Source organism: Ulvibacterium sp. (genome assembly GCF_028285715.1).
Lineage (GTDB): Bacteria > Bacteroidota > Bacteroidia > Flavobacteriales > Flavobacteriaceae > Ulvibacterium.
In genome coordinates, this window is record NZ_JANQOO010000010.1 from 1 (window position 1) to 57,671 (window position 57,671).

Below are 57,671 nucleotides of genomic sequence, written 5' to 3' on the forward strand. Positions count from 1 at the left end.
CCGCTACCACGGCAAGTTCAGTTTTGAGTGTTTCTCACATTTCAAAGGGGTCCTGGACAAACCAACGGTAATCGAAACAAACCTCAAGTACTACGGATACAACGAAAAACAAATGAAAATAATCAAAGTATTGGGTTAATGATGGTTTGTTATTGGTTGAATGGGGCATCTTGGCCCAGGTAAGGGCGGTGGTCAAATTTTTGACTACAGCCCTTTAGTTGTAGAATCGATTCCAAAATGATTAAAAATCGTAATTACCTATTCACTATGATATCGAAATCAAATGGTTTCTTCTATAACAAAAGATAAGTCAAAAAAATTAAGGAAATGGAAAACAAGAAAATGGAAATTGTAAGAGCAACGGCAGATATCATATTATCAGAAACAACTGCAAGGGATATACCCATTTTGGATGAAGTGATAAAAAAATGCCAAATCTCCAAAAAAACAATATATCATCTGTTTGAAGACAAATCGGAACTAGTTATAACTGCTTTTATGCATTCAGGCAGCCAAATTATCAAGGAAATTGAAAATCTCAGTGTTGAAATTTCCGATGCCGAACAATTCTCCACAGTTATTGAAGAAGTACTATATTGGTTAAGAGCATTTTATGCTGTTGGCACCACGGAAATGACAAAACATAAAATCCTGGTGAGTTACAAATTGATCCAGATTGCAGAACACCTGAAAAACACCTTCTTCCCAAGGGCCGATGAAGAATATACCAAAGGTTTAAAAGCCTTTATTGCAATGGAATGTAACCATTATGGTTTGAACCCCTTTCTTCAAGAGCAAGAGTTGGTGCTATTAAGAAAATGTTATCCCAAACTAATTCATCAAAAGTATTGGCAGGGATAAAGATTTTTGAAGTTGTTTGATAGAAACTGTATTAAAAATCTAATTTTTCCTAATAAATCATTTTTTCAATTGAGAGGAAATTGGATAACTTAAGCTAATAATTATTATTTCACAATAAAAAATAGTAACCTTAAAAAAACATTTGGTCATGTACATCAAATTTTATGGAACTCGTGGTTCCACTCCGGTTTGCGATAGAGACTATCTTGAATTTGGTGGTAACACAACCTGCATGGCACTTTTTCGCGAGGAACATGAGGATATCATCATCTTTGATGCGGGTAGTGGAATACGCAAACTTGGTATGGAATTAATGAAAAAAGAGTTTCATCCCACACAAAAAATCATAATAGGTTTTTCCCATTTTCATTGGGACCATATTCAGGGTTTTCCCTTTTTTGATCCGGCATATGACCCATCCAAACAAATTGAGTTAATCGCTTTTGGGGAAAAATTAAGAGTTTCTGATCTAAAAAAAGTGCTTTCAAAACAAATGGAAGGCACTTTCTTTCCTATCCAATTAGATAATATGGGTGCCAAATTTGAATACAACTTAAAGAAAATAAGAGAAGCTGAGTTTCGCGGAGGCCGTGTGCTTATAAACAGTCATAACCACCCTGGCGGAGCTCACGGTTATAGACTGGAAGTTAGAGATAAGGTTATTGTCTATTGTACCGATATTGAACACGGAGATTCTATAGATAAGAATGTTGTTTCATTTTCCAAAGATGCTGACGTTCTGATACACGATGCTCAATACACCCCAGAAGAATTGCCAAAATTCAAAGGATGGGGCCATAGTAGTTGGGAACAGGCCATAGAGGTAGCGGAACGTGCTAATGTCAAACATCTATATCTAACCCACCATGACCCCAATCATGATGATGTCTTCTTGAGAAAGATGGAAAAGCAATGTCAGGAAAGATTCCAAAACTGCAATCTTGCCAAAGAAGGAGAAATCATGATGTTGTAACAGATATACTCTTTGGACAAAACCATGGATTTGTCCAAATCTTATTCAAAAGAATTATTCAACCCGTCAGAGTTGAAAATACCGCTGGAATCTCAGTTATAACACAGTTTACAAATGGAAAATCAATAGCGCGTCCGTCACTCACTGATATAGCCCGATAAAAATAAATAGGTTATAATTTATTCATGGAATCGTTATTTAATTCATTTATCTAAATAATAACCTTGCTAATTGATTACAAAGGTTTTGTGGCAGTTCTTACAAATAAGTGACAATTACAAACAAGCACCAAAAATCTAGTTTCAAAAACAGACTATTCACTAGGACCAGTGGCCAATTAAACTGGATCGAATCCATTTTTAAAGGCAGAGTCTTAATGAATAACCTATCCTATTCTCATTGAAAAATACCATCTTATTCCTCTTCCAGTTGAATCGACACTCTTCACCGATAGTTTTAATTATATCTCCAGTTACCCCACCTCCCTTTTTTTGATAGCAAAAAAACAATATCCGTTCTTGGTGACGGCATAAAGCCAGCCCCGTAGTTCACGGGGCTTTTTTATACGTCTTTCCCAAGCTCGAATATTGCAGGCCGAACAGCATCAAAAAAAGGGTAACGGCGGACGGCACTATGGGAAGTAAATCAAAAACAAAAAAGATGAAATCGCACGGAATCAACAAAAAGGAATCGGAACAAAGGTTAAAAATCAAAAAAAGGGAAAACGCTCCGGATATAATAAGTAAATCCATTTTAAAAGCTGTCCGAAGGGTTCGGGCAGGACTATTCATTCATTTTAAATTTTTCAATTATGAGCAATCTTAGGAACAAAGTTCAACTAATCGGAAACGTGGGGAACGACCCTGAAATGACCGTCTTGGAAACCGGCAAAAAGGTAATTCGTTTTTCATTAGCAACCAATCAGAATTACAAAGATGCCGAAGGGCGAAAAGTAAAGTCCACTGATTGGCACAATATAGTGGCCTGGGGTAAAACAGCCGAGATTATTAATCGCTATGCTGTCAAGGGCAAGCAAATTGCCATCGAGGGCCGGTTGGCCTCCAGGAGCTACGAGACCAAGGAAGGCGAAAAACGCTATATCACGGAAGTGATCGTTAACGAGGTTCTATTGTTGGGTGCCAAAAGCGAAGACCAGGCAGCCTAATAAACCAATCATCTAAAATTAAAGAGGGCATCTCTCGGAAAAGTTCTGCCCTCTTTTTCATTACCCATAACGTTTAAATTAAAAAGCAATGAAGGACAAAGTTAACGAAATAAGGATAAGCTACAAAGAACGGATCCCGGCCACCTTTTGGCAAAAGATAAATTCTTCAAAGGATGCCGCAGATCTTATTTACCAACATTGGGACAAACAAACGATCCAAGTACATGAATCCTTTAAGGTCATGTTATTGAACAACAACAATAAAGTGAAGGGTATCTATCAACTTTCTAAAGGCGGGATTACCTCCACGGTCATTGATATGCGTATCTTGTTTGCTGTAATCTTAAAATCATTGTCAGTAGCAATTATTTTGACACACAACCATCCGAGTGGGACGTTGAAGGCAAGCCAGGCGGATAGGGAGATTACCCAAAAGATTAAGAAAGCGGCCAATCTATTCGATGTTAGGTTATTGGACCATATCCTAATCGCTCCCAATGGTCGGTACTACAGTTTTGCCGATAATGAGATTCTTTAAATCCAGATCTGCTGATTATGGGATGTCCTAACAATAATTCCCGTGAGGGGAAAACACAAGGGCAACTTTTTAAGTTGCCCATTTTCTATTATGGAAAGTTCAAGGCTCTGTAAAATACCCTATGAAATCCCTAAAAGCAGAATTGAAAAAATCATAAATCCTTCTATTTAATGGACGGTTGCTACAAGAGCCTTTACCTTTTGGTAAAGGTATTTTTTTCGACCCCTACGGGGTCAAAAGGAATAGCAAGACGGTAACGCGCCAAAGCGACGTTACGGAGTTTGATTTGACATTCAAAGAATTGAATATCAATTGTTTAAAGTGTATATAACATCATTCAAGAACTGCCATGGGTCAAAAAGTTTATTGAAAAACGGCCCGAACATACCGTAAACATTGGAAAAGTTTATTGAAAAATGAAGGTAAAGAACAAGTACGACTACGATTATCTGTCCATCTGTTTAAAGACGGTTGTGGTCAAACGTTTCCGAAAACTTTCTAGAAAACTGTCCAGGCCCCAATCGGAAACTTTGGCAGCCATGTTGGACTTTTTCGAATGGCATGGCTTTTCCCCTTTCGATACCAAAGAGCGCAGTTTTTTACGGGAACTTTTAAAGAACCGTAAACGTACCGAAGCGGTCATTGCGATTATAAAGGACATCGAAAAGAACCATGACAAGCCGACTACGGCGATGCTGCAATCCCTCTTTCAAGGTGTGGTCGAAAAAGAAGAACCGATGCGGAAAGAAAAATTGTTCAATGACAGGCCAAAGATCGAAAAGGGTCGAACCAAAACCACGGTTTCCAAAATAGCACATGACCGGACCCGGCTAAAATTGGAAGAGGTACGAAAAGGGTTTGGCTATGTACTGGACCATGTCGAATTGGTCAGTAATCGTTTTGGAAACGATTATTTCAAATTGAAATTATCAGAACAGGAGTTCTTAAGAATCAAAAGGGAACTGGAAAACCATTGAATATGTATATCGCGATTACAAGACAGAAAACGGGAAATACCTACGCCAATAGCGTTGCGGATTACGTTGCCTATTTGGAGAAGGAAAACCGGGAAATGGCATCCGTGATGCAAGAACATTTCTTTGACCAGAACACCGATCGAGTCCTTGCGGAAACGGTAATCAAAGAAATCGACGGCAACACTGCCAAGCTTAAGAAAAAGGACCCGAAATTTTACTCGATTATCATAAACCCCAGCCAAAGGGAATTAAAGCATATCAAAAACGATCCTGAAAAATTACGGAAGTACACCCGTGAACTAATGAAGGAATATGCCAAGTGCTTTTATCGGAATGAAACCGTGACAGTAGACGATATTAAATACTACGCCAAGATAGAATATGATCGCACTTATCGAGGCTTTGATCAAAAGGTAAAAGAGAATCAAAAATACCTTGGGGAAATAGCAAAACTCCAAAATGATATCCGAAAAATGGAACGTGGTGAGCTTGAAGGAGATATTGGGCAAATGAAAAGGAAGGTTCAAAAACTGACCGCACAAATCCCGCATAGGATAGATGGTGAAATATTGACTTCTGGGATGAAAAAACCGGGATTACAGACCCATATACACATCATCGTTTCCCGAAAAGATGCTTCGAATACAAAAAGCCTATCTCCTGGATCGGCCTACAAAGCTTCCCAAGCGGAACTCAACGGAACAATGCAAAAGCGGGGTTTTGACCGTGACAAATTCTATGAAGCGGCCGAAAGAACCTTTGACAGCATAACGGGGTATGATCGAAACTATGCTGAAAGCTACAAAGGGAAAAAGCAATTCGTAAAAGACCCCAAACGTTTTTATGCCCGGCTTTTGGGACTGCCCATCTCAGAACGGGCAGTTGCTTTTAAACTGATACGGAAGACAGGATTGGACATACCGATCATCCCGACCACTAAGGCACAGATTGCGGTGGCCGCCTTTCGAAAACTAAAACGGGGCTTGGAAATTGCCATCCGTTCCAGTTCAATTGGATATTAACTAAGAAAACCCTATGGAAACACTTGCATGGAAAATCGTATTATTTTTAATAAGTAGTCTGGTGGTATATAGTATCGTTCGTTTCTTCCGCTTTGGATTCTTTTTGAATCTGCTTTGGTTGTTTTTGGCACTCGTTATCCAATGGTACATCGGGATGGAAATGCGTAATTTATTGCGTGTGCTGCTCATCGGGTTCCTTCCTCTTTTTCTTTTGAATATCGGTTGCTATGTATTTATTGGAATCGAGGAAGAGAACACGTCGATAGACCCCAAGTATCGCGTTAGGTTCAAAGTCCGAAAAGGGAATCTCGTACTGGAAAATATCCGAAGGGGGATTTCCATTATCGGCTCTGCGGGAAGTGGAAAAACGGAAAGCGTGGTCCATGGGCTTTTACAACACTTCAAAAGACATAATTTTTGTGGGGTAATACATGATTATAAGGATTTCGAAATAACGGAAATGGCATACCCCATATTCGGTGGTGGCAAAACACCTTTCTATGTGATTTCCTTTGACCCGATCTATTTTAAGGTAAACCCTATTGCACCTCGCTATTTGCCCGATGAGGAAAGTGTACACGAAGTATCACGAGTACTGGTGGAAAATCTACTGGAACTCAAAGAAAGTGGTAGCTCCGGAAATTCCCACTTCTTCAATACCGCTGCCGAAGGACTTATTGGGGGTATGATGTGGCGGCTTAAAACGGACTATAAGAACTATTGCACTTTACCACATCTTATCGCCCTGTATCAATATCTGACCACCAAAGAGCTTGTTGCGTTTTTGGGTGCGGACATCACTTCCAAGGCCATGGCGGATGCCTTTATCAATGGCGCCGGGTCCGATCGACAAACCGCAGCCGTCAAGAGTACCTTGTCCAATGCCTTTAAAAAGATCAGTACCCAACGGATCTTTATGGCACTGTCAGATGATAAAGTGCCGCTCAATATTAATTCAGGTAAAAATAACTCTGTAATATGTGTGGTAAACAATCCAAAATACGAAACCTCGTTATCCCCGATCATTGCCACGATTATCCATACCATAACAAAGCAAATGAGTGTTCGAAATGGCAGCTCTTCTTTCTTGCTAATGGAGGAGGCACCGACCATACGCCTGTTAAATATGCACAGGGTCCCGGCTACCTTACGGAGTTACGACATTGCAACGGTCTATGTAATGCAGGATAAAATACAAAATGATATGATGTATGGGGAGAAAGGAAGCCGGGCGATTCTTAGCAATCTGTCCTATCAATTCTTCGGAAAGACCAATGACCCTGATACGGCGAAATATTATGAACGTTTTTTTGAAATAGTCAAAAAGGAAACCAGGAGCGTAAGCAAGGGATTCAATCTCAACTTTGATACTCGCGTAACCAAAGGGGAAAAGGAGGTTTCTAAAAATAGAGCGGATACATTCTATGGGCTACGGCAAGGGGAATTTGTTGTTTTTGCCGATGGTAAGGATAGGAAAGTACAGTTTAAGACTCCTCGAATTGTGAGACAGTTGCCACCGCTCGAACCAAATTCACAGGAAGTGTTTCAGAAAAACTTTGAACGCATACATGGCGAGGTGAGAGAGATTTTTAATGAATAAATTGAGGGTGTAAATTCAAGTGCTCATTCAAATTAGAATTCAAACAAAGGTATTCTGAAAATTCATCTCTTGACTTCGACGGCCTGTTTCCTTAATAACTTTTGGAACAACGCTACGATTTTTTCTTGAAAGGCTTCTGGTATCCTACCGCCAATGATCCATTCGTTCTTGACCCATTTTCTGTCACTGACATTAAATTCCTTTTTAAGACAGGCCAAGGCCTCTTCCTTGGTTTGTTCGTTCATTTGTTTGAACAGGCGTCTAATATTATCGGTCATCGCTGGTTTTGGTAAGTCATAAAAATACTGGAAAACCAGTACTAAAAAAATCAAATCTAATGCAAATCTATTGATTTTCTGAGCTTTCTTTTTTACTCTAATGTCCTTTTTTGAGCAACCCACTAGTTTAACTTTAGAGGAAACAACATAATGTATGGGACTCAATGATGATATAGCTATTCAAGTTTCTTCGAGAACAATTCGTGAAGATGATACTTATTCTGTTTCGGGAGCCTTTCGCGGTGAAATATTGGTAAGTAATGATTTGGTAAATTGGAAGCTTCTAGGTACAGATCTTAGTTGTTTTAATAATGACCACTTTGGTGAAGGCCAATGCGGGACGTACCATTTAGATTTGAATGATCATAATCTAGAAGCGCTAGATATGTCAAAATTTATCCTTTTGACACTGTAAATTTGGCTGGCTTTACTTATCGCGTAGCACTAGATATAAACTTTATCACAAGACTTAATTAACCGGACTTAATTTAGTACAAAACCTGTCCTAATCATTGGGGGATGCTCAATAAGGAAACATAATTACAGAACTCAGTAAACATAAATTCTATGAAAGTCGACAACTTTAGATAGTCTTCCATTATCCAAGACCTGATAATATCTAAAGTATCCTCTAATAATTGTGCCCCCATTGGAGTCAGTCTCTTTAGACAATTCAAATTCGTATGGGTGTTTTCGCGAACGGCTAAAACTCATTGAGTTAGAGGATATACGCAAATTACTTAGTTCCTTGAAAGAATTTGGAAGAAGAATATAAATCGAGTAAGTACTTGCGGAATATCCATAGTTCCCAATAGGTCCATCATCTTTCTTTAAGATATGTAGTTTAAGTTTGTCAGAATTAGCGAGAAAATTTGGTTTTAGCCCTTTCTGCGTAACCGTGCCTCCGAATATTCCGGTCCATTCATCACGAATGTCATCCAATTCCCTGTCATTTGCCTTATTCCTGATGTTATTATTTTCTATTTCAGAATTTGATACAGTTTCAATAATGTCTCCGATAGTTCTAATTTTTGAGGTATCGACAGTTCTATATTTCCATGCATCTGAATTGGGAATACATTCCTTGTTATTCACATTTGTACTGCCAAGGACATTCTTCCATGTTCCTTTAATAAAATATTCTTCATAGATATAGTATCGACGGCGCTTTTCACCATCTAAAATATCATTAATCTCAACCTTAAATTTCTCATGCTCGATTTTAACCCATTCTACACCCTTTTCAACCTTGTAGTAAAGCATAAATCGCAACTCACAGGGGCCTCCGAACACCCAGCCATTACGTCTGGTATTAACCTCCCCTTGCTCCATGGTTTTATAGAGAACTTCTCCATTGCTGTTGGAGATTTTTACATTTTCCAATTTAATAACGGAACTTATTCCAATGCTTTTGGTCCTCGCCTGTAGGGATATGGAGAATAAGCCAAAAAAAATAACTAAAAATATACAAATTACTCTGGTCATATCCTTGAACATTGGTTTATAATATTTGTTTTTTAATTACATCTGAACATGGTATGATGAAACTTAAATATAGATCTTTTTAATAAGTAATGTATTATAATACTCTTCATAAATCTATACATTATAGTAAAATGCCATTCCACACACATTACACTCCTCGCCTATACCTTCGCTCGCACTCAGGATAGGCTCGCGTCGTATAATAAGTGTTCCATTGCCTTTTGAGAAGAAACTTTTTGAGAAGAAAAATTTGAAAGAAAATCGTAGAAGAAAACTTTGCTTTACCCAAGCAAAGTTACATAACGCAGAACATTATAGTACAAATGCTTATGTGTAGCAATTTGCGTATAGCTGTAACCGCTAATTTAAAACCAAGGCAGTGACAATTTAAAATCCATACGTATTTTGGTCAAATACAAATTTAAAATACTGTTTAATAGTTAGTTATAAATTATTCTTGTGAAATTAATCGTGAAATAATCGTGATTTTTGAGGTTCTAATTTTCGGTTAGTTCGTTAAGTTTTTCGCGAAAACTTCTTATCCAAAGCAAAGGAATAAACCTAACTTTTAAAGGAAATGTCCATTATAAATATGATTGTATTAGCAAATCTTTTTTTCTAGGTATTTCCGATAATAAACTTTTTAATTTTAAAATTTTCGATTCTAGCGTTTCAATTTTGCCTATTAATAGACTTTGCACTTCCTTTGAAGGTACAGAAACTGTTAAAGTTTTAATGCTATCCATTGATGCCCGATTGGAACGCGAAAATCTTACACGCTCCCCTTCTTTATTAATAACCCAAGCTAAATATTTAGGTAGAATGTTGTCAACCTTTACTCTCAAAACACCACAGTGGTCAGTTGGATAGAACTTTTTTCCGGAAGGAAAGTAATTGACCATCCAGTCACCATCGATTCCCCACACTATTGATGGAAGACTAAAATCCTTAAGCAAATCCTTTTCAATATATCCGAAGGATTGAAACACATTTGCACTATAAACTTCAATTCCTCGATTTTCCAAATTGACCTCCCTTTTCAATACACGCCTGCCTATTGATACATCGAAGATATCTGTATCACTTAGTTTATAAGTCTTATTGGCTTTTTGATAGGCCTCCTCATATAAAACAGTCGCTTGAGCCTTTAATTTTGAAATTTTACTATTTGCCTTTTCAAATTCCTCATCTAGTTTGCTACATAAAGCAACAATTTTTTTTTGAATTTCCGGTGGTGGGATAGGCACGAATATTTCATTGAAAGTGCTTTCTGTAATAGCATCAAATTTACTTCCATATGCTTTCGCCTTCAACTGCTCCAACAGCACGCCTAATATATAATAAAGGTACGAATTGGAGATTCCATCTTTCGCCCGTAGCCCATAGCATGATTGATTAAAAGTCATTCTTCTTGCTACTTGTGCGAACGCCCCTACTGTTCCTCTAGCGGAAAGTACTATATCATCAGGTTCTATATAATTTGCATTGCTATTATTCAAACCTTCTTCGGTAATATGCTTTTCGGACTCTGACACAAATCGATTACCATTGTTAAAATCGGCTACACTTAACCAGGGAATATTACCTCCCCAATATGTTGGAACAGTCGTAGAGGGAGTGCCTCCACTGGTTACATCAACAATCTTTGATAATTTACTTGTATCCCATTTAGTTTTTAATTTAATGGTATTGTTAGGGGATAGACTAATTGATTTATTGAAATTGACGAGCCCAAAATTCATCATATCTACTAACCTTGCAGTACTGGTGTACTCTTTTAATTCTTCCGGTATATTAAAGCTTTCGCCAACGAAGTTTTTACTTATAAGAGAATTAACTTTATTAGGATTGTAATTATCGTTTGGATCGTATAGAGGTGTATTGATGTTATTAAGGTTGAAGATATTGCTGAGAACCCTTTTGTCTTCCTCCTCCAAAAGGACATCGCCATTGTCCTGATCACCAATCTCGAAACTATCAAATTCTGCGCCACCCATGTATTTGATACCCTCGTTTCCTTTAGCGCTACTCCATTCATATCCCAAAAAGCTTTTCATTTTGGCACTTTTTTTAGGGCTTTTTGTAATTAACACCTTGCTACCATTGGAGCTAGCTAAAACAAAATAATAAAGCTTTTCTTTTTCGTTTTCAATAAGATATTCAACAAATTTTTTCCTTAAAATAGTACCTTTATCTTCGTTTGATAGCTCTTTGAAAGTTCTTTTCGTTTTTAGATTCCTTATGTCTGTCCATTTGTCAAATGCTTTTCTATACTCAATAAAAATTTCGTGTCCCAATAGCGCTTCATTTGGTGCTCCGAGCAACAATGACTGATAGTTTCCGAAGTCTAGTTCTAGATGATTACAGTATATTTTTAGAAAGTGCTCATCTTCGAAAACACCATCTTTAGATTTATCATGCTCAAACCATGCATCAACTCTGTTTTTATAATGGTCAGCTGGTGAAGGGTTCTCTTTTTTTCGTTTAATAAATAGTGTTACGGTATTAGTACCGGTCTTTCCAAACGTACCACTACCGAATTCCGAAATTGCGACTATCTTAAAAAATTTCAATAAAATTTCTCGGGTAGCCATATAAATATTTTTGGTTTTAGACGTGCTTTTGGCCTTACCTTTGTTTAAAATGGAAGATGGTACTACAATACCTGCTACTCCTCCCGGTTTCAATAATTGTTTTGCCCTCTCTATAAAAAAAGCCTCTATGCTATTGTTATTGGGATAACTTTTCTCACCAACAGTTTCAATTAAACGGTATTTTCCTCTTTCCGATTCTGTTAGCGTTTCCAGAAATCCCTTTACACTATAGGGTGGATTTGCAACTAAAACTGAAAAAGTCCCGTCCTTAATTGACTTAATATCCATAGCTTTGCCTGAAGAGAGAGCATCTGCGTATACAATATTGATACTATCCTGTCCATACATAAATGCCGATACCTTTGCTACTTTGGATAGACGATATTCTTTTTCAATACCGAAGATATTTTGGTGATAATCCGACATTTTTGCTTCTTTGCGCTCTTCGACTACTGATTTAATCTCTTTTGCATATTCATTCAAAAAATGTCCGGCACCACATGCAAAATCAATTACTTTAGGAATTTCATCACTATCTATAATTATATTATCCAACGGTAGTGATTTTAAAATAAATTTTACTATCGGTGTTGGGGTAAAAAACTGACCTTCGGATTGTTTTACGCCTTGATCTAAAAAGCCTTCGAACATATCTCCCAGAAACTGATGCTCCTCACCATCAGTCTTCAATTTAATATCCTGTAACATCTGTACGATTTTCAATAGTACTGAGGTATTCTGATAAAATAGTTTTTCATTGTGTACATCTATGAAGCCAAAATCGTTGTTGTTGAAAAATTTCAATTCCTTGAAATACTTTTTGATAGTTTCTCTTGTCGCATCTGGATCGTTCTTGAAGAAATCGAACGCTTTATCAATTTGATCGGAACTTATATAAACCACATCTTCTCCTAAAAACCTTTGCATTCCTTCCTGATATAATTTTTGAAGACGATCTATGAGATCGAAAAAATTATCATTGGCAATCCCTTTCCAATAAAATTTCAATTCATCTGGATTATTGGTCTCGTCAACAATTTTGCATAGAAATAAATTTACCAATTTATCAAATGCATTTTCCCGCCCAGAAACGTTGTGCTGTCTCAGAATAGTAGCGAACTCATGATATTTACCCTGAATATCTTGGTTGTTTATAATACTAAGGTCCTTAAGAGAATATTTAGTCTTGCCTATCTCATATGGGGAAATGTCCTCCTCAAACACCCCTTTAGTTGAATAATCGAGGTTATATGTATATTTCCAAGCATTATAAATATCTTCTACATCTAAGCTCTTTGCGATTTTAAAAGAGATAGGCTTTTTATCCTTAAGTTCTTCCAAAAGGCGCTCGTTATCCTTTAGGGTTATAAGGTAGTAACTTGGAATTATACAATTATCATTGAATTTGGCGGTATAAAGACAAATATATTGAGTACTTCCAGATTGCTTTACATAAGAAAATAATTGTCCTCCATTTATAAGTGTCTTCTTCCAAGAATCTTGAAATTCTTTTCCTTCAGTTTTACACTCAATTATCATCAATGATTTTTCCGAATTATCCTTGACCATTATATCCGCTCTACCACCACTCGCCCCATGCCCAACTTTCCACCTTGGTTCTAATTCAATATGCCTTGGACTATATCCCTTTTCTAATAACCTACAAACACACTCTAAAACAATAAAATTCTCTTTTTGTGAGAAATTGCACGTTTGTCTTTCGTTAACAATTAACCCTTCATTTTCAGGATATATGATTTTTTGTTTCTTAAGATCTACTTTGATTTTTGCGCCCGAAATAGGGAAAGTCCTAGAAAGTGATTTATCATTATTGGTAAAACCAAGTTTCTCCAATACCAATTCTAGGTTTGAGATGCTAATCATTTATGAAACGTTTTTACAGATAATTAAATTTGCAATATACCATATCGTATATTAAATACTGTAACAAGAAGGATGGATTTATATTTTCAATCAAGGATTGTTCATTTCCATAATTTTTCAAACCTCTTACTGGCCACCCTAGTATATTGGGCTGTATGTTTTGGGTCACGGTGCCCTAAATAATCCTGTATCAGCCGAAGATCATATCCGTTGTTGGCTAGATAGAACCCACAAGAATGCCTCAGAACATGAGGATGCATGTTCTCGACACCTACCTTCCCTCCTACTGCGTTCACCACATATGATACAGCTTGTCTGGTCAATGGTGTTCCCCTTTCATTGACAAATAACCAGGGTAGATTGTCCTTTCGGGAGTTGAGATATCGTTTGATAGCCCGAAGCTCATCACCGGAAATTGGATGTTCCGTGGATAACCCACCTTTCAATCGGTTTATCCATATCCGGGAATCCTTTAGGTTGACATCCGTTTTTTTGATGGCAATGGCCTCGCTGACCCGAAGGCCATGCCGATACATCATCAATAGCAGTAGGTAGTTTCTTTTTGGATATCTTGTCTTTTTGGATGCCTCTAAAAACTTCTTGACTTCGGAATCGCTCAGGTAGTCCCTAGCCTTTTCATGGTCATTTGTGGTTTCTCTTTCAGGACTCTTTACATTACGCCTTTCGGACATCGTTTTTAGATTACCATTAAACTCCCTGAAAGATAGTCTTAAAAACGTAAACTCTTTACAAAATCCGCCTTTAGTAAAGAGTGGCATAATGAATTATTGAATTGCTTATAGCCTTCTTCTTAGTATCAATTTACGATTCCCCTTTAATTCCTTAAGACGCAATTCCAATTTTTCGTTATCACCCAAAGTGAACTTTGGAATTACGTAAACAAATCTGGAAGTTTCCCCGTGACTAGTTTTCCTTGGCAGGCTATGAACATATCTTGAAATCAATGGCACAGATTGATAAGATGCTTTTCGCTTATCATTGCCGATGACCAGTGCAAGTTTTAGATAGTCGATATCAAAATCTATTCCTGATTCGTTTTTGATTTCAAACTGTATAAAGACTAGGTCTCCGTAGTAGACCATATTCTTAATTGACAAGGAAACTCCCTGCTTTCTTTTATTGATATTCTTTCTTTCCGGTTGTTCAAGAAGGGCAATGCAGGACTTTTCCAAAAATGCTTTTGGGTACTGTTTCTTTATGTTTGAGTCAGAATCCGGCTTTATAGTATCCCTTGCAATAAGGGTTTCTCTTTGAAGCTCATGCCCGATGCTTTCCGAAAAGGATATAAAACGGTTCATTTCGGATAGGTTATCCGAATATTTGATGATATAAGAATATACTTTTCCGTCAGTGGTAACCACCAAAAGATTGCTTTGCTTTCCCTTAGCGGCTTTTAATAATCCCAGGGTTTGAGGCCGTTCCCTATTATAAGTAAAGATAAAGTTTTCCGCACCTACTATTCCCTGACGAATATTCGTTGGAAAGAATAGGGCCAAGTTCATTTTTTCATTGGCGTATATAGTGTCCAATTGTTTTGGCTCTTGAGCGAATGAAATGCTGCCTAAGATTGCCAATAGCATAATTAACAATGTCCGTTTCATAGCTTTGGTTTTAAAATGAGTTTATAATTATTGTTGACCGTTACCTTTACGTTCCGGTTATTTCGTTGAAAAACCTTTTTTACTCCACTGACCTGTGGCACTCCGGGAATATTGAAGTCCTCGATTACATCGCCAAGAACCTCATTGAAAACATCACCGCGAAAACTGTTTCTGATATAAATTCCCTCCAATCCATCGGCATTGTCATAGGCAAGTAATTTCAAGGGAAAACCTTCGATATTGTTGACCTGTAGAATTACCCGATTCGGCCTGAACTTTACTATGCCATATAGCAAGGTGTTCTTTTTGATCTTCAGACCTTGAACCTTTGTATCATCGGTCACCCGCATTTGCAAACGATCATTGACCTTGATGGTTTGTTCCCCATCGATTTCCACTTCCAAGGATTCGCCAGTTCCATCGGCCAAAACTTGCGGACTGACGGCAAAGAACATTTGATGTTCCAGACCCATCGCCTTTAATGCAGAAACTGTGTCTTTTGTATCGAGAACCTCACTTTTGTTTCTGCGCCTTTTTCGTGATGGCTTTCTAAAATTTGATGAAGTAGAATCCTCGGAATAATGAATACGACCTATACTGTAAATGCTATCTACCATTCGCTGCTTCTTTTTGTCCAAAAGGTCTTCATCGTACATTCCGGATTCATCCAAGAAACGTTCATCATATATACTGGGTGCCATTCGTTCCTTTTCCTCTTTAATCGCATCTACTGCCACTTTTTTCGAGGAGTACAAAGCCTCCCCCTCTTCCAGTTCCGGTACCAAGGTCTGTTGCAATTCATTAGTTCCCTCATCATCTCCACCTAATACAAAAACCGAATAACCGATGATGAACAGGACAACGGCTCCAATGACAGACGCGAACACAATTTTCTTTTTATCCATTTTATAGTTCAATTTTTTAAGTTCATCTCATTCTATATCCTTTATCTTTTTTAAGGAACTCTCAAAGAAATCCGTAATCAACAATCCGTGGGTGTTCTTGGGATAGTTTCGATCAACGGTTATTAGTCCTCCTGTGGAAACCAGTTCATAGCGATCGACAACTGATCCCCTGTTGATTTCAAAAGTAGTTACGGTCTTGAACCGATACGGTTCTGTATTTAAATCCAGTTGCGATTCAACGCTCAGTACTTTTTGCACCAAGGAATATTGTAGAATTCGATTGTAGACCCCATCGGCTTTTTTCTGGCGATAGACATTGTCCACAGTGCTATTGCCCAACCAAAGAGCCTTTTCCAGATTACTTTCATAATTGCTATCATCGATGCCATAGAAGTACTTATGGAAAAGGTCGAGATGCGATAGGGCTTCTACCTGGAGGTTCTCTTTTTGGGACACCAACTTAAGTGGAATGACCGAACCATCGGTGTTTACGGCGAAGGCACTTCCCATGGCCTTGTTGTACATGTTAAAGACTATTATTCCTGAGAACACGCTCGATAATAACGCTATAACCGTAACAACTATGGTTATGTAACGGTTCAACTTGAGTACATCGTAAATATTTTTATAAGGTAGTTTCATATCCAATTTTTTAATAATAAAGCTTCTATGACGCCGTGAATAATCTTAATGTAAAGGTGGTCGCCCTTTTATACAGCTTGAACTTTAGGAAGACGATAAACCCTATGGTCGCGGCTTCGACTAAAATTTTAATGGTATTGTTGTCGGTTGGACCTCCCCAAAGGTTTGTCCAGAAATTGGCATTGACCTCGGAATAGAGTTGGTTCACAAAAATGTTGACCAGAAAAAAGGCCGGTACCAGCATATAGACCGCCGAATACAATTTGAAAAAGGTATACGCCATGTTGCGGAACTTCTCAAAGACCGCCAAACTGATGACCAAAGGAAAAAAGGCCTGCATTATTCCCAGCAGAAAATACCGTTCCGCCAAGAACAAGGGATAGATGAACAGGTCTATCATCCAAAGTATCAAACCAATGAAGAAGCTGAACATTTTAATCCCGAATACGGGGGTCACTAATGCTTCGTACAACAATGCCCAAGCTTTTTTGGCCGCATCGAAAGCACCAACATCTTCCTCTATCGGAATTTCTTGAAGCTGCAACGGGATCAGGGCAGGGGCCGTATCCCGATACTGACCTTCGACGGCGACCAAAATTCCGTCGAAGAGGCCAAGTATCTGCGTGGAAAAAATGACCAAGAGGACGATGACAAAGTTCTTGCCAAATCCCCTGGGGATAGCCCCCACGAATACCCCTCCTTATTGGCGAGACCTTCATTGTATTTTTTGAGGATATTGATAAGAAAGAAAAGTATTGCCAGAACCTTGATACCACGAATTGTGTACGTAGAGAAATCCGTGCCCTTGATAGTCTCAAAGACGGCATCCACATATTCGAGGCCTATGCCCAAAGGGATTACCAGCTCCATTCTTTAATAATTCGTTTTTCTATTGTTGATTTTATCCTGCATCTCCCGAAAGGCGATGATGTCACGATACCGCCGGGTCTTACGCTCGATTTCCGTTACCATTTCCATAGATTCTTCTTGATGCACTCGGATTGCGCGCATTCGTTCACCATCCGTCAATTTTAAATGGTCGCTCGAAAGGACTTCGTTGATAAATTCCAAATCGTCCGTGGCTTGATCCAAAATGGCATTGAAGGATTCCGATATGCGCTCTATTTCGTCAGCTCTGATATATGGAGAGTTAAGGATGCTCCTTAAATCCCCTTGTACCATATCATATAGACGTTTGTTGTTATGAATGAGTTCCTGTACCGCTCTTAGTTTTTCAATGGCAGCACTGACCTTTTCGATGTTCTCTTTCTGTTTCTTCAAGAAGTTGACGGTCTTGATGATGTTCGAGGTCTGCTTACCTGCCTCCAATAGCTGTTTGGCAAAGGAGATAAAGTTTATATTATCGTACACCGGCATCCCCTGGGCCATACCATGCCCACTTGCTATAAAGAGAAAAGCGGTTACGATTACTGTTTTTTTGATTCCTATTTTCATAATTTCCGGGTTTTATGATGCCGTAGTATATTCAACATTCTGGCACCTGATTAAACAATTTATATTAGGCAACCTTTGGATATAAGAATTGCCTGATGGCCATCTCCATGTCCTTGCTCTTATTATAAAGGGCCATTATGGCCTCGTTGTCCGAGCCGTCGGTCAGGTAGGCTGCAAATACTTCTGGTGGTACTTCCAATCGGAAAATGTTACTCTCTTTACCAATCTTAATGAACATCTCGGTGTACTTTCTTTCTCCCGTCAAGTCGTTCTTTATGGATTTAAGTTGGTTAAAGTCATGACTGGAGAGGTTAAGCCGCTTTACCAATTCATCATAACCTTTTTCATTGTTCAGACTATAGATGACCTGAGTGTTTTCAAGGATACTTGCAGAAGTAGAATTGTCCGGTAATTGATTAATGGACTGAAGAATAACACCAATGGCCCCTTCTTGTTTCCGTATGGCCTGATAGTAGAATTCCACGCTCTCCAGAACGTTGGGGAATTTCAACTGCTTGGCAAACTCATCGAATAGGATAATGCCCTTTTCTTCTTTGTTTCTCCATATGGTTCGCTGAACGGCAGTTTTGATGAGTTTCAACATCACAGAAAGGATTTCTTTATTATCCTTGACCTCATCCAGTTCAAATACAATGAGCCTTTTGTCCTCTATTTTATAGGATTGATCCTCACTCATTTCAAAGAGGAAACTGTAAAGTCCGCCCTCGACATATTCCGATAAAATATGCAGGAAGTTGGTAATGTTGAAATATGGGGTATCAATGCCCAACTTATTTAAAAGGTTCTCCCGGTCCTTTCTGACAAATCGATAAAAACTTTCTAGGGAATGGTCTTTCGCAACTGTCTTATAATAATATTGAAGGATTTTCTTCAATGATACCGATTGTGCTTTGGTCACTTTCAAATCAGAAGTCAAAAGTTCAAAAAGAAACACGGAAAGATCTTCCAAACGTTCTGGACCGACATCATTAATATCGGAAATATAAAAGGGGTTGATCCCTAAGTTCTTTCCGCTCTCATAACGCAGTATGGCATATTGTTCAGGGTACAACTGCGCGAACTTGGTATAAGAGCCACCTAAGTCGATGATAACTAAACGGACACCCATTTCGAAATACTGGCGCAGGATATTGTTGGCCAAAAAGGATTTACCTTCTCCCGTTGGCGCGAAAATGGCAAAGTTCCTTGCCTTGATGCGTTTCTTCTTCTCGTCCCAAACATCCTTTAAAACTGGAATGTTGTATTCCCGTTCATTAAAGATTATACCTGTTTTGTCGGAACGGTAGTTCGTATTGTTAACGAACAGACAAAGGGCATGTTTTAGGTCAGTTACGTATAGATCTTCATTGGAAAAATTGGGAGCGAAGCAGCAAAAGCTGTTCAAAAAATAGTTTTTGCGTTCCTCACTACTGGGTGAGTAAGGAACGACATCCAATTCCTTGAATTCCGTTTTTATCTGAGAAGCTATCTTTTCAAGCTTTTTCCCATCCTTTTCCCAATAAATGACATTTAGATGACCTCTTATAATCCTTGAACTATCATCATCATTAATCTGGTCTTGAATATGTTGTATCTTTTTTAGGATGACTTTGTTCTGCGAACCAAAGTTGGAACTTTTGTTCAGTTCCTCTATTTTCTTGTCCAGGAGCTTTCGCCATTTTTGTTTGTCGTCTAAATAGATAATCTGGTTAACCATATGATTCTCGTTCAGAGAAAGTCCTAGTCCATCCATAAATCCCTGATGGAAACTGAAATCATCGGAAGTAAGACGTTCGTTTATTTTACTTGTCTGCACTTTCCCCCCAAAGCAGCTTTCACTGTTTACAGCCAGCACATCAAAATAGTGTTCCCCAATCTGGATAACTTTTTTGCCAAGTTCAATGGAAGTATCAAAGCCCTCATTGAAACCGTTGAAATAGGCTTTGGCGATTTCTGGCATTTCTTGCATTTTTAGCGGGGTCAGAGCTATTTTTCGTCCGTTATTGATTAAGGAAACCGCGTCATTAACCGAAGTCTTGAAGCATTGAAGGTTATCTTGCAGTATTACCGGTATCTTAGCATCCACTTTTCGAAAAGGATTGATATACTTTGGGTTGTTAAGTTGTTTGTTCTTGGTCAGTGTAAAGAACAGATAACAGCGATGCTCCATGTGTTCCCTTCCTTTGAAATAGTCATGGGTCGCTTGAGATAGGAAAGTGTCCTTGGGCAAGTTTTGTGGGTTGTATTCCTTTTTGAAATAGATATCCTGTTTGTGAACCACTGTTCCAACCGGCAATGACTTCAACGCCTGGAACCAGTTACTGTGTATATCCTCAAAGTCCTTTTCCGAAAGAGAATAGATTTCAGGAAGTTGCGCACGATAACAGGCGACCACGTTGCCATTGTTCGAAAATATTAAATGGTCCTTGATATCCGCTATAGGATAAAATTTAGAGATATTGATCCTCGACATGGTTAAGTATATTGTGTTTTTTATTGCTAATGCTTTTTGGGAATACCCTTGTGATATTTAGAAGATGTGTTTTACCATTAACCTTGTTCAGACCAATGAACAGGCAGCCGTTCCAAAAGAAAAGTCCGACGACCAATATCAGGCTAAAGGAAAAGATGATAACCAATAGCGAAGCTACGACAGACACCATTAAAAGGGCAAAGAACGATAAGGGCAAACCCCAAATCAAAGCCCCTTTTCGGATGTTCCGGTATATCTCGTAGCTTCTCATTACACAACTATTGAAATGAGATAGGTAAAGATGCCGACTACTGCACCGGCAATAAGCACAAATACCAGTACGCGGATAATCCCTTTTTTCAAATCGGCATTCTCGCCGAAGAAGTGTCCAGCATTAAAAAGGAAGCCTATTAAGAAGATGACCCCAAGAATTATAGGAAAAATGGTACGGATAGTATCCGATACTTCGTTGACCGAATCTTCGATTCCGCCAATCTGTGCGTGACTTGCTAAACCCATAAAGAGCATTGCCGACGTAAGACTTTTAGCTTTTCTCATAAAAATTTTATTTATGGTATCACCTATTGATACCAGATTAAACAAATTGCCGTCTGCTAAGACATTTTTATGAAATGTAGAACCGCATTATGGTTTTTACAGAAGGATTCTCAAAAATTAACTAGGAAGGGCGTTAATTATTGATAGAAATACATCGTTTCGAAAGCTTTGTTAAATATTGCTTAATGAAAAAATACAAATCGCTTGAAATATGCGTACTACAATCAACCTAATTCTATTGCTATCGCTGATAGGCAACCTTGAAATAAGTGCCCAACAGATTTTAAAGGTAGAACGGAAGGTTATTCTAATTGACCCTGGGCATGGGGGAATCGACTCCGGCACGGTATCCAAAGATGGCCCCCACGAAAAGGATGTTGTTCTTGATATTGCACGAAAGATGGTTGCTTGGAACAAAGGCCTGTTGGAGTCCAAATATGACATCTATTTGACAAGAAGTACGGATACCCTAATATCACTTAATGATAGGGTGAAGCTTGCCAAGCATCTGAAGCCGGATATTTTTGTTTCGCTGCATTGTAACCATATAGCAAATCCTAATATCGACGGAATAGAGATTTACGTTTATAGTGCCAACAAACTATCCTTGCTATTTGCAAATTCAATCTTAACCGAACTCAATCAAAAACTCGGATTTAAGATTCGAGAAGTAAAACGGGCCAATTTCCAAATATTGCAAGAAACCATTGAATCTTGTCATGCCTTTTTGGTGGAACTTGGGTACTTGTCGAACCCTAATGAATCAAATTATCTGAGCAGCAAGGAAAAGAGAAAAGCCTTGGCACTGGCTTTGTTAATGTCACTTTAAACTAGGGACCATGAAGGAACTATTGTCCGAGATTGTGAAAACAATAAGAACTATTATTCTGCAGATGTATAATGAGATATCGAAGCTCATGAAATCGAATGCATATTGAAAGCTTATTGACCTATTAGTGTCCAAAACCAATCATTTATGGTGCTTTTGACCACTTTATGCAATTGAGCTAAGCACTCTTTCTAAGCAAACGCATAGGATTCTCCAATAGGATGTCTGCCCAAAGTAAAGGATGATCACTTGCAGAATCCTTCTCTCTCTTTATCGAATCATAAATCTTCCACACAGGTTTACTCAATGGCCATATCCCTTTCCTGTTCATACCACATCTCTGAACCCTTTCGAACAGAGCGGGTGAAACCAATAAATAATCTTTTCGCTCAATGTTAACTCCCCTGCAATAGGCACCCATCCTAAAATATCCGGCATCATTCCCAGAATCCACTTGAACATCAAAACTGCTGTGCTTGACGACATCTGTAACACCTATCTCCATGATAGGTAAAATTGAATCGGAATAAGAAGGGACGTTGAAGGTGCCAGCGATAATGATATCTTCCTGCCCATTTGAAAGTATATCTTCATAAACCATTCTTACCTTGGTAGCCTGTTTTTTACGAAAGGAATTTGAGTGATTTTCATTTGCAAGCTGACAACACAGAAGGTCTAGTGTTGTATTGTTTGGGGTACCGATTTCATACCACTGAAAATCATTATCAAACAATCGCTTTTCTTGTTCGTCCCTTTCGTTAGAAAAAGATTTAATGGATTTGATATGATAGCCTTTCTTTAAAAGAACCCCCATTCCCAAACCCATAGCATCATTACCTTTAATGTGCATTATTTCATTATACCTCGAATCTTGACTTGCATTAAAAAAGCTTTCATTGAACTCAATGAGAGATTCCCTGTTTTCTACTTCCTGCAAAATTAGAATGTCAGGAGCGATTTCCAATATGACTTTGGCCTTGTTGCTAATAGCCCTTTCGACCACGGGAACCGTCATTATTTTAGTCCAGCCATTCCAATCAGTCAAATGAGAGGCTCTAGTATCTAAAGTTTTGAAAGCCGATCTTACATGGAGGTTTCCCTCCATATTTTTCATATATAGGTAAGGTTCATTGGGAGACTTATGAAAACCCAATAAATTGGCCAATTCACGCATGCGGTTGTAGTCTCGCTCCAAACGCTTTTTACTATGAATCAAAGCTTCAAATTCTTCTTTCCAAAGTTTGGATTTAGTATTTTGATTTTTATGGATTAAATCTATATGTCTGTGAAACAAGTTTTGAATATTATAGGTTGCTATTATCATGCCGCCTTTCTTTTGAAACCAATCTCATTGTTCTCCAGAATCTCATTAATTTTTTCCTCATCATAAAAAAGGATTCCACCTAATCTTGAAAAAGGAATAGTTCCATTTACCCTAAAATTCTGTAAAGTACCAGGACTGATTTCCAACTTATCCATGACTTTTCCTGATTTTATCCAGTGATCGATACCGACTTTACCATGTTTGATAAGAAGCTCCTTGATTTCCCTTAAAAGTTCCTTTCTAAAAACTTCCAAGTCTTCGGTCGTAATAATATTGGCTGCCATATTGCTAGGATTTAAGATTCTCTTGTTTAATAGATATCGAATTCACGGCAAAGGTTTGTAGTTTAATTACAATGTATTCACCAGTTGCTCCCAACTTGGGTTAAAATTTAATAATTTTCAGGATTTTGTCGATTATTTATTATATAAATAAGTACTTTAGAGTAAATAAGTTCATGTTATTTGCTTTTAGCCATAATCAGAATAGGACTATGTTCAGAACATATTCCTCAATTCATTTAGGGTAAGACAAAATATTTTGTGACCGTACTTGTTTGAGAATTTTTGTAAGGCACTACAATAGTAAAGATGATAAATCTATCTGTACGCTAGAAAATGAAATTGTGCCTAAAAATAACTCACTCTTGTGAAAAGGAAAATAAATCTAAGCAAGAACTCTCCAGTACAATCCAAAAAAAACTTGTAGTAAAAACAATTCCTTAAAAGTACTCTATATACTTAAGGAATTATAAACCAGTACAATATTAATAAATAAGTAGTGACAGCTTTAAGGCCACTTTTTTGGCGGATTTTTTTACCTCTGGTAATCTTAAATTGTATTGCCATAAATAGCCTACAAAGTCAAAAAAAACTATCCAAATACCGTTTATCACAACTCTCCTTTAAGGAATTGACAAAGCTAGCAAATGAGGTATATGATAAGGAAGACTATACTTATTTGAATGATATTTTAAGCGTCCATTATGACAAAGCAAAACAGGAAAAGGATACTTTAGAATTAGCCAATTCACTCACATATAGGATTTGGTATGAATCCTCTGAAACAGGATTGAACTACCTGGATTCAGTATTGGACATAACCAGAAATCAAAAAGGTTCGATTTTTCCTGCAAGAGCATATTACCTAAAAGGGTTGATCCTGTACGAAATAGATAAACCAGGAATGGCAATGGATAATTTCATAAAAGGTTATTATTCTTCATTGCTATCAAAAAATCATAGTCAAGTCGTTGATTGTCTAAATGGAATAGCAGTTTTAAAAAGCGAATATGGTCAGGAAAGGAAAGGTATTCTATTACACCGAGAAGCTCTTGACTATTTGGAAAAGAATTCAGAAGGGATCGATGATTACGAATGGATTAAACTTTTGACTGTAGATAATCTGACATTGGGCTATTTAGAATTAAGAGAACTTGATTCTGCCAGAACCTACGGTAAAATGGGAATGCAGCTTTCACTTTTACAAAATGATACGCTGGTTTACCGGAAGATGATTATTGCATTAGCACAGGCAAATTATTATGAAGGTAATTATCTTAAGGCCAAAGACACCCTTTTGAACTACATTAATTTATATAACGGAATCAAAAGGGCAGACATACTTTACTATCTAGGAGAAATTGAAAACAAACTCAATAATCCTCAAAACAGGATCAATTATTTTGAGCATATTCATCAGATTGTATCAAAAGATTCGGCTGTTGTGGATAACTCAAAAGACGTTTATCAAACTTTGTTAAAAGATGCAATCGAAAGAGGAGAAAAAGAAAAGGAAACTGAGTATTTGTGGTGGCTTGTGCATAATGATAGTGTTCTAGAGTCTATGAAGCGAAAAGTTGAAGAAATTAGTTTGATGAAGTTTGATTTGCCAATTCAAAAACTTAAGACCGATTTCTTTGAATCCCAAATTTCAAAAAAGGAAAGGTATCTGAATTTGTTTTACTGCATTTCCTTTTTATTGTTACTTATAGGAGGTATTCTGCTTTATCATTATAGAACTACTCAAAGAAGACTAAAACATTTGATGCGTAATAAAATCGAACCGTTCAGAGCGGATTACAAGAACATAAAAAAGAAAATCAACAATATTGATAAGAGTGTAATTATTATTCTATTGAACAAGATTAATGAATGGGAGAATAAAGAAGGGTACTTAAATCCGGATATTTCTATGAACTCGCTTGCCAAGGAATTTGGAACCAATAGTGCATATTTATCAAAAGTTATAAATGTTTATAAAGAACAAAGCTTTTCAAATTACATCAAAGATTTAAGAATTTCCTATTCTATCAACTTTATCAAAGAAAATCCTGATTTCATTAAGAATAAGTCAATAATTCAAATTGCTGAACATTTTGGGTTTAAATCACTAGATGTTTTCGCCAGATCGCTAAAGGACAAAACCGGAGTAACACCAGGGGCTTTTTTAAAGTGGGTAAGTCAACGCAATTTATAAATTACGGTTAGATTAATGAATTGTATATCAGTAGAATGCCTAATTTTCACAACATACTAATAATATTAAATCTGTATTTATGGAAAAGCTTAAAAAATTTGAGAAAAACAAAATTAAAAACCCCCAAATGATTAGAGGGGGCGATTTAGGACCTATTGACAAGAGAAAATTGAATGATAAAAAGAAAAGATGAAGTCATTCAATAGTCCGAAATTTTTACCTAAAGTCTCTAATTCAAGGTTAGGGACTTTTTAATATTTTCCTAAATGCATAAGAGTTTTTATTATTGTTCTTTATACCTTTTTTTCATTTGCCAAGGATGCCAGAATTTCAATCAAAGAATTGATTATCCTAAAATTAAGAATATTGAAAAGAAAGAGAATCATTTTGGTATTTCCTATGTTAATAAGTTTGATAATCTAGAAAAGATAGATACCAAAGAAGTTTTGGACTGGTACCATGCCCAGGATTCATTGGCGGAATCTTATTTTTATCGAAGTCTAGCATTTGGTAAAACATATGAACTTTATAAGAACCTTGAAAATAGAGAGTCCAATCCTGCAAGCAGCGTAGCTTACAATGAGTCCGGACTAACGTTTTATTTATCTTCATTTGATGGAGGGAATGTAAAAGCGCTATTTAAAAAGCTTAATAATAACCCATCTAGTGAAAAACTATTTCATCCGAAAAGCTATGGTGATGGTGCTTATGATATAGAATATTTTAAAGCCTCCTATGATGGCAATTATGTTGCCATTGCAATGGGCAAGCCGGAAAACTTTTTTAACGAAATTGTTTTACTTGATTGTCAAAAAAAGGAAATAGTAGGGACCCCTATTTTAAATGCCAAGCCTAATAAGGCAGGGGGAATAGTATGGTCTCCAGATAATAAATGTATAATTTATATAGCCTATCCCAATACCGGAGAAAACAAAAATGATAGGAATAGTTTTACGGCAATGTATTGCGTGGACAATATTGACGAAGCTCCAATAAGTATACTTAAAAATGGAATTAACGGAATTGTATTAAATGATGAATATTATCCTGTTCCAAAATTCAGTTCCGAAAAAAGTAATTACATATTTGTTTACCTAGGAAATGCATCAAATCATTGGGATTGCTATTACTTACCCACGGAAAAATTCCTGAATAGAAACTATGACTGGAAATTGTTATTCACAGAAAATGACAAAGTTCTATTTGATTACGGCACGGAAAGGAATCATATATACTACTATAAAAGAATAAACGGGGATAATATTGAGCTTTGTGCTATAGACCTTAAAGCCCCGAATTTAAACAATCCATGGATTTTGGCAAAAGGAAAGGGATCTGACCAAATAGATGATTTTATAGTATTAAGGGATGACATCTTTTATTCCATTTCCTCCAACGGTATTTCTGAGGCCCTCTACAAATATGTCGATAATAAAGAACCAATAAAAATCAAACTTCCTTTTGAAGCAGGAAATATATCTTTTGACTTTCGTTCGCCTTATGAAAATGACTTGTGGGTGAAATTATCTGGATGGACATCCAACCCAAAGGATTATTATTTAGACCCAAATGGAAAATTTGAATTTATGGAATTAGGTATGTGGCCAGATTATCCAGAATTTGACAATATCCTGAGCGAGGTTGTTGAAGTAATATCCCACGATGGAACCAAAATACCTTTAAGTATTGTAAGAAGAAAAGACCACAGGTTTAGTGCTGAATCTATGGGCATAATTACGGCATATGGAGCCTACGGAATGTCAGAAACCCCATGGTTCCACTCGCCAATAGCAAATTTCGTAAACAAAGGAAATATATACGCCACGGCTCATGTTCGAGGTGGGGGTGAAAAGGGGCCATTCTGGCACAATGCGGGAATGAAGACCACCAAAGAAAATTCTTGGAAAGATTTAGTCGCCTGTAGTGAGTATCTTATAGAAAAAGGTTATGTCAATAAAAATAAATTAGGCCTAAATGTGAAAAGTGCTGGCGGAATTACAGGAGCTATGGCCATAAACGAAAGACCAGATCTGTACGGTGTATTTACCGCTATCGCGCCCTCTTTAAATCCAATTCGAACAGAATATTTTGAAGATTTTGACGATTCAGATAACATATTTGAGTTCGGTACGATAAAAGAGCTTCAAAGTTATAAGGATCTACTAAAAATGGACCCGGTGTTAAACCTTTCCGATGAGAATGATTATCCAAGTACGCTTTTAATCATTGGTTTTAATGATGATTTGATTCCCCCTTCAGATTCTGGCAAATATATTGCTTTACTTCAGTCTTTTAGAGCTAAACGTGATAAGCCTTATTTGTTGGATATAGATTTCTCACGGGAGCATGAAATCAATTGGTTAGATGATTATGCCAAAATGCTTTATTTTACCCAAAAGGAATTGGAATAAATTCAAGAAAATGCAAATGACATTGAACCGTTTCCAGTCTGGTATTATTCTATGCATTTTGGTTGTCCATATGGTTGATCATGGCAATGGATAGCTCTTCCAGAAACTTCACTCTACTTTTTTGTCTACCACGTATTTCCGAATATGTCCTATAATAATCCCCTAAATCAAAGTTAAAGACAGACTGGAAGGCATTGGCAATCTGTTTGATATCTGCTGCGCCATTATTTATTGAATTGCTATGATAAAGGGCATAGACTAATTCGGTCAAAGAGACTTTTGAAGATGTCCATCTCAAATTATTATTGATTTTGATCGGATTATCATTTAATTTTTGTTGCTTATTCGTTAAATAATCTATTAGAAAGTGTGATGCTTTTAGCTGGCCTAAAAGTGTATCATGCGAAGTGTTAAAAAGCGGGTCTTCGAAATAGGGTTTGAACCGCATAGGAGATTGTTTATGTACGTGTTTTCGTGTGAAGAAATACTGATCAAGATGATTCTTTTCTAGATCGTAATATTGAATGAATTCTCTGTTAATCAAGAAAAAACGATTGACCTTGTTTATCCATTTTTGGATATATTTCTTTTGCTTTCCTTTTCCACCTCGCGGAAAGCAGGTTTCGAAAAAATATATCTCGGAGTAGTAAATAAGGTTGCTTAGTGGGGATTGTTTGACTACCTTGAAAAAATTGATTTCTTCATCTGTACTAGAGAACCCCCTATTCATTACCTCCCCCCTTAATAAAGATAACGCACTTTTACATAGCCATACAATTTCATCGTAAGCCTTGAACTTATTGGTGTAAATGTGTTCGATTTCTTCGATTTTATTCTCAAAATCAACCACATCAAAAGAAATTTTTTTCATAATTCAGAGATTTATGACATCCTACCGAAGACTATATGCTAAGTACTTTTTCAAAAAACAAACGTTACTTAGAATCAATAAGATAATATCCTTATCATGTAAGGTCTAAAAAAATGATTAGTGGTAAAAAAAAGATTTAATACTATTTATGAATGAGGTAAGTCTTTCATAAACCAGTTGAAATATTCATAAAGATTCACCGAAGGTTCATTTATAAAACTGAGAATATGTCGGTAGAGCTATAGAATGGAGGTCCAACATTAAAAAGCCTTTATCCGCTAGAAATACTTCTTTTAGTAGAAAGTATACAAGAGTCTAAAATATAACCATTAACCTGTCAACTAACTTTAATCAAAAAGTTGGTTATGACCTTAACTTTACCCTCGTTTATGTTAAAAAATGTTAAATAAGCCCTTCGTTCGAAAAGTTTGCAAAAAGTACGCAATTTTTAAAACTAAAAAGCCTCCGAGGAATCGGAGGCCTTTATTTATTGGCGGTCTGGACGGGACTCGAACCCGCGACCCCCTGCGTGACAGGCAGGTATTCTAACCAACTGAACTACCAGACCAATGATTTTATCCCGAACAATCGGAACTCCTGCAACAGCAGGATTCAAATCTTGTTGCTATCGCCTTGGTTGAGCGATCTATAATTTTTTATGAGCGCTTCATAGAATTTACGGTTTCTCTGGTTCTTCAGGAAACGTTCCCTATGAATGGCTTCTTTTCGTGTTTTATACGCTTCATCGTAAACTACCTTCCAGGGCAGTTTTCTACTCGTGTATCTTGACTTTCCTGAATTATGATACGTTAACCGCCTTTCAAGATTCTCGGTTTGTCCTATGTAATAGGAACCGTCAAGATCGCTTTGAAGAATATAAACAACATACATATTAAAGAACTTGTGTTAGCCCGACAGGCAGTCCCGAGTACTCGGGATAACCAACTGAACTACCAGACCAATGATTTTATCCCGAAAAATCGGAACTCCTGCAACAGCAGGATTCAAATCTTGTTCAACGCTTTTGGAAAGCGTTTGCAAATATACATTGCTTATTGTATTGCACAAATAAAATCCCCTAAAATGTGTCGTGAGTGCTACAAGAATTTCTGGCGCTCTATCATAAACGTAGTAAACACTTTTGAAAATTGTTCCTTAATGTCCACGGGCACATACTTTATCTTGTATTGGGCACATTTCAGTTTTAGTTCATCAAAATATTGGGTTACCTCCTTATGATAGGCCTCCTTGATCGTATCGGCATACAAATCTATATGTTCCCCGGTCTCCACATCCAAAAAACGCTTGGGCCTGTTTTCAAAATTAAAATGTAATTCCGTTTCCGCATCCAACAGATGGAACAACACCACCTCGTGCTTATTGTATTTTAAATGTCGCAGGGCATCGAACAATTTGTTGTCATCCGTAGCCGTCTGGAACATATCCGTAAACAAAAAAATCAGACTCCTTCGTTTAATCTTTTCGGCTATCTGATGCAAATAGGTATAGGTTTCCGTTTGTTGGGCTGGTTTGGTTTCCAAACTGATCTCGCCCAATTTGGCCAATAGCATCTGATGATGGCGTTCGCTTCCCTTTTCAGGCGAATAATAGGAATAGGTATCCGAATAAATACTAAGGCCCACCGCATCACGCTGTCTTTTGAGGATATTCATCAAAGCGGCAATGGCCAATACCCCGAAACCGATTTTGTTAAGGTTATCACTGGTCAACTCCTGTACTTCCGGATAGTACATGGAAGCCGAATTATCCAAGATCATATGGCACCGAAGATTGGTCTCTTCCTCGTATCGTTTGGTATAGAGCTTGTCTGTCTTGGCAAATAGTTTCCAGTCTATATGTTTGGTACTCTCCCCTGTGTTGTAAATCTTATGTTCGGCAAACTCGGCCGAGAACCCGTGAAAGGGGCTTTTATGGATGCCACTAATGAAACCTTCCACTACTTGATTGGCCAAAAGCTCCAAGTTTTGGAAGAGTGCCATTTTATGTAACTCGTACTGGAGATCCATACAACTAAGATAAAATAAAAAAAGGCTTGGCAACCGCCAAACCTTTCTTTCAACTTTTCAATTTTCTTTTTCATAGCACCGCGTCCAAGGCGTCGGTATACACTTTTTTGGGAGACACCCCAACTTGTCTGTTGACAATTTCCCCGTCCTTGAATACCAAGACCGTGGGAATGTTACGTACACCGTACTTAGCGGCAAATTCCTGGTTGGCATCCACATCTACCTTTCCAACTACAGCCTTGCCTTCGTATTCCGTACTAACCTCATCAATAATGGGACCTACCATTCTACAGGGTCCGCACCAAGCCGCCCAAAAATCCACGACTACAGGTTTATTACTTTTTAAGACTACTTCGTCAAAAGTAGCATCTGTTATTTCTAGTGCCATTTTGTTTGTATTTTATGTTCGCAAATTTAGTCAATAATTATTCGTCTTCCTTACCAACGCCACATTCATTTTGGTTATTGTGGTATCAAGGGAATTTATGTGTGCCTGCCTTACTACTAAGCAGTTAGGAAATGGTGGTACCTTCATGGGTCGGAAATGTCTTTTGCTAAAATTGTTGTTACCAGTAGATAGCGGCCCTTTTCCCGATGATTCCCTCAATTCAATTTATAATGCACTTCCTGTTCCTCCAAAACGGACAATAGTTCACTGGTAATCTGTATTTTCTGTTTTCTGCTCGAGAAGTTTACCTTTATCTCATCCTCCATTTCATATATTGTAAAATGCAAGGCATGATTGCCTTTGTACGAGACCAATGCGCTCTTTAAATCCTTGATTCTTTTTTCCTGCAATTCCTCTATATTGAGTTTAATGGTCAATTTTTTGGCATAGTTCTCCATCACTTCCTGCAACAACATAAAACTGTTGTACTGTAATCTTGGGTCCCCTTTTTTACCGGTCTCCCGATTGACCCATCCCTCACGAACAAATACCTTGACATGAACAAAGGAATTGATCATTAAAAAATGACGAAACTTAAGGTATTCCTCCCCAAAAATTCGAAATTCGAAGGAATCCGTATAATCTTCCATGGTAAACAAGGCCCAACCTTTTCCATTCTTTGAAGTCCGGTGCTGTACATCGGTAATTACCCCGGCGAACGAAAGCTCTCGATTTACATGATCTTCCAAATTGTTGGCACTGGATACACTGGCATTGCAAAAGGCACTTATCTCTGTTTTGAAATCGTCCAAAGGATGCCCGGAAATATAGATGCCAACTACTTCCTTTTCCCTGCGGAGTTTTTCCATTGTACCCCACTCCTCGCAGGGCGGCACTTCGGGTTCAGGAATCTGGGCTTCGGTAATTCCACCAAACATATCCATTTGACTGGAATTCTTGTTTTCTTGGTATTTTGCGGCGGACCGAATTACCTTTTCCAAGAAGGTAACGCCATCACCTTCATCATGAAAGTATTGCGCACGGTGCGTGGTTCCAAAAGAATCAAACCCTCCCGCTACCGCTAAATTCTCAAAAGCTTTCTTATTGGCGGCTCGTAAATCGATACGTTTGGCCAAATCGAAGACCGACTTAAAGTTTCCATCTTTCTTTCTATGGGCCACAATGGTTTCGACAGCGGAACGCCCAACGCCTTTAATGGCCCCCATTCCAAATCGTACGGCACCATCCTTGTTTACCGCAAATTTGTAGTAGGATTCATTGACATCCGGTCCCAGAACATCCAATTCCATGCGTTTGCATTCCTCCATAAAGAAGGTGACCTGCTTAATGTCGTTCATATTGTTGCTCAATACCGCGGCCATATATTCCGCGGGGTAATGTGCCTTTAGATAGGCCGTCTGGTAGGCAATATAGGCATAACAGGTAGAGTGGCTCTTATTGAACGCGTAGGATGCAAAGGCCTCCCAGTCCTTCCAGATTTTCTCCAATATTTCCCTGGGATGTCCATTCTTTTCGCCCCCATCCAAAAATTGGGGTTTTAGCTTTTGCAGCAGGGAAAATATTTTTTTCCCCATGGCCTTTCGAAGTACATCGGCCTCACCCTTGGAGAAACTTGCCAGCTTTTGGGAAAGCAACATCACCTGTTCCTGGTATACCGTAATACCGTACGTTTCCTTAAGGTACTCTTCCATATCCGGCAGGTCATAGCTAATTTCCTCCCTTCCATGTTTACGGGCGATAAAACTGGGTATATATTCCATAGGCCCCGGACGATACAACGCGTTCATGGCAATGAGGTCATCAAAGACCGTAGGTTTTAAATCCTTCATATGCTTCTGCATCCCAGGAGATTCATATTGGAATATTCCCACGGTATCCCCTCTCTGAAAAAGCTCATAGGTCTTTTCATCGTCCAATGGAAACTCGTCGGGTACCAACGTTATCCCGTGTTTAGCCTTTACGATCTTTACGGTATCCTTGATCAATGTCAAGGTTTTTAACCCCAGGAAATCCATTTTTAAAAGACCGGCATTTTCTACGACCGAGTTATCAAACTGCGTCACATACAAATCGGAATCCTTGGCCGTGGACACGGGAACAAAATTGGTAATATCGTCCGGGGTAATAATAACCCCACAGGCATGGATACCGGTATTTCGAAGTGAGCCTTCCAATACTCGAGCCATATTTACGGTCTGCGCCTCCAGGTCATCGCCTTCGGAAATATTGAGCAATTGATTGACCTTCTCCAAATCATCCGATCGGAATTTCTTGCGCAAGTCCGCTTCCGGCACCCCGAATATCTTTCCCAATTTGGACATGGTGGGAATTAATTTGGCAATCCTATCCGCATCGTTCAGGGGCAGATCCAGAACACGTGCCGTATCCCTAATGGAGGATTTGGCAGCCATAGTACCATAGGTAATTATCTGCGCTACTTGGTTGGCCCCGTATTTATTAATGACATAATCCATGACCCGGCCCCGACCCTCATCATCAAAATCAATATCAATATCGGGCATGGATACCCGATCCGGATTTAGGAATCGCTCAAACAGCAAATCGTATTTCAGGGGGTCAATATTCGTAATCTTTAGGCAATAGGCGACTACGGAACCTGCAGCCGATCCGCGACCGGGACCTACGGAAACATCCATGTTCCTAGCCTCCCGGATAAAATCCTCAACAATTAAAAAATATCCGGGATAACCGGAATTTTCTATGGTCGTCAGCTCAAAATCGATACGTTCCTCAATTTCAGACGTGATATCACCGTATCGTTCTTTTGCCCCCTCAAATGTAATATGTCTTAGATAGGCATTCTCTCCCCGTTTGCCCCCATCGGTTCGATCCTCGGCTACCTTAAACTCATCCGGGATGTCAAATTTGGGCAGCAGTACGTCCCGGGCCAAGTCAAAGGGTTCTATTTTGTCCACGATTTCCTGGATATTCAAAATGGCCTCGGGAACATCCTGGAACAATTCCTTCATCTCCTCCTGGGACTTAAAATAATACTCTTGGTTTGGAAGTCCGTATCGATAACCACGACCCCTGCCAATAGGGGTTGCCTGCTTCTCACCATCCTTTACGCATAGCAAAATATCATGGGCGTCCGCATCCTTTTTGGAGCAGTAATACGTATTGTTGGTCGCCACTGGTTTTACTTCATGTTTTTTGGAGAATTCCAATAAAACTTGGTTTACCCTATCCTCATCTTCCTGTCCATGACGCATCATTTCGATATAGAGATCGTCCCCAAACTCTTGTTTCCACCATAATAAGGCTTCCTCGGCCTGATTTTCCCCAACGTTCAAGACTTTCCCGGGAACTTCCCCATAGAGGTTTCCGGTAAGCACGATAATATCCTCCTTGTACTGTTGGATAACCTTTTTATCGATTCGAGGGACGTAGTAAAATCCATCGGTATACGCAATGGAAGACATTTTGGCCAGATTGTGGTATCCCTTTTTATTTTTGGCCAGGAGCACAATTTGATACCCGTAATCCTTTATATTTTTGTTGGTATGGTCCTCACATACGAAAAACTCGCAGCCAATGATGGGTATAATTTTTTTAGCGTTTGGCAATTCCCCCTGCTCAATGGCCTCCTCATTCTTTTGTTCCACACTGGCATTGTGCGCCTTCACCTCCTTAACAAAATGGAAGGCGCCCATCATATTCGCATGATCGGTAAGGGCCACAGCGGACATTTGGTTATCGGCGGCGGACTTTACCAAATCCTTAATATTTATGGTGGATTGTAGCACCGAGAACTGGGAATGATTATGGAGATGTACAAATTGGGCATCTTCCAAAGTCTTAATATTCGCCTTGATTTCCTCTTGGGAAACCCCGCCAGTGTCCTTTTCCCAAAGCGCATCCGCAATTTTTTTGGATGCCTTTTTAAGGTTGATGTGCTTTAACCCTATCAATTGAATCTCCTGCGGGTTGGCCTCCGAGAAGTTTTGGAAGTAATCTGGCTGTACATCTAACTGCTCCTGTGTGTAATGCTTTTTACGAACCAACTCCAAGAAGCAACGGGTGGTGGCCTCCACATCCGCGGTGGCATTGTGAGCCTCTGCAAAAGGTTCATTAAAAAGATACTCATGTAATTCAGTAAGCGTGGGCAGTTTAAACTTTCCGCCCCTACCTCCGGGAATCTTACATAGCTCCGCGGTATATTCCGTACACGTATCCAAAACTGGGAGTTGTTGTAATAGATTTTCGATTCCAAGCCGATAGAACTCGGCTCCCATGATATTCACGTCAAAGCCCACATTTTGGCCCACAATGAATTTAGCTTTGGTCAGTACAATATTGAACCTCTCCAGAACCTCTCCCAGACCGGCACCCTGCTGCGTGGCCAATTCCGTAGAAATGCCATGCACTTGTTCCGCATCATAGGGAATATTAAAGCCATCCGGCCGCACCAAATAATCTTGGTGATCCACCAGATTCCCCATAGCGTCATGCAATTGCCAAGCAATCTGGATACAACGTGGCCAATTATCGGTATCGCTAATCGGCGCATCCCATCGTTTGGGCAATCCGGTGGTTTCGGTGTCGAATATTAGATACATATTGGGTGTTTCGTTCTTTGAAAAAGTAGTGCTAAAATTAGTGAAAACCACCTGTTTGGAAAAAGGGAGTTTTTAGGAGTTATCAACCCCCAAATATTTCAACACTTTTTATTGACCATTCATAGAAATATTCTATATTTGCAGCCCTTAAAAAGGGAAAAGAATTAATAACGAGGGTCGGGCACCCTACAAAATTAATGTGATATGCCAGTAAAGATTAGATTACAAAGACACGGAAAAAAGGGAAAACCATTTTATTGGGTAGTAGCGGCCGATAGCCGTGCCAAGCGAGATGGTAAGTTCCTGGAAAAGCTGGGAACCTATAACCCCAATACCAATCCTGCTACTATAGAATTAAATGTGGACAACTCCGTAAAGTGGTTGCAAAACGGAGCACAGCCTACGGATACGGCCAGGGCCATTCTTTCCTATAAAGGCGTCTTGTTGAAACACCATTTGTGGGGCGGGGTCCGAAAAGGTGCTTTTACCGAAGAGCAATTAGAGGAAAAATTTAAAGCTTGGGTAGAGGAAAAGGAAAAGGCCATCTCTTCAAAAATAAGTGGGCTAGATAAAGAAAAGGAAAAAGCAAAGGCCGAAGCACTTAAGGCCGAAAAAGAAATCAACGAAAAACGCGCTGCGGCAGTTGCCGAGGCAGAAGCTCCAGAAGAGGAAGTTAGCGAAGAGGCCGTTGCGGAAAGCACTGAAGAAGCGGTTGAAGAAGTTGCAGCGACCGAAGAGGTAACCGAAACGGTGGAAGAAGCACCTGCAGCACCTGAGGAGGCTCCCAAAACGGAGGAGGCCCCTGCAGAAGAAACAGTTGCCGCCGATTCGGAAGACACCACAGCAGCTTCTACGGAAGAGGAGTAGAAAGTTCCGGACTTATGCGCAAGGAGGATTGTTTCTACCTCGGAAAAATCGTTTCAAAATACAGTTATAAGGGGGAGGTGCTAGTAAAACTGGATACCGACGAACCCGAAATTTACGAAAACATGGAATCAATATTTGTCTCCGTTAAGGGCAATTTGGTTCCTTTTTTTATTGATAAATGCCGTCTACATAAATCGGCACTGTTGCGCATCGATTTTGAAGATGTAAAGGATGAAGATGCGGCCGACAGAATTCTTGGCGCTGAACTATACCTCCCTTTGACCATGCTGCCTAAATTGGAGGGCAATAAGTTTTATTATCACGAAATCATCGGTTTTACCGTACAGGATAGCGTTTATGGCGATATCGGTGTGGTTACCGGAGTAAACGACACCACTTCCCAGGCCCTATTTGAAGTGGAAAAAGATGGGAAGGAACTTCTAATTCCCTTAACGGATGAAATCCTTACGAAAGTAGACCGGGGAAACAGGACCTTGTTCGTGTCAACACCTGAAGGTCTGGTAGACCTTTATTTGAATTAGACAAAATTTCCAAATCTCCGGGTCGGAACTCGAAATCCGGATTGTATTTTATGGTATATTTAGACGGACTTACCAATCTATGTTGAATTATGTTTAGAATTTCCGCTATCCTTATCGTATTGGTGCTGTTCTCCTGTGGAGAGCGCCAGGCAGAACCCAAGAAATCCGAAACGCCTCCAAACATTGTACTCATCTTTACCGATGACCAAGGCTATCAGGATGTCGGGGTATTCGGGGCTGACGATATAGCTACTCCCAATCTAGATCAAATGGCCGCCGATGGGGTGCGGTTAACGAGTTATTATTCGGCACAGGCTGTTTGTTCCGCCTCCCGTGCGGGCATTCTTACCGGCTGCTATCCCAACCGAATTGGGATACATGGTGCCTTGGGCCCCGACAATAATCATGGCATCAATGATTCGGAGACTACCTTGGCCGAAATGCTCAAGGCTATTGGCTATAAAACGGCCATTTATGGCAAGTGGCATTTGGGTCATCATCCAAAATTTTTGCCTACACGTCATGGATTCGATGAATGGTTTGGTATCCCATATTCCAATGATATGTGGCCTTACCATCCCCAGCAGGGAACAATTTTTAATTTCCCTCCCCTGCCCCTATTTGAGAATGAAACCGTGATAGATACCTTAACGGAACAATCCCAATTGACTACCCAGATTACCGAACGCAGTGTTGATTTCATCAACCGAAATGCAGAAAATCCCTTTTTCCTCTATGTACCACATCCCCAACCCCATGTACCCTTATTCGTTTCGGATAAGTTTAAGGGAAAATCGGACCGGGGGCTTTATGGCGACGTAATCATGGAAATCGATTGGTCCGTGGGTCAAATTATGGATGCCTTAAAAACGAACGGACTCGAAGAAAATACAGTGGTCATTTTTACATCGGATAATGGCCCATGGCTATCCTATGGCAATCATGCAGGGAGTGCCTATCCCTTGCGTGAAGGGAAGGGAACCGCTTGGGAAGGCGGGCAACGGGAACCTTGTATCATTAAATATCCAAAGGCCCTGGAAGGAGGCAAGGAATTGGACGTCCCCATTATGGCCATTGATATATTACCGACCATAGCCGAAATTACGGATGCCAAACTTCCCGAAAATACCTTGGATGGCAAAAGTGCGTGGAAGGTTTTGACCGGAGAAATCCAAAAAAGTCCTCAGGAAGCCTATTTCTTTTACTATCGGGTCAACGAGTTGTTCGGTGTGCGCTACGGAAAATGGAAACTGTATTTCCCCCACCGTTATCGTACCATGGACGGGCAGGAACCAGGCAAGGACGGGTTGCCGGGCGACTACAGAATGGTGGACATGGAAACTTTGGAATTGTATGATTTGGAAAGCGATATTGGCGAGACTACAAATGTAGCGGATAAGTTTCCGGAGGTAGTGGAGAAAATAAAATTGTTGGCCAATGAAATGCGTTCCAAGCTAGGGGATTCCCTTTTGGAATTGGAAGGTTCGGAAGCCCGGGAGGTGGGACGAGTGGAATGAGCAAACCTTTTCAATTCAAACAATTTACCATCCGGCAAGACCGCTGTGCCATGAAGGTGGGCACTGACGGGGTTTTGCTGGGAGCTTGGGCATCGGTAACCCATAATCCTACCACGGTTTTGGATATTGGAGCGGGGACCGGCCTATTGGCCCTTATGCTGGCACAACGCAGCAATGCGGAGACCATAGATGCCCTCGAAATTGATGATGCCGCCTTTGAACAATGTGTAGAAAATTTTGAGGCCTCCCCATGGGCCGACCGTCTCTTTTGTTATCATGCCGGTTTAAACGAATTCTGCACGGAAGTTGACGATACTTATGATTTAATCGTTTCCAATCCACCGTTTTATGCTGAAAATGTTTCCTCCGGCGATGGTTCAAGGGATATGGCCCGGCAAAATGTGTCCCTCCCTTTTAAAGAACTTTTGCGATGTGTTTCCCAATTACTCGCCGAGGAGGGCGTTCTTGCCATTATCGTTCCGTTTAAGGAAGAACGACGTCTTATTCAAATAAGCAAATCATTAGGCCTTTTTCCCAAACGCATAACACAGGTAAGAGGTAATCCCACTTCTGAAGTTAAAAGAAGCTTATTGGAATTTACTTTTCAGGAAATGGAGGTATCCAAAGATGAATTGATCCTTGAGGTAGATCGCCACAAATACACTTTGGAGTATCGGGAATTGGCCAAGGATTTTTATTTAAAAATGTAACATTCGTCTTTGGTATTGTTATATTTTCTTTATCTATCTTTGGCGAAAATGGCAATATGAGACCGGATTTATTTGAAGCACCCGACTATTATAACTTGGACGACCTGCTTTCCGAGGAACACAAATTGGTACGCGATGCGGCTCGGCAATGGGTAAAACGGGACATCTCCCCCATTATAGAAGAATATGCCCAAAAAGCGGAATTTCCAAAACAAATCCTTAACGGCCTTTCCGAAATAGGGGCATTTGGCCCCTACATTCCCGAGGAATACGGCGGGGCAGGGCTTGATCAAATAAGTTATGGGCTCATTATGCAAGAAATTGAACGGGGGGATAGCGGAGTGCGTTCTACGGCATCGGTACAGTCTTCCCTGGTCATGTACCCTATCTTTTCCTATGGTACGGAAGAGCAACGCAAAAAATACCTCCCAAAATTAGCTACGGGCGAGTTGATGGGATGCTTTGGATTAACGGAACCTGACCATGGCTCCAATCCCGGAGGTATGACAACCCATTTTAAGGATAAAGGCGACCATTACCTTTTAAACGGAGCCAAACTTTGGATTTCCAATTCCCCCTTTGCCGACCTAGCGGTCGTATGGGCCAAAAATGAGGAGGGCCGTATTCATGGATTGATCGTGGAACGCGATATGGAAGGCTTTTCTACCCCGGAGACACACAATAAATGGTCCTTACGGGCATCTGCTACCGGGGAATTGATCTTTGATAATGTTAAGGTTCCCAAAGAAAACTTACTGCCCGGTAAAAATGGATTGGGAGCCCCATTAGGCTGTTTGGACTCGGCCCGGTATGGCATAGCCTGGGGTGCCATTGGTGCGGCCATGGATTGTTATGACACTGCTTTGCGCTACGCTAAGGAACGCGTTCAATTTGGCAGGCCTATTGCCTCTTTCCAGTTGCAACAGAAAAAATTGGCCGAAATGATTACCGAGATTACCAAGGCCCAGTTATTGGCCTTCCGTTTAGGACAATTAAAAAATGAGAGAAAAGCGACTACGGCTCAAATCTCCATGGCCAAACGAAATAATGTGGACATGGCCTTGACTATAGCTCGGGAAGCACGGCAAGTTTTGGGAGGTATGGGCATCACCGGAGAATACAGTATTATGCGTCATATGATGAACTTGGAAAGCGTTATTACCTATGAAGGCACCCATGACATCCATTTGCTAATTACGGGTTCCGATATCACTGGAATACCAGCTTTTCAATAATACCTGAATCGGGTTCTTACGTTTTGGTTTATTTGATGACCACTATTTTTTCGGAATCCCCATTTTCGTTAAAGGGAAGCAATGCCTTTTCCATACTGTTGTAAGTCGCGGAGTTTAGGGAAAAATCAGTGATACCACATTCGGTCACTGTTTTCGTTAAATTAAGTGTCAAGGTATCCGTAACCGATGCATTTAGATCAACAAGAAAGACATTGTCGCCTTCATCTCCAAAAAGATTCATTGTAATCACATTTTCGAGCCCCGCTACACTTTCGAAGACAACACCAGTAATTTTGGACTCCTTATATCGCAGTTCGATTTCATCTCGCTTAAATGTCCCATTTTCGATAAGATTTTCTCCATCAGTGTTGACCAGCTCTATAAAAAAGTTTCGTACTAATGGGTCAATTACAAATCCATTGGGAAAGCAGGGATCCTCCTTACCGTCTTCATTACAGCCAAATGGCAAGAGGAGTAAAACAAATAAGAGCTTTTTCATTGCATATGGATTTGCCCAAAAGATGAAAAAAACAGAATTGGTTGCTTATACGGGATTTAAATAAAAAGCCTTATTTTCAGGTACTAAAGACATTATATGCCCGCTATAAGATACTTTTTTGTACTACTTGTTTTACTCACGGCCTGCAGAGCCGATAGGAAAACGGATGCTCCAATTACAAGTACGCCGGATTCTAAGGTAACCCGAACCTTAGAAACTCCCGACGCGCTTTTAGGTCAACTTTTTGTGGATGTTCAATTAAATAGAATCTTTGAAGACGGTAAGACCTTTGTAGACTGTACGGCAAAATATCCGTATGAAACCATTGTGGAGAAATATGCCCAGGAAAAAGACGAGCCCGATTTTGATTTAAGGGACTTTGTCCTCAACAACTTTGATGTCCCCATTTCCATTTCCTCGGATTTTAAATCGGACCCCAACCGTTCCGCGGTAGAACACGTTGAAGCGCTTTGGCCGGTGCTACAAAGGGAATCCGATATAGATGCGGAAGGGAGTTCGTTAATTCCGCTTCCCGAACCTTATATTGTGCCCGGTGGTCGTTTTCGTGAAGTATATTATTGGGACAGTTATTTTACGATGTTGGGGCTGGCGGAAAGTGGCGAGTATGAACGTATTGAAAATATGTTGGATAATTTTGCCCATTTGATAGAGACCGTGGGGCATATCCCCAACGGAAATCGCACATATTACATTACCCGTTCCCAGCCTCCTTTTTTTGCCCAGATGATAAAGTTATTGGCGGAGCATAAGGGAAAACAGATTTACACCAAATATAGGGAGGCGTTAAAAAAGGAGTACGAGTTTTGGATGGATGGGAAAAAGGCCAAAGAAAAGCCCATTAGGCATTGTGTGGCTACACCCGTCGGTGTCTTGAATCGTTACTTTGATAGAGGAAATACCCCGCGCCAAGAATCCTATTGGGAGGATTATACCCAAGTCCAAAAAATGGGCGGTGGTGAAAAAATGTACCGCGACCTTCGGTCCGGTGCGGAATCCGGTTGGGATTATACCTCCCGTTGGTTCGCTGATGGAGAATCCATAGAAACCATTGAAACTACCGATATTATTCCTGTCGACCTAAATGCGCTGTTATATGGTATGGAAGACCTCCTAACCCAATGCTATGCCGAAGATGTTACCTACGTGGCCCTGTTAAAGACGAGCATGAGAGCCCGAAAAGAGTTTTTGGATACCTATTCGTGGAATGCCAATGATGGGGTTTTTGAAGATTACAATTGGGTAAAAAAGCAAAGGACCCCCATTAAATCCTTGGCCATGACATTTCCCTTATTTTTTAAAATGGCCGATCAAAAACAGGCAGATGCCGTTGCTTCCTACATTGAAAACCACTTTTTAAAACCTGGGGGCGTGGTAACCACGCTATACCATACCGGTGAACAGTGGGATGCTCCTAATGGTTGGGCTCCTTTGCACTGGATGACTGTGGTAGGGCTTCAAAACTATGGTCACGAAAACCTTGCGAAAACCATCGCGGAAAGATGGGTAGCCTTAAACGAAAAAGTATACAAAAACACGGGTAAATTTGTAGAAAAGTATAATGTTGAGGATATGGGATTGGAAGCTGGTGGCGGTGAATATCCAGTGCAGGACGGCTTTGGTTGGAGCAATGGTGTATACCTTGCCCTAAAAGCATATGTTGGAAACGGGCGTTAAACTTTCCCAAAATACATAGCACGTACTTGTAGTTGCCAATCGATAATTAAAACATGATAAATTGGGTCTTCTCAAAGTCCATATCTTAAAAATCATTGAATATATTTACCGTACTTCATAAAATTAGGTCTTAACGATGGGCGTTGGCAAAGGAGTTTTTCAAAAATGCAAAAAGTGGGTCATTTGTAGTGCATTACTGCAATTCCTATTATGGGTTCCAAACGGATTCTCCTTAATGGCACAGGTACATAGGATGGATGATGCGATAAAGAGACCCTTACAATTTGAAAAGCAGAAAATAGCCTCGGAAAGCTTTGAGTCCGTTGGCGTATTTGATGTAAACAAAGACAAAGTCCCTGACCTGGTATCCGGTTCCTATTGGTATGAAGGGCCTAACTATCTCAAACGTCACTTTATTGGGGATTTTAAACGTTATGGGGAATACTACGATGATTTCTCCACCCTTCCCTTGGATGTAAACGGTGATGGCTATATGGACTATATTACCGGGGGATGGTTCGGAAAGCGTCTGGTATGGAGGGAAAATCCCGGAAATGAAGGGGAATGGGCGGAACACCTCATTGCAGAGGTCGGTAATATAGAAGCCCCGCGGTCATGGGATATCGATGGGGACGGTACTCCGGAAATCGTTCCCAATACACCCAATAACCCCTTGATGATGTATCGTTTAACTACCGATTCCCAAGGGAAACCGGCGGGAAGTTTTACACCATACAAGGTCATGGAAAAACACGGTCATGGACTTGGTTTTGGTGATATAAACGGGGATGGGAGAGGTGATTTCGTTGTGAGCAAAGGTTGGATGGAATCCCCTAAAAATCCATTTGAAGGGAATTGGACCTTTCATCCCGATTTTGAACTCGGTACCGCAAGTGTGCCGATTTTGGTCATAGATGTTAATGAAGATGGTCAGAATGACCTTATCGTAGGCCAAGGACACGGTTATGGACTACATTGGTATGAACAAAGAAAATATGCAGACGGGAAATCATCGGAATGGATAAAACATCCCATTGACCTGAATAACTCACAATTCCATACCATGATATGGACCGACCTCGATAACGATGGCCGTAACGAGCTTGTTACGGGTAAACGTTATCGTGCCCACAACGGCAAAGACCCCGGTAGCAATGACCCTTATGGAATGTACTATTATTCCTTTAATGGGAAAAGTTTCGACAAACAGATAATCGATTATGGGGTTTTTGGTGAAGGCAAGGGAACGGGAATCCATTTTTGGGTGACCGATTTATCAGGTAATGGAAACAAGGATATCATTGTGGCCGGCAAGGACGGACTATTTATCTTTTATAACAAAGGACATGAGCAACAAAGTGATTAAAGGCTTACCATTGGGCATGGTATTCGGGCTAGGGATGCTGTTAAGCGTCCAATCCTGCCGTGAGCAACCCAAGGAAAAAAGCAGTGAAACAGCGGAAAAAAATAGCATACAAGATGATGGTTTTATCTCTTTATTCGATGGAAAAACCTTAAATAATTGGGAAGGCGACACTACCTATTGGCGCGTAGAAAATACCATTCTAGTCGGGGAGATTACCCCGGAAACACTTTTAAAATCCAATACATTCCTTATTTGGAAAGGTGGTGAACCCAAGGATTTTGAGTTTAAAACAGAATTCAGGATTTCCGAAAATGGCAATAGTGGCATTAACTATCGTAGTGAATTATTGGACACAATCCCCTTCGCGCTCCGTGGTTATCAAGCGGACATAGATGGAAAAAACAACTATACCGGGCAAAATTATGAGGAACGAAAACGGACCACCTTGGCATATCGCGGAGAGAAGGCTGCCATTACCTCTCAGAAAGACCCGGATATCCCCGGTTCTTTACGTGCCAATGTAGACAAGAATGCCTGGCAAAGTAGAACGGTTTTGGAATCGCTTGGAAATTCGGATTCCCTGAGAACCCAGATAAAAGAGGGAGATTGGAACGAATGTCATCTCATCATAAAAGGAAACCGCTTACAGCACTTTATTAATGGTATCCTTATGAGCGATATAATCGATAACGACACCATAAACCGAAAGTTTTCTGGTTTTTTGGGCCTACAGGCCCATAGGGGCCCTCCAATGAAAGTGGAATACCGAAATATTCGATTAAAGGAATTGTAACACGTTTTAGGACAAAGCAAGGTGGGTTCAATTTCCTAAGGTGAGGTCTTCTTAACCTTTACAATAATCGATTTACTGATAGGGGTCTTGCTCTTATCGGCATAGTGGTTATAGGGTACCAAAACATTGGTTTCCGGAAAATAGGCGGCAAGATTAGTTCTGGGAATGCTATAAGGGATAACCAAGAAACGATTTGCAGTTCGCTTTACACCATCGTAGTCGCTGACCATGTCCACAACATCCATTTTTTTTAGATTCCAGTCCTCCATATCCCGTGGGTTCATAAAAAGCACCCTTCTTTCATTATATACGCCTCTATATCTATCATTGAGGCCATAAATGGTGGTATTGAACTGGTCGTGCGAGCGGATGGTCATCAACAAAAACTCATCTTCCCCTAAATTGTGTTCGGGTAGCGAATTAATGGTAAATTGTGCTTTTCCCTTGGGAAGCGAACCAAAATTCCGTTCCCGTACATTGTTGGGCAGGTAATATCCGGTGCCTTTGGAACGTTCATCCGTATTTTCAAAACCCTTGGCTACCTTGTCAATATAGGACCGAATCAATCCATAATCCTCTCCCAAGGCCTTCCAGTCCATAGTGTGCTTCCCTTTAAAATAGGCATCCGCCATTTCGGCAATAAGCTCCGGCTCACTTTTAAGATTCCCCGAGGTGGGTTTAAGCATTCCACGGGAACGGGTTACCCTGCCCATACTATTTTCGACCGTAAAATAGCGTTGTTGACCTCCTTTCATATCCTTTTCCGACCTTCCTAGGGTAGGCAAAATCAAGGCGGTTTTACCCGTTACCAAGTGGGTACGGTTCAGTTTAGTACTGATCTGTACGGTAAGGTTGCAATTTTGCAAAGCCTTAGCGGTATATTCCGTATCGGAGGCAGCCATTAGAAAATTACCTCCCAGACAGATAAACACTTTGCCCTTACCCTGGTACATCGCCTCTATTGCTCCTACCGTGTCCACACCTTCCTTGTCCGGGGGCGTAAAACCCAAATGCTTTTTTATACGATCATTGAGGCCTTTATTCACATAGTGCATAATCCCAACGCTTCGATCTCCTTGTACATTACTATGCCCCCGAACCGGGCACGTTCCGGTATTTGGTTTTCCGATAGCCCCCTTTGCCAATAGCAGGTTTACGTATTCGCAAATGTTCTCCACACCATTTTTATGTTGGGTGAGTCCCATGGCCCAGCAAACAATAATTTTGGATTTGGTGGCCAAAAGCTTTACTACTTCATCCACTTTAGCCTGGTCAACTCCAGCTCTTAGGAGCAAATCCTTTTCCTGATATTGTTCCAAATCCTTTAGGAGGTTCTTATAGCCATCGGTATAGGTAGCTATAAAATCACGGTCCAACACCTTTCCGGTCACCTCGTCCAATCTGGCCAGTCTTTTTAGTAGCAACTTTACCAAAGGAATGTCCTGATTGATTTTTACAGGGAGATGTATGTCCGCTATATCCTCACCATTTCCTGTGAGGCCCTTAAGCGTCTTTGGATTTCTAAAGTTGACCAAACCGGATTCCTCCAAAGGATTAATACTGATTATCTTTCCACCATTCTGTTTGCATTTCTCCAAAGCATTGAGCATGCGCGGATGGTTGGTGCCCGGATTTTGACCGGCAATGAGGATTACCTCTGCACCATAGAAATCCTCCAATTTAACCGATCCCTTACCGATGCCCAAGGTTTCGCTCAAGGCCACACCACTGCTTTCATGGCACATATTGGAACAGTCCGGCATATTATTGGTGCCCACCGCCCGTGCAAACATCCCATATAGAAAAGCTGCCTCGTTGCTAGAACGCCCTGAAGTGTAAAAAATGGCCTCATCCGGCGAATCCAGTCGATGCAATTTCTCTGCAATTAGCGCATAGGCATCTTTCCATGTTATGGGTTCATAATGAACGTTTCCAGGTCTAAGTACCAAAGGTTCCGCAAGTCTACCAAACTTATTCAGTTCATAATCCGTTAGCCGGGAGAGCTCTTCCACCGAGTTCTTTTTAAAAAACTCCGCATTAATTTGTTGGGTAGTGGCCTCATCGGCCAAGGCTTTGGCCCCATTTTCGCAATACTCACCTATCCTAGAAGGTTTTTCGGGATCGGGCCATGCACAACTGGGACAGTCAAAACCTTCTTTTTGATTCATGTGCAACAAGGCCCGCATGGAACGTGTAATGCCCATCTCCTTAAAACTGTGCTGCATCGCAACCTGAATGCCCAAAGGCCCGGCCGCGTAGCGTGCGGGTTCCCGTAGACGGATTCCCGTAAATTCCTCCGACCCCCTCACGGAAACGTTCCTATGAAATTCTTCCTGCATGTCTAAATTTAGAACTTATTTTGGGAATCTTGGGAAGGCGTCCAATAATAAACCCAAAAGGTTATTCCCTATTATTGTGGATGATGGTTCCTTTATCCGAAATTCCATTATTTTTAGATTGCAACCTAGTCTCAAACATTCTTGTGCTGGTTTTCATATCGGCATACCGTGGATCTTGGATATAGTCCTGTTTCTGCATTTTAATGACTTCGATACTTAAAAACCCAAATTCACTGACCACCTTGCCATAGAAGCGATAGATACCCTTGCCCCGAAAGCGGTATTTGGCCGCCACAGGAGGAAAAAGTACCGTATCAAAGACCTTCCCATATTGATCTAGAAGCGTTGCAAAATGCATACGTTTTCCGGAATGTGTATCTGTGTTTTTTACGGTAACCAAATAGCCATAAATATCAATATGCCTGTTTAGGTAACGTTCTAAATCGCCTTGTCCATTCAAGTTCTTGGGAGGTTCCTTAAGCAGTTCAAAGGGGCTACACAAACAAAATCCCAATAACTCCCATTGCTCAAAAGCGGTTTCCAAAAAAGTAGTGTCCAACCGGGGAATACGAAAATTTTGTTTTGCTGGCGGAAACAGTTTTGGGTGGTCTACCCTAGGATTCCCTGAAAGCGTTAAGTAAGCTTTCCAAAGTATTTGGTGCTTGTTGATTCCCGTAAACCGAAAAGCATCGATACGTATTAAAATACTCAATTGTTCCACTGAAATGATTACCCTATCCAGGAAATCCTCCAATGAACTGAAACGGCCATTTGCAATACGCTCCTTTACAATACGTGCCATGACCTGTTGTTCCAAATCCCGTAGGTACATCATACCCAAATAGATATGTTTCCCATAGATGCAATTTGCTATTTGACTTTGATTGATACAGGGTGGATGAATGGTAGCGCCCATCATCCGAGCCTCATGGACATAAAATTCCGAGCGATAAAATCCACCCCCGTTATTAAGAACGGCTACCATATATTCCAATGGAAAATAGGCCCTAAGGAAAAGGCTCTGATAACTTTCTACGGCATAGGACGCGGAATGGCCCTTGGCAAAGGCATATCCTGCAAAACTGGCTACCTGGTTCCAAATCTCAAAGATCAAAACGTCTTGATACCCTTTTTTTCTACAATTACCAATGAATTTGTGCCTTACCTTTTGGAATTCTTCCCGGGAACGGAACTTCCCGCTCATGCCACGACGTAGCACATCGGCCTCGCCCAAGTTTAAACCGGCAAAATGGTGGGCTACCTTTATTACATCTTCTTGATATACCATTACCCCATAGGTGTCCGGCATAATATCCAACATCACCGGATGCGCTTTTTCCTGGGCCCTTCCCTCATGGCGATGGCGCAAAATATATTCTCGCATCATACCGCTTTTTGCCACGCCTGGACGAATAATGGAACTTGCGGCGACCAAGCCCAAATAATTATCCACCTCCAGTTTTTTGAGCAACATACGCATGGCGGGTGATTCTACATAAAAACAGCCCATACATTGTGCAGTCTTGATCAAAGTATTGATTACGGGATCCTTAAAAAAGGTCTTCACATCATGAATATCCAAATTGGCGCTTTCAGGCTGGTTTTGGGCCACAATGGCCAAAGTGTCCTTAATCTTTCCCAAACCGCGTTGTGCCAGAATATCAAACTTGTAGAGTCCCACATCCTCGGCAATGACCATATCAAACTGGGTTACGGCAAACCCCTTGGGAGGTAAAAAAGTGGCGGAAAAATAATCCAAGGGCCGTTCGCTTATCAAAATACCACTGGCATGAACGCTTAAATAATTGGGCATCCCCTGAATCAATTCACTGTATTTAAGAACAAGCCTGGAAGCACTGTCCAATTGGGAAAGGGAGTAATGGCCTTCACTTAAAATGTCAATCTCCTCCTTGGGAAGACCAAAGACCTTTCCCAGCTCCCGAACAACTCCTTTTCGCTTAAAAGTGACATAAGTACCTACGAGTGCCACATGGTCAAAACGGTTAAAAATGTATTGGGTCATCTCTTCCCTATCCCGCCACGAGAAATCAATATCAAAATCCGGTGGATTGGCGCGGTACAGATTAATGAACCGTTCAAAATAGAGATCTAAATCCATGGGGTCTACATCGGTTATCCGCAAGAGATAGGCGACTATGCTGTTTGCCCCGCTACCTCGCCCTACATAATAAAACCCTCTTTCCCTGGCATGGGAAACAATGTTCCAATTGATCAAAAAATAGGACACAAACCCCATTTTTTTGATAACCTCCAATTCTTTTTTCAATCGCTCCCTTACGGACTCATCCATTTCAGGATATCTGTACGGCAATCCCTCATCGCATAACTTTTCGATCAACCGTTCATCCTCTTCTATACTATCGGTAAAGGCCCTTAAATTTTGTGGTTTCCGATTTTTCGAAAAATCGAAATGGATGCTGCACGCTTTCAAAAGACGTTCCGTATTCTCAAGGATATGGGTATATTCCGAAAATGCTTCAGCCAAATTCCGTATAGGAAACATCCTTTCATCGGCATCGGCCACCTCTGTTTCCGGAAGTTTACTCAAGAGCACATTGTTGTCAATGGCACGTAACAACCGATGCGCATTGAAATCTCGTTTATTTCGAAACGTGACCGGTTGTTGTACTACCAATTCATCCTTGAGCCTCAATAATCTGGAAAAGGGTAACCGCCTAAGGGTCTTGATGGAGATGCCTATAAATTCATTTTCCAAAAATTCGTGTTGCTCGTTAAGCAAAACGGTTTCAAAAGGATAAACAATAAATGCATTTTTAAATGCAGGGGCGCGTTGCGGAATTTCCAATTCATTCTGTAGGTGATGCGATAAGAAGGTGTTTAACTCTTGATACCCTGCATTGTTTTTGGCAATGCCCAAAAAACAGGGATCCACCCCGTTCCTAAAATCGATTCCCAAGATGGGGCGTACATCATACTCCGGTGCCTTTCGAACAAAATTCAGGCATGCCGAAGTAGTATTGATATCCGTGAGCACCAATTGTTTTATATGATTTTGCTGTGCCAATTGCAAGAGATCCAGTTCGGAAAAAGTTCCGAAACGCATGCTGTAATATGTGTGGCAGTTTAAATACAAATAGTTGATAGTTGATAGTTGTTGGTTAATGGTCTATCGCTTTCATCTACTGAAAACTTTTTACTATCGACCAACAACTATTTACAAAATCATTGTTTTCTATGCGCCAGTACAATTGGTGGTTGCCCATTAAAAGGATTATGCATTCTACCAATAGTCTTGGCTCCCATGGCCGAGGCCCGAAAAACACAACGGTCGCCAAACCGATTCCGAACATGATCCATGGCCTGATATAGGTTCAGGGCTTCCTCGGTATCATCGAACAGGTTTATCTGATAATTGCCCGAGACCAGATGACTGAAACGGATACCGATCAAGCGTACCAACATTCTTTTGCTATACAGCATACGAAACAGCTCCAAAATTTTGGGAATCAATATATGATCTGCACTGGTATATGGAATTCGCATCTGCTTGGAATAGGTATTAAAATCGGAATAGCGTATCTTAACGGTAATACATGCCGTAAGCTTATTGCCCCGGCGCAACTGATAGGCCAAATTCTCTGTCATGGCCATTAAAATTCCTTTAAGCTTTAGTACATCTATCGTATCCCTGTCAAAAGTCCGCTCCGTAGAAATGGATTTTCTATCGCAAAATGGAATTACCGGTGTATTATCCATGCCATTGGCCCGTTTCCAAATTACGGTTCCGTTGGCACCAAGTACACGTTGCATAATTTCCATGGGCATTTCTTGTATGGTCCTAATTTGCCGTATGCCCAAATTTCTCAATGTCTGGTAGGTCTTGTCCCCCACCATGGGAATCTTTTTTACGGAAAGTGGGGCCAAAAATGGTTTTTCCAGTCCAAAATCAATTTTTAATTGATTGTTGGGCTTGGCCTCATCGGTAGCTACTTTAGACACTACCTTATTGACCGATAGGCCAAAGGATATGGGCAATCCAGTCTCCCTTATTATCCTTTGTCGCAATTCCGTGGCATACTTATAACTGCCGAAGAAACGATCCATCCCCGAAAGATCGGCGTAAAATTCGTCGATACTGGATTTCTCAAAAATGGGGACACTCTCCTTAATAATCTCGGTAACCACATCGGAATGCTTGCTATAGGTTCCTGCATTTCCCTTAATCACTTTGGCTTCCGGACAAAGCTCCTTGGCCATCTTCATGGGCATGCCCGAATGTATGCCATAGCCCCGAGTCTCATAACTACAGGCAGCTACTACGCCCCTATCCGTAATACCTCCAACCAATAAGGGTTTGTTTCGAAGCTCTTTATTGAGCAATCGCTCAACGGATACAAAAAAGGTATCCAAATCCAAGTGGAGAATGGTTTTGTTCATTACTATCCCAAAAAGGATAGCTAATATATGGAATATTTCCAAATAAATGGAATTTATCCAATATAAATGATACCCTTAGTTTAATAGACTGCCTCCCAATTGTAGCAAGTTCACTTCGGCAATCTTCACATCATACTTGGCCCGGGCATAATTGTTTCGAGCATTGAACAAATTGATCTGGGCCTGTCGGTATTCCACCGAAGTAATTTGGCCTAAGCCATATTGCTTTTGGGAACGCTCAAAATTAAGTTCGTTGGTATCCACATTTTTGGACTCCGCATTTAAGGTGTATTGTGATATGGTATACGTTTCATAGGCATTCAAAATATCGGTCAATAGTTGATCTTTTATTTTTACCAGTTCTATTTCCCTATTTTGTTTGGTGATTTTAGCCGTCTTTACCCTGGTTGCCGAGCCACCGTCAAAAATGTTCCAAGAGAGGTTAAGCCCTAAATTAATCCCATAGGATTCATTCGCCAAGGCAAAGGAAGTCGGTGGGTTTTGACTTTCGTTCCATTGGTAAGAGCCACTACCACTGATTTTCGGCAGGAAACGCGCTTTATTGATCTTAATGTCCAATTCACTCAAAAGAATGTTCTGCCGGGCCAATATCATCTCTATATTGTACTGTTCCGCAGATTGTAAAATGGCCTGTTCCTGTAGTTTCGTACCAAAGGTAACCGTAGTATCAATTTTAAAATCCATGGTGACCTTTCGTCCCAAAGCAAGGTTAAGGCTGCGTTTTAAATTATTCAAATCGCGCATCGCCTCTATATGCGCTATACTATCATTGTTCAAATCGACTTGGGCATTCAGCTCATCCAATTTGGTTCCTTGACCATACTTCAACTGTTTTTGTGCGCGTATTAGCCTGTCCCTGGAATTGACCATGTTCATTCCCAAATTCTCGACCACTCTTTTTTGGTAGGCAACATTGAAGAAATTCTCGTATATGGAAATTACCGTATTCTCAATCTGTTGCCGTTCCTGTAATTGTGCCAAGGTTAAGTTCTCCTCATTTTTGTCCTGGCCGAATTTTCGTTCCAGCCCATCAAAAATCAGATACTCCGCCGTTATGGACGCATTATACGATTCAGTAATTGCTCCCCCAATAGAAGTAGATGTTCCATCTAAAAAAGCAACGCTCTGATCTTCATTTGAGTAGTTTATGCCACCACCTGCGCTTAAACTAGGTAAATATCCACTGTTTAACGTACTGGCCTCAACATCAGCTATTTTGGTATTGTTCCTGGCGATACGAAGATCGTAGTTGTTCTCCACTGCAATAGCAATAGCCTCTTCCATGGACAATATATCCTGTCCATTTGCCATTGTACAGAACAGCAGGGCCATATACAAAAGGCTATATCTTAACATCGTCTACCTTTAATTCTTTTATGGCCCGTTCCACCTCTTCACGTTCCGGACGCTTTCTTGTGACCACATACTTTAGAAATACTTTGGCACTATTCGAAAAAGAAAGGAACAAGGGCAACATATATAAGGTCAACAAAGTGGCCACTGCAATACCATAAGCTATTGATATGGCCATGGGAATCAAAAACTGCGCTTGTAGGCTCTTTTCCAGCATTAGGGGTGCCAGTCCCGCTATTGTGGTAATCGAAGTGAGGAATATGGCCCTAAAACGGGCCCTTCCCGTTTCGTAAAGTGCTTCATCAAATTTTAAACCCTCTTTAAGAAAGCTATTGAACCTTCCCGTGAATACCAACCCATCATTGACCACTATCCCTATTAAGCCTATAATGCCCAAATAGGAGAGAATACTCATCGGGAACCCGTGTAACCAATGCCCCCATGCCACCCCAATAAGGCAAAATGGAACAATGGCAAGCAGTATAAAAGGTTGGCTATACGACCTAAAGGCAAAGACTATGGTCACATAGATAAGAAAAATCAGGGCTGGCAATGTGTTAAGAGCGGATATGGAAATTTTATTGACCTCTCGATTCTGACCCTCGGCACTAACCTTAACACCTGGATATTTTTCACTCACTATACCGGCCACGCGGATAGTAAGGTCTTGCATAATCTCTGAAGCACTCGCCTTTGGATTGGCCAAATCAGCCGCGACCGTAATCTCCCGTATACCATCCAAATGATTAATGGCCACCTCTCCCCGTTCAATAGTATATGTTGCGATTTCAGATAATGGAATCCTCCCATTTTGTGCGGCAATTTGAATATCGTTAACATTGTTTACACTAGACCGATCCTGTTCATCATAGCGTACCCAAATTTTTACCTCGTCCTGGCCCCTTTGAACCCGTTGTACCTCATTGCCAAAAAATGCACTACGTACTTGGGCCATGATATCATTTAACGTCAATCCCAAAAGCTGTGCGTTTTCCTTCAATTCCAATCGTATTTCCTTGATTCCCTCGGGACTGGTATCTACAATATCCTTTACGTACGGATTCTTTTTTAGCTCTTCATAAATAATATCCTTTGCCCCATTGATACTTGCAATGTCCTTTCCCTGCAAAGAAACCGATATAGGCATTCCACCCACATTCCCACCGGAATTGAAACTTAATTTCTCCACTTGTGGGAGTTCTCCAACGGTCTTACGAATAGCGTCTGCAATTTCCGTAGATCCAAGGATCCGAGTCTCACTTGGTGAAAGATTTACGGTGATGGTAGAAGCAGAGCTCCCTGGCCCTATTTGCTTGACCGTGGAAACGATATGGTCTCTCCCTATTTCGTTTTTCCCCAAATCCCTGTTTACCTTCCAGACACTATTTTCCACATAAATCGCCAGCGAATCGGTTAAGTTTTCATGGGTCCCTTGAGGAGTGTTCAAGGTAATTCGAATTTGATTACTCGCAGTTGTGGGGAAGAACGTAAGTCTAATGATCCCTCCGGCAAAAGCCCCCAGGGTCAGAATAAACAGGAATAGAATGATGGAAAACGACGCGAATTTATTTCGCAACACAAAGCGGAATGATGGGGAATACACTTTATCCCGCAGGTAATTCATAAATTGGTCGCCCCATTGGTTGAACTTATACGTCTTTCCCTTTCCACTTAAATCCTTGGAATGTGCCAAGTGTGCAGGCAAAATCAATAAGGCTTCTATAAGAGAGACCAAAAGGGTGAGGGCAACGACTACGGCTATATCACCAAAGAAAGCCCCTATTTGTCCATCCAAAAAGAAAAATACCGAAAAGGCCAATATCGTGGTGGCAATAGCCGAAAGAATGGGAATCAACACATCCAAAGTGCCATTTACAGCGGCCTTTATCGCCGACTCCCCCTTTTCATACCGGGTATAAATATTTTCGGCAATTACGATACCATCATCGACCAAAATACCGATGACCAATATCATTCCAAAAAGGGAAAGCATATTAAGGGTAACCCCATATTGGGGCAATAGGATGAACATCCCAAAAAAGGAAATGGGCAAGCCGAAGGCCACCCAAAGGGCTACCCCGGGCCGTAAGAAAAACGAGAGTAATAGAAGCACCAATAGCATCCCTATCAGCGCATTTTCCAATAATAAGGAAATTCGGTCCTTGATGACCTCGGAAGTATCCATCGTAATTTCCAGTCTCAGGTTGTTATGGTCCTTATTAAAGACCGCTATATACTCCCTTATTTTTTCAACACTCCCGATAAGGTCTTCCGTATTGGTGTTAGTAATGGAAATTTTTACTGCGGCTTGTCCATTAAGACTTATTTTATCGGGGGTTTCATTAAAGGTGTTCGTTATTTTGGAGATGTCCCGAAGATATACCTTACCTCCAGTAGCATCTGCCTTAACGACAATGCCACCTAAATTTTCCGCATAATAGGCCTTATTATTGGCCCTTATCAAATATTCTTCTTTCGTGGTCTTTATGGAACCTCCGGTAATGAATATGTTGGCATTGGCCACGGCACGAGAAACTTCTTCAAAAGTCAGTCCATAACTTCTAAGCACTTCCTCGGTTACCGCAATCTCGATTTCTTCCTCTGGAAAACCGGAAAGCGCGATTTGGGAAATACCGTCAATTCTGAGCAAATCTTCCTCTACCTCCTGAGCTGTCCTTTTTAAGATGCTTAGCGGAACATCTTTCCCAGTAACCACAAAAGTAATGGCCTCTCTCGTGGGCTTTAAGGTCTCAATGACCGGAGGTTCCGTATTGGAAGGAAACGAGGGAATCTTATCTACGGCATTCTTTATTTCATCCAGTGCCAAATTGATATCAAAATCTGTTAGTATCTCAACATTTACCGTTCCGAGGTTCTCCTGCGAAACCGATGTTATCCTATCCACCCCTTCTACCCCCTTAAGGTTGCGTTCTATTTTTTCTATTACACCCTCCTCTACCTCCTCTGGCGACGCACCGGGATAAGAGACCGAAATGCTTATAAAACTTGGATCGGACAAGGGAAAAAGGGAAGAATTTAATCTTTGATATCCCAAATATCCAAAAATCAAAAAGCCTATGATGAAGATATTGACGGCGACCGGGTACTTAATAAAATAGCTTATAAATGCTTTCACTTCAGTGCCTGTTCAATAGGTTACCTTCATTCCGGGATAGGCATTGGCCACAATCTCGTCCAACAGCACCATGTCCTTTTCCAATCCCCTCACCACAACACTATCCCCAACATAGTTTAGGGGCACTACCTTTTGTAATCGCAACAGGCTATCCCTAATAATATAGACGTGATCATTTTCCACAAGAAGACCCCCCTCTATTTTTAACACATCCGAAACGGGTTCCCCAAAAATCTCCGCTTTAAGGTATTGACCCTCTTTAAGTTGTTTTCCAGAAACCTCTACAACCACTCCCACGGTCTGTGTCTCTTGGTCAACCCTGCCGTTAATGCGACTTATTCTCCCTACATGGTCTTGATCTCCGTCCAATGATATCAAATGCACCTTTTTACCCACTTTCATGTATTTATTTGCCGTGGCAGGTATGGCCAGTTGCAGTTCAAAAACCGAAGGGTCTATAAACTCTCCCAACTTCTGTCCGCTGCGCACCAATGTCCCCACATACACATCGGACTGCGTAACTATACCCGTAAAAGGTGCCCTGATATCATATTTGGAAAGTCGCTCTTGTAGATTCTTAACATCATAATAGGTCTGGACGATATTCTTGCCGGTAACAAAAAATTTCTCGGCATTTGAAACGGTTTTGGGTAGTGGTTCCAGTGGACCGTCCATGTTAAAGTTTTCGAGATAGGTCCTCCATTTTCCAGAGGCTTCGGGAAATTCAATTTCCATATCGGGCAACATGGCAACTATTTGATTGACCAATGCGCTTTTTTTGGATTGCAATTGGGCATTGTGTTCCCCACCATCTATACGAAGCAGATTCTCGCCCCTATAGAATGTGTTACCTTCCCTAAAACCGGGGGTTGTAGGCAAAAGTATTCCCTGAACTTCACTAAAAAGCTCAATTTTGTTTTTTGCCGCTAAGGTTCCGGTGGCCTCAATAACAAATGGAAGCTCTTCGGTCGCAACCAAAATTGTGGAAACAAATACCTGATCCACCTCCTCCAAGGAAACCGGTTCTTCCCGACCCCTCAACAAAAAAATAAAGACAAGGACACCTAAACCGGTCAATACAATCCCAAAAATAACTCCGTAGGCTCCCTTCATATTATCCCTTCATTTTTTGGCGCATATGTTTCCGCATTTGAGGTTGTATGTGATCCTCGTATTTTTCCATTTGTTCCTTGGTAAGAATCTCCTCCATTGCGGCAT

General features: G+C 40.3%; 43 protein-coding genes, 1 tRNA gene and 1 pseudogene (1 of these 45 running past the window's edge). 18 read left to right on the plus strand and 27 right to left on the minus strand.

The genetic code is table 11. The features are described from left to right. Window positions 1-327 precede the first annotated feature (327 nt). The 7 genes from Q0993_RS03350 to Q0993_RS03380 all read left to right on the plus strand — a co-directional run bounded on the left by Q0993_RS03350 (window position 328) and on the right by Q0993_RS03380 (window position 7,136). Window positions 328-861 carry a TetR/AcrR family transcriptional regulator gene (locus Q0993_RS03350; protein WP_299529721.1) on the plus strand — a complete coding sequence of 178 codons (534 nt, stop codon included), beginning with the start codon at window positions 328-330 and terminating at the stop codon, window positions 859-861. A gap of 148 nt (window positions 862-1,009) precedes the next feature. Next, complete coding sequence (locus tag Q0993_RS03355; protein WP_299529723.1) at window positions 1,010-1,834, plus strand: MBL fold metallo-hydrolase; 825 nt, start codon at window positions 1,010-1,012, stop codon at window positions 1,832-1,834. A gap of 811 nt (window positions 1,835-2,645) precedes the next feature. Then, window positions 2,646-2,999, plus strand: coding sequence for a single-stranded DNA-binding protein (locus tag Q0993_RS03360; RefSeq protein ID WP_299529725.1), 354 nt, complete (start codon window positions 2,646-2,648; stop codon window positions 2,997-2,999). An 88-nt stretch (window positions 3,000-3,087) separates the two neighbouring features. Beyond that, window positions 3,088-3,537, plus strand: coding sequence for a RadC family protein (locus Q0993_RS03365; protein ID WP_299529727.1), 450 nt, complete (start codon window positions 3,088-3,090; stop codon window positions 3,535-3,537). Window positions 3,538-3,953: 416 nt separating this feature from the next. Further along, a complete protein-coding gene (locus Q0993_RS03370; RefSeq protein ID WP_299529729.1) occupies window positions 3,954-4,514 on the plus strand; it encodes a BfmA/BtgA family mobilization protein in 561 nt (186 codons plus the stop codon). Between the two features lie 2 nt (window positions 4,515-4,516). Further along, complete coding sequence (gene mobB / locus Q0993_RS03375) at window positions 4,517-5,536, plus strand: MobB family relaxase (protein WP_299529731.1); 1,020 nt, start codon at window positions 4,517-4,519, stop codon at window positions 5,534-5,536. Between the two features lie 13 nt (window positions 5,537-5,549). Further along, a complete protein-coding gene (locus tag Q0993_RS03380; protein WP_299529733.1) occupies window positions 5,550-7,136 on the plus strand; it encodes a type IV secretion system DNA-binding domain-containing protein in 1,587 nt (528 codons plus the stop codon). Window positions 7,137-7,198: 62 nt separating this feature from the next. Here Q0993_RS03380 and Q0993_RS03385 read toward each other — a convergent pair whose 3' ends face one another. The 11 genes and pseudogenes from Q0993_RS03385 to Q0993_RS03435 form a co-directional block, all read right to left on the minus strand. Continuing rightward, the gene (locus Q0993_RS03385) at window positions 7,199-7,414 is read right to left on the minus strand and encodes a hypothetical protein (protein WP_299529735.1); all 216 of its coding nucleotides are present in this window, start codon (window positions 7,412-7,414) and stop codon (window positions 7,199-7,201) included. Between the two features lie 549 nt (window positions 7,415-7,963). Next, window positions 7,964-8,899: a hypothetical protein gene (locus Q0993_RS03390; protein ID WP_299529737.1), complete on the minus strand. Its 936-nt coding sequence runs from the start codon at window positions 8,897-8,899 to the stop codon at window positions 7,964-7,966. A gap of 584 nt (window positions 8,900-9,483) precedes the next feature. Then, window positions 9,484-13,377, minus strand: coding sequence for a restriction endonuclease subunit S (locus Q0993_RS03395; protein WP_299529739.1), 3,894 nt, complete (start codon window positions 13,375-13,377; stop codon window positions 9,484-9,486). A gap of 101 nt (window positions 13,378-13,478) precedes the next feature. After that, on the minus strand, window positions 13,479-14,156 hold the full coding sequence (locus tag Q0993_RS03400) for a tyrosine-type recombinase/integrase (protein ID WP_299529741.1): 678 nt from the start codon (window positions 14,154-14,156) through the stop codon (window positions 13,479-13,481). An 18-nt stretch (window positions 14,157-14,174) separates the two neighbouring features. Then, the gene (locus tag Q0993_RS03405) at window positions 14,175-14,999 is read right to left on the minus strand and encodes a DUF4138 domain-containing protein (RefSeq protein ID WP_299529743.1); all 825 of its coding nucleotides are present in this window, start codon (window positions 14,997-14,999) and stop codon (window positions 14,175-14,177) included. Beyond that, window positions 14,996-15,904, minus strand: a complete 909-nt coding sequence (traM, locus tag Q0993_RS03410; RefSeq protein WP_299529745.1) for a conjugative transposon protein TraM — start codon at window positions 15,902-15,904, stop codon at window positions 14,996-14,998. Before traM ends, Q0993_RS03405 begins: the two co-directional genes overlap by 4 nt. A gap of 27 nt (window positions 15,905-15,931) precedes the next feature. Continuing rightward, the gene (locus Q0993_RS03415) at window positions 15,932-16,546 is read right to left on the minus strand and encodes a conjugal transfer protein TraK (protein WP_299529747.1); all 615 of its coding nucleotides are present in this window, start codon (window positions 16,544-16,546) and stop codon (window positions 15,932-15,934) included. Window positions 16,547-16,571: 25 nt separating this feature from the next. Then, window positions 16,572-17,416: pseudogene (locus Q0993_RS03420) on the minus strand (hypothetical protein). A gap of 3 nt (window positions 17,417-17,419) precedes the next feature. Further along, window positions 17,420-18,001, minus strand: coding sequence for a conjugal transfer protein (locus Q0993_RS03425; RefSeq protein WP_299529749.1), 582 nt, complete (start codon window positions 17,999-18,001; stop codon window positions 17,420-17,422). Window positions 18,002-18,065: 64 nt separating this feature from the next. Continuing rightward, entirely contained in the window at window positions 18,066-20,474 is a 2,409-nt protein-coding gene (locus Q0993_RS03430; RefSeq protein WP_299529751.1) for a TraG family conjugative transposon ATPase, read from the minus strand. A 270-nt stretch (window positions 20,475-20,744) separates the two neighbouring features. Further along, window positions 20,745-21,032 carry a hypothetical protein gene (locus Q0993_RS03435; RefSeq protein ID WP_299529753.1) on the minus strand — a complete coding sequence of 96 codons (288 nt, stop codon included), beginning with the start codon at window positions 21,030-21,032 and terminating at the stop codon, window positions 20,745-20,747. 211 nt (window positions 21,033-21,243) lie between these two features. On the opposite strand from Q0993_RS03435, the gene Q0993_RS03440 reads away from it, so the two are divergent. After that, window positions 21,244-21,861 (plus strand): N-acetylmuramoyl-L-alanine amidase, encoded by a 618-nt coding sequence (locus Q0993_RS03440; RefSeq protein ID WP_299529755.1) that lies wholly within the window; start codon window positions 21,244-21,246, stop codon window positions 21,859-21,861. Between the two features lie 178 nt (window positions 21,862-22,039). On the opposite strand, the gene Q0993_RS03445 is transcribed toward Q0993_RS03440, so the two are convergent. Further along, on the minus strand, window positions 22,040-23,185 hold the full coding sequence (locus Q0993_RS03445; RefSeq protein WP_299529757.1) for a hypothetical protein: 1,146 nt from the start codon (window positions 23,183-23,185) through the stop codon (window positions 22,040-22,042). Then, a complete protein-coding gene (locus tag Q0993_RS03450) occupies window positions 23,182-23,469 on the minus strand; it encodes a DNA-binding protein (protein WP_299529759.1) in 288 nt (95 codons plus the stop codon). The genes Q0993_RS03445 and Q0993_RS03450 overlap by 4 nt, the downstream gene beginning before the upstream one ends. A 496-nt stretch (window positions 23,470-23,965) precedes the next feature. Between Q0993_RS03450 and Q0993_RS03455 the strand changes: the two genes are divergently transcribed. Next, a complete protein-coding gene (locus Q0993_RS03455) occupies window positions 23,966-25,663 on the plus strand; it encodes a helix-turn-helix domain-containing protein (RefSeq protein WP_299529761.1) in 1,698 nt (565 codons plus the stop codon). A gap of 266 nt (window positions 25,664-25,929) precedes the next feature. Next, entirely contained in the window at window positions 25,930-28,074 is a 2,145-nt protein-coding gene (locus Q0993_RS03460) for a prolyl oligopeptidase family serine peptidase (RefSeq protein ID WP_299529762.1), read from the plus strand. A 49-nt stretch (window positions 28,075-28,123) separates the two neighbouring features. Here Q0993_RS03460 and Q0993_RS03465 read toward each other — a convergent pair whose 3' ends face one another. The 6 genes from Q0993_RS03465 to dnaE all read right to left on the minus strand — a co-directional run bounded on the left by Q0993_RS03465 (window position 28,124) and on the right by dnaE (window position 35,961). Further along, window positions 28,124-28,945 (minus strand): RteC domain-containing protein, encoded by an 822-nt coding sequence (locus Q0993_RS03465; RefSeq protein WP_299529765.1) that lies wholly within the window; start codon window positions 28,943-28,945, stop codon window positions 28,124-28,126. A 491-nt stretch (window positions 28,946-29,436) separates the two neighbouring features. Beyond that, a tRNA-Asp gene (locus Q0993_RS03470) sits at window positions 29,437-29,513 on the minus strand. 44 nt (window positions 29,514-29,557) lie between these two features. Beyond that, entirely contained in the window at window positions 29,558-29,836 is a 279-nt protein-coding gene (locus Q0993_RS03475; RefSeq protein ID WP_299529767.1) for a GIY-YIG nuclease family protein, read from the minus strand. Between the two features lie 206 nt (window positions 29,837-30,042). Next, entirely contained in the window at window positions 30,043-30,972 is a 930-nt protein-coding gene (locus Q0993_RS03480; RefSeq protein ID WP_299529768.1) for a DUF58 domain-containing protein, read from the minus strand. A 70-nt stretch (window positions 30,973-31,042) separates the two neighbouring features. Beyond that, window positions 31,043-31,360: a thioredoxin gene (gene trxA, locus Q0993_RS03485; protein ID WP_120709482.1), complete on the minus strand. Its 318-nt coding sequence runs from the start codon at window positions 31,358-31,360 to the stop codon at window positions 31,043-31,045. Between the two features lie 215 nt (window positions 31,361-31,575). Then, a complete protein-coding gene (dnaE, locus tag Q0993_RS03490; RefSeq protein WP_299529773.1) occupies window positions 31,576-35,961 on the minus strand; it encodes a DNA polymerase III subunit alpha in 4,386 nt (1,461 codons plus the stop codon). Between the two features lie 204 nt (window positions 35,962-36,165). On the opposite strand from dnaE, the gene Q0993_RS03495 reads away from it, so the two are divergent. The 5 genes from Q0993_RS03495 to Q0993_RS03515 all read left to right on the plus strand — a co-directional run bounded on the left by Q0993_RS03495 (window position 36,166) and on the right by Q0993_RS03515 (window position 40,832). Next, window positions 36,166-36,828 carry a 30S ribosomal protein S16 gene (locus Q0993_RS03495; protein WP_299529775.1) on the plus strand — a complete coding sequence of 221 codons (663 nt, stop codon included), beginning with the start codon at window positions 36,166-36,168 and terminating at the stop codon, window positions 36,826-36,828. Window positions 36,829-36,842: 14 nt separating this feature from the next. Continuing rightward, window positions 36,843-37,370, plus strand: a complete 528-nt coding sequence (rimM, locus tag Q0993_RS03500; protein WP_299529778.1) for a ribosome maturation factor RimM — start codon at window positions 36,843-36,845, stop codon at window positions 37,368-37,370. 89 nt (window positions 37,371-37,459) lie between these two features. Then, the gene (locus tag Q0993_RS03505; RefSeq protein ID WP_299529780.1) at window positions 37,460-38,887 is read left to right on the plus strand and encodes a sulfatase; all 1,428 of its coding nucleotides are present in this window, start codon (window positions 37,460-37,462) and stop codon (window positions 38,885-38,887) included. Further along, the gene (locus tag Q0993_RS03510; RefSeq protein WP_299529782.1) at window positions 38,884-39,597 is read left to right on the plus strand and encodes a methyltransferase; all 714 of its coding nucleotides are present in this window, start codon (window positions 38,884-38,886) and stop codon (window positions 39,595-39,597) included. The genes Q0993_RS03505 and Q0993_RS03510 overlap by 4 nt, the downstream gene beginning before the upstream one ends. A gap of 56 nt (window positions 39,598-39,653) precedes the next feature. Next, window positions 39,654-40,832, plus strand: a complete 1,179-nt coding sequence (locus tag Q0993_RS03515; RefSeq protein ID WP_299529784.1) for an acyl-CoA dehydrogenase family protein — start codon at window positions 39,654-39,656, stop codon at window positions 40,830-40,832. A 28-nt stretch (window positions 40,833-40,860) separates the two neighbouring features. Here Q0993_RS03515 and Q0993_RS03520 read toward each other — a convergent pair whose 3' ends face one another. Then, window positions 40,861-41,331: a hypothetical protein gene (locus Q0993_RS03520; protein ID WP_299529786.1), complete on the minus strand. Its 471-nt coding sequence runs from the start codon at window positions 41,329-41,331 to the stop codon at window positions 40,861-40,863. A gap of 96 nt (window positions 41,332-41,427) precedes the next feature. Between Q0993_RS03520 and treF the strand changes: the two genes are divergently transcribed. From treF to Q0993_RS03535, 3 genes are all read left to right on the plus strand, one after another. After that, window positions 41,428-43,026: an alpha,alpha-trehalase TreF gene (gene treF, locus Q0993_RS03525; RefSeq protein ID WP_299529787.1), complete on the plus strand. Its 1,599-nt coding sequence runs from the start codon at window positions 41,428-41,430 to the stop codon at window positions 43,024-43,026. Between the two features lie 136 nt (window positions 43,027-43,162). Beyond that, entirely contained in the window at window positions 43,163-44,392 is a 1,230-nt protein-coding gene (locus Q0993_RS03530; RefSeq protein ID WP_299529789.1) for a VCBS repeat-containing protein, read from the plus strand. Beyond that, window positions 44,373-45,185 (plus strand): DUF1080 domain-containing protein, encoded by an 813-nt coding sequence (locus tag Q0993_RS03535; RefSeq protein WP_299529791.1) that lies wholly within the window; start codon window positions 44,373-44,375, stop codon window positions 45,183-45,185. The genes Q0993_RS03530 and Q0993_RS03535 overlap by 20 nt, the downstream gene beginning before the upstream one ends. Before the next feature lie 35 nt (window positions 45,186-45,220). On the opposite strand, the gene Q0993_RS03540 is transcribed toward Q0993_RS03535, so the two are convergent. The 7 genes from Q0993_RS03540 to Q0993_RS03570 form a co-directional block, all read right to left on the minus strand. Then, entirely contained in the window at window positions 45,221-47,524 is a 2,304-nt protein-coding gene (locus tag Q0993_RS03540; protein ID WP_299529793.1) for an FdhF/YdeP family oxidoreductase, read from the minus strand. 61 nt (window positions 47,525-47,585) lie between these two features. Continuing rightward, window positions 47,586-50,639 (minus strand): DNA polymerase III subunit alpha, encoded by a 3,054-nt coding sequence (locus Q0993_RS03545; RefSeq protein WP_367279577.1) that lies wholly within the window; start codon window positions 50,637-50,639, stop codon window positions 47,586-47,588. Between the two features lie 89 nt (window positions 50,640-50,728). Beyond that, window positions 50,729-51,943, minus strand: coding sequence for a DNA polymerase IV (dinB, locus tag Q0993_RS03550; RefSeq protein ID WP_299529797.1), 1,215 nt, complete (start codon window positions 51,941-51,943; stop codon window positions 50,729-50,731). Window positions 51,944-52,018: 75 nt separating this feature from the next. Continuing rightward, window positions 52,019-53,320 (minus strand): TolC family protein, encoded by a 1,302-nt coding sequence (locus tag Q0993_RS03555; RefSeq protein ID WP_299529799.1) that lies wholly within the window; start codon window positions 53,318-53,320, stop codon window positions 52,019-52,021. Next, a complete protein-coding gene (locus Q0993_RS03560; protein ID WP_299529801.1) occupies window positions 53,307-56,453 on the minus strand; it encodes an efflux RND transporter permease subunit in 3,147 nt (1,048 codons plus the stop codon). Before Q0993_RS03560 ends, Q0993_RS03555 begins: the two co-directional genes overlap by 14 nt. Window positions 56,454-56,465: 12 nt before the next feature. Then, complete coding sequence (locus Q0993_RS03565; RefSeq protein ID WP_299529802.1) at window positions 56,466-57,566, minus strand: HlyD family efflux transporter periplasmic adaptor subunit; 1,101 nt, start codon at window positions 57,564-57,566, stop codon at window positions 56,466-56,468. Between the two features lies 1 nt (window position 57,567). Next, a protein-coding gene (locus Q0993_RS03570; protein WP_299529804.1) for a hypothetical protein crosses the window boundary here: on the minus strand, window positions 57,568-57,671 show its final stretch. Its footprint extends 256 nt past the window's final position; the window shows 104 of its 360 coding nt (coding positions 257-360); the start codon falls outside the window, past its right edge; its stop codon occupies window positions 57,568-57,570.

Bases quoted from the DNA above. Each gene is read 5' to 3' on its own strand.
- Q0993_RS03350 (WP_299529721.1), top strand. From the start codon at position 328: ATGGAAAACAAGAAAATGGAAATTGTAAGAGCAACGGCAGATATCATA.
- Q0993_RS03440 (WP_299529755.1), top strand. From the start codon at position 21,244: ATGCGTACTACAATCAACCTAATTCTATTGCTATCGCTGATAGGCAAC.
- dinB (WP_299529797.1), bottom strand. From the start codon at position 51,943: ATGAACAAAACCATTCTCCACTTGGATTTGGATACCTTTTTTGTATCC.
- Q0993_RS03390 (WP_299529737.1), bottom strand. From the start codon at position 8,899: ATGACCAGAGTAATTTGTATATTTTTAGTTATTTTTTTTGGCTTATTC.
- Q0993_RS03475 (WP_299529767.1), bottom strand. From the start codon at position 29,836: ATGTATGTTGTTTATATTCTTCAAAGCGATCTTGACGGTTCCTATTAC.
- Q0993_RS03355 (WP_299529723.1), top strand. From the start codon at position 1,010: ATGTACATCAAATTTTATGGAACTCGTGGTTCCACTCCGGTTTGCGAT.
- Q0993_RS03445 (WP_299529757.1), bottom strand. From the start codon at position 23,185: ATGATAATAGCAACCTATAATATTCAAAACTTGTTTCACAGACATATA.
- Q0993_RS03435 (WP_299529753.1), bottom strand. From the start codon at position 21,032: ATGAGAAAAGCTAAAAGTCTTACGTCGGCAATGCTCTTTATGGGTTTA.
- Q0993_RS03540 (WP_299529793.1), bottom strand. From the start codon at position 47,524: ATGCAGGAAGAATTTCATAGGAACGTTTCCGTGAGGGGGTCGGAGGAA.
- Q0993_RS03510 (WP_299529782.1), top strand. From the start codon at position 38,884: ATGAGCAAACCTTTTCAATTCAAACAATTTACCATCCGGCAAGACCGC.
- Q0993_RS03555 (WP_299529799.1), bottom strand. From the start codon at position 53,320: ATGTTAAGATATAGCCTTTTGTATATGGCCCTGCTGTTCTGTACAATG.
- Q0993_RS03450 (WP_299529759.1), bottom strand. From the start codon at position 23,469: ATGGCAGCCAATATTATTACGACCGAAGACTTGGAAGTTTTTAGAAAG.
- Q0993_RS03405 (WP_299529743.1), bottom strand. From the start codon at position 14,999: ATGAAACGGACATTGTTAATTATGCTATTGGCAATCTTAGGCAGCATT.
- Q0993_RS03360 (WP_299529725.1), top strand. From the start codon at position 2,646: ATGAGCAATCTTAGGAACAAAGTTCAACTAATCGGAAACGTGGGGAAC.
- Q0993_RS03370 (WP_299529729.1), top strand. From the start codon at position 3,954: ATGAAGGTAAAGAACAAGTACGACTACGATTATCTGTCCATCTGTTTA.
- Q0993_RS03460 (WP_299529762.1), top strand. From the start codon at position 25,930: ATGCATAAGAGTTTTTATTATTGTTCTTTATACCTTTTTTTCATTTGC.
- Q0993_RS03380 (WP_299529733.1), top strand. From the start codon at position 5,550: ATGGAAACACTTGCATGGAAAATCGTATTATTTTTAATAAGTAGTCTG.
- Q0993_RS03365 (WP_299529727.1), top strand. From the start codon at position 3,088: ATGAAGGACAAAGTTAACGAAATAAGGATAAGCTACAAAGAACGGATC.
- Q0993_RS03415 (WP_299529747.1), bottom strand. From the start codon at position 16,546: ATGAAACTACCTTATAAAAATATTTACGATGTACTCAAGTTGAACCGT.
- mobB (WP_299529731.1), top strand. From the start codon at position 4,517: ATGTATATCGCGATTACAAGACAGAAAACGGGAAATACCTACGCCAAT.
- trxA (WP_120709482.1), bottom strand. From the start codon at position 31,360: ATGGCACTAGAAATAACAGATGCTACTTTTGACGAAGTAGTCTTAAAA.
- Q0993_RS03385 (WP_299529735.1), bottom strand. From the start codon at position 7,414: ATGACCGATAATATTAGACGCCTGTTCAAACAAATGAACGAACAAACC.
- Q0993_RS03515 (WP_299529784.1), top strand. From the start codon at position 39,654: ATGAGACCGGATTTATTTGAAGCACCCGACTATTATAACTTGGACGAC.
- Q0993_RS03400 (WP_299529741.1), bottom strand. From the start codon at position 14,156: ATGCCACTCTTTACTAAAGGCGGATTTTGTAAAGAGTTTACGTTTTTA.
- traM (WP_299529745.1), bottom strand. From the start codon at position 15,904: ATGGATAAAAAGAAAATTGTGTTCGCGTCTGTCATTGGAGCCGTTGTC.
- Q0993_RS03505 (WP_299529780.1), top strand. From the start codon at position 37,460: ATGTTTAGAATTTCCGCTATCCTTATCGTATTGGTGCTGTTCTCCTGT.
- Q0993_RS03465 (WP_299529765.1), bottom strand. From the start codon at position 28,945: ATGAAAAAAATTTCTTTTGATGTGGTTGATTTTGAGAATAAAATCGAA.
- Q0993_RS03520 (WP_299529786.1), bottom strand. From the start codon at position 41,331: ATGAAAAAGCTCTTATTTGTTTTACTCCTCTTGCCATTTGGCTGTAAT.
- Q0993_RS03495 (WP_299529775.1), top strand. From the start codon at position 36,166: ATGCCAGTAAAGATTAGATTACAAAGACACGGAAAAAAGGGAAAACCA.
- Q0993_RS03530 (WP_299529789.1), top strand. From the start codon at position 43,163: ATGGGCGTTGGCAAAGGAGTTTTTCAAAAATGCAAAAAGTGGGTCATT.
- Q0993_RS03565 (WP_299529802.1), bottom strand. From the start codon at position 57,566: ATGAAGGGAGCCTACGGAGTTATTTTTGGGATTGTATTGACCGGTTTA.
- Q0993_RS03535 (WP_299529791.1), top strand. From the start codon at position 44,373: ATGAGCAACAAAGTGATTAAAGGCTTACCATTGGGCATGGTATTCGGG.
- Q0993_RS03425 (WP_299529749.1), bottom strand. From the start codon at position 18,001: ATGAAAATAGGAATCAAAAAAACAGTAATCGTAACCGCTTTTCTCTTT.
- treF (WP_299529787.1), top strand. From the start codon at position 41,428: ATGCCCGCTATAAGATACTTTTTTGTACTACTTGTTTTACTCACGGCC.
- dnaE (WP_299529773.1), bottom strand. From the start codon at position 35,961: ATGTATCTAATATTCGACACCGAAACCACCGGATTGCCCAAACGATGG.
- Q0993_RS03430 (WP_299529751.1), bottom strand. From the start codon at position 20,474: ATGTCGAGGATCAATATCTCTAAATTTTATCCTATAGCGGATATCAAG.
- Q0993_RS03395 (WP_299529739.1), bottom strand. From the start codon at position 13,377: ATGATTAGCATCTCAAACCTAGAATTGGTATTGGAGAAACTTGGTTTT.
- rimM (WP_299529778.1), top strand. From the start codon at position 36,843: ATGCGCAAGGAGGATTGTTTCTACCTCGGAAAAATCGTTTCAAAATAC.
- Q0993_RS03480 (WP_299529768.1), bottom strand. From the start codon at position 30,972: ATGGATCTCCAGTACGAGTTACATAAAATGGCACTCTTCCAAAACTTG.